Origin of the sequence: Kerstersia sp. (assembly GCF_052103615.1) — a bacterium.
Taxonomy (GTDB): Bacteria; Pseudomonadota; Gammaproteobacteria; order Burkholderiales; family Burkholderiaceae_B; genus Kerstersia.
Window position 1 is genome coordinate 3135 of the sequence record NZ_JBQEKA010000011.1, and the last position, 55282, is coordinate 58416.

The following is a 55282-nucleotide window of genomic DNA, read 5'->3' on the forward strand; positions in this document are numbered from 1 at the left end:
GGCTTCAGGGCGCGTCCGGTTCGTGGGTTTCCCGGCAGGCATCTGCGGCCATTTGGTGCAGGCGCTGCCAGATGGCATGTTGCCGGGCGCGGGGCAGTGGCCGCAGCAGGGCCAGGATGCGCAGGGCAGTGTCATCTGCGCCTGCGCGGGCAGCGGGCGTTGCGGCGCTGCCGGGCGCGGGGTCGCCATCGAGCAGCCACGGAACGCTGGTATCCAGCGCGCTGGCAATCTTTTTCAGCGTGGCCAATTGCGGCGCATAGCCGTCGAGATACAGCATGCGATGTATGGATGATTGCGAAACGCCGCATAGGCGGGCCAACTGGCTTTGGCTGCGTATGCCGCGCCAGCGCATCATGCTGGCCAGGCGTTGTGGAAAGCTCATGCGGGCGGATCGGTAAGCATAAAAATAAGATCCATTTACATTAGCATGGCCTAGACAATGCGGTGTGCCAAATTTATCCCTTTGCTGGCCTCTTTTTCGAGGAAGCGATGACGGAGAGGCAGGCTTGTGGATAAGGCTGTGCGCAAGCCTGTGTGAAATATTGGGATAAGCCTGGGGATAGGGTGTGAATTGTCTGTGGATAGCTTGTGGATAGGTGGCGCGTGGCGCGTCTAAGACTCCATGCCGCAGCCGCAGTCACAGTCACAGCCGCAGCAGGCATTCCGCCTTCAATGAGAACGCCCCTGGCCCGTTGGGATCGGGCAAGGGGCGTCTGTGCCGTGCAAGACGGCGGCCCGCCGTGTCTGGCGGGCGATGGCTATTATGGGGCGATGCGGCCCTGCGGCGCCAGGCGCGGCGCCGGATCAGGGCATCAGTTCGCTGCTGTCCTGGGGTTTGGTTTTGATAACGAAGCGGCCCAGCAACAGGCCTACTTCGTAGAGCAGGCACAGCGGTACCGCCAGCATGAATTGGCTGACGACATCGGGAGGCGTGACCACGGCAGCGATGATGAAAGCGCCGACAATGACGTAGCCCCGCGCCTGCCTGAGCTTGTCGAGGGTGGTCAGGCCGGTGCGCAGCAGCAGGACGACGGCCACCGGGACTTCGAAGGTAATGCCGAATGCCAGGAACATGGTCATGACAAAACCGACATAGGCTTCGATATCAGGGGCGGGCGTGATGGATTGCGGCGCGAATGAGGCGATGAACTGGAAAACTGTTTTGAAGACGACGAAATAGCAGAACGCCATACCCGCCAGGAACAGCAGGGTGCTGGAAATGATCAGCGGCAGCGCCAGGCGTTTCTCATGGCGGTATAGCCCCGGGGCCACAAAGGCCCAGGCCTGGTAAAGCACGATCGGCAGCGCAATGACCAGGGCCAGCAGCATGGTGACTTTGACGGGCACCATGAAGGGCGTGATGACGCCAGTGGCGATCATGCGCGTGCCTTGCGGCAGGGCATCGAGCATTGGCTGTGCCAGGAAGTCATAGATGGCGGAGGCCCCTGGCCACATGAACAGGACCAGGAAGCAGACCAGCACGGCACCCCCCGCCTTCATCAGGCGCGAACGCAATTCGATCAGGTGGGAGATGAAGCTGTCTTGCTGCAGGTGTTCTTCCGTCACGACTTGGTACCGGAGGGAGAGGAGGGGGCCGCCTTGGCGGCTTCAGGAACGGGCGAGCCAGGATCCGCTGGCACATCGGCAGAGGCGGGCGTTGCAGCGTGCGCTGTTGGCGTGGCGCTTGCCGGTACGGGGTCTGCCTGTGCGGGGGTTTCCTGTACGGGGCTAGTCGCGGTTGCCGCCGGCGGCGTTTCCGCCGCAGCGGGTGTCAGGGTATGGTCGTGGGCGGGCGCAGGAACCGCGTCCGCGAGAGAGCCAGGGGCGGGCGCAGGGCCAGCGCCTGTTGCGGCGGTATCAGGCGCCGCAGGGCGGCTTTCTGCCGCCGGGGTTGCCGCCTGATTGCCGGGCGCGCTGGTGGCGGCCTGGCTGTCTGGCAGCGCCGGGCCGGGCCCGGCGGCATCGGCAGGTGCCGATTCTTCCGGGGAGGACAGGCTGGTCGCGCTGCTGGCCAGTTTGGACATCTCGTCGTGGAACTGGTCCAGAGGCTGCCGTATGCTGCTTTCCGCCTCGCGCAGCGAGGTTTTCAGGCTGCTGGCGGCTTCGTCCATCTGCGCTTTGAATTTTTTCAGCTCATCGAGCTCCATCTCGCGCTGGATGTCCGATTTGACATCGCTGACATAGCGCTGGGCACGGCCAAGCAGATGGCCGACGGTTCGCGCCACCTTGGGCAGCCGTTCCGGGCCGATCACAACCAGCGCCACGGCGCCGATGACCAGCAATTCTGTGAAGCTGATATCGAACATTGAACGTCAGGCGAGAGGGGGTTTCAGGTGTTGCCGGGCATCAGTGACGCAGTCTGCGTCACTTGTCGCCGGTTTTTTCGCGTGCCTGGACGTCTATGGTGTCGCCCTGGCTGACGCGCGGTGTGGGGGCGTCGATTTTCTCATCGCTGTCGGAGGAGGCTTCCTTCATGCCCTCTTTGAAGCCTTTGACGGCGCCGCCGAGATCCTGGCCCATATTGCGCAGTTTCTTGGTGCCGAACACCAAGGCGACGATCAACAGGACGATCAACCAATGCCAGATACTGAAGCTACCCATGTGGATTCTCCGTGCGGGTCAGATGAATGGGCGCGCCGGGCGCAGCCCAAGTATTACGAGTTCGAAGGCAACCATTCTACCCAACTGGATGACAGCATTATGACTCAGCCGGCCGGCGCGCCTTTTCTTCCAGGCCGGAGAGGCCTTCGCGGCGGGCCAGTTCCGCAAGCACATCTTCCGGACGCTTGCCATAATATGTTAGCGCCACCAGGCTGTGATACCAAAGGTCGGCCGTTTCATTGACCAGTTTGTCGGCGTCGCTGTCCTTGGCGGCCATGACGACTTCCGTGGCTTCTTCGCCGATTTTCTTCAGGAAGGCATCCGGGCCTTTGTGGAACAGCTTGGCCGTGTACGAACCAGCCGGGTCGCCGCCATTGGCGGGCAGCCGGCTTTCCAGGGTATCAGCCAGGCGGCGCAGGATGTCGGATGCAGTGTTCATGCGTGATAAATGTCGTCGGGGTTTTTCAGCACAGGGTCGGTCGTGACCCAGCGCGCCTCGTCATCCTGGCCTTCCAGGCGCTGGTAAAAGCAGCTTTCCCGGCCAGTGTGGCAGGCAATGCCGCCATGCTGCTCGACTTGCAGCAGAATGACGTCGTTGTCGCAATCCAGGCGAATTTCCTGCACATGCTGGGTGTGCCCGGAGGATTCGCCCTTGCGCCAGAGCTTGCCGCGCGAACGCGACCAGTACACGGCGACGCCGGTGGCGACAGTTTCGCGCAGCGAGGTTTCATTCATCCAGGCGAACATCAGGATGCGGCCGGTGGCCACATCCTGGGCAATGGCGGGAATCAGGCCATTTTCGTCGAAGGCGACCTGGGCCAGCCAGGCGGGTTGCGGCTGGCTCATGCGCGTGTCTCCAGGCGGACGGGGATGCCGCGTTCGGCCAGATAGGCTTTGGCTTCACCCACGGTGTGCTGGCCATAGTGGAAGATGCTGGCCGCGAGGACGGCGCTGGCGCCGCCTTCGGTCAGGCCATCGGCCAGATCCTGCAGGCCGCCCACGCCGCCAGACGCGATAACGGGGACAGGGACGGCGTCCGATACAGCGCGTGTCAGCGCCAGGTCGAAACCGGAGCGGGTGCCATCACGATCCATGCTGGTCAGCAGGATTTCGCCCGCGCCATAGCTGGCCATGCGGCGGGCCCATTCCACGACATCCAGGCCGGTGGCCTTGCGGCCGCCGTGGCTATAGACTTCCCAGCGCGGCGTGCCGTCAGCGGCATCAGGTGCGCGCCGGGCATCAATCGCCACGACGATGCACTGTGAGCCATGGTAATTGGAGGCGTCACGCACCAGATCCGGGTTGCTGATGGCGGCGCTGTTGATGGACACCTTGTCGGCGCCAGCGTTGAGCAGGCGCTGAATATCAGCAACCACGCGCACGCCGCCGCCGACCGTCAGCGGAATAAAGACCTGCGAGGCCACCTGCTCGATGATGGGCAGGATCAGATCGCGGCCGTCACTGGTGGCAGTGATGTCGAGGAAGGTCAGTTCGTCGGCACCCTGGGCGTCGTAGCGCCGGGCGATTTCGACGGGATCGCCGGCATCGACCAGATTGACGAAATTGACGCCCTTGACCACACGGCCTGCCGTGACATCCAGGCAGGGAATGATGCGCCGCGTCAGGCCGCTTGCCGTGTTCGCGCTCATGGCTGCCATTCGTCGGCGAGATCCTGGGCGGCGGCGAAGTCCAGGGTGCCTTCATAGATGCTGCGGCCCAGGATGACGCCGGACACGCCTTCCTGTTCGACCGCGCACAGCGCTTCGATATCGCTCAGGTCGGTCACGCCGCCGGAGGCAATGACGGGAATCCGCACGCTGTTGGCGAGACGGACTGTGGCTTCGATGTTCACGCCAGAGAGCATGCCATCGCGACCAATGTCGGTATAAATAATGGATTCGCAGCCGTAATCTTCGAACTTGCGGGCAAGATCGACGACGTTCTGGCCGGTCAGCTTGCTCCAGCCGTCCGTGGCGACCTTGCCGTCCTTGGCGTCCAGGCCGACGATCACGCTGCCGGGAAAGGCGCTGCAGGCATCCTGGAGGAAGCCGGGGTTTTTGACGGCGGCCGTGCCGATGATGACGTAGCGAATGCCGAAGTCCAGATAGCGCTCAATGGTATCCAGGTCACGGATACCACCGCCGATCTGAACCGGGATATCGTCGCCAACGGCTTTTACGATGGCGCGGATGGATGCTTCATTGCGCGGCTTGCCGGCAACGGCGCCGTTCAGATCGACCAGATGCAGGCGGCGGGCGCCCAAATCCAGCCAATGCTGTGCCTGGGCGGCAGGGTCCGTGGAAAAGACGGTGGCGTCATCGAGGTCGCCTTGGCGCAAGCGGACGCATTGCCCGTCTTTGAGGTCGATGGCGGGGATCAGCAGCATGATGTCAGAAGTAATGTAGGGAAGTGGGAAGGGCACGTGCCACGCGCCCGTCTTGGATCAAGGTTTCCAGTCTACAAAATTGCGGTAAAGACGCAAGCCCGGTGCCGCGCTTTTTTCTGGATGGAACTGTACTGCAAACAAATTCTCGCACGCGACGGCACAAGTGAAGCGCAGGCCATATTCACTGCTGCCTGCGATGAACGCAGGGTCGGCAGGGACGGCGTAGTAGCTGTGGACAAAATAGAACGCCGTCTGGTCGGCTATGCCGTCCCAGAGCGGGTGAGACAGATCCTGGCGCACCGGGTTCCAGCCCATGTGCGGGACTTTCAGGGCGTCGCGGGCTTGTGGCTCGCGGTCTTCCCTGCCATCCAGCGGCGCGGCAAAGCCAGGGCCCTGGAAGCGTTTGACCTGGCCGGGCAGCAAGCCCAGGCCAGGCGTATTGCCTTCTTCGCTGTGTTCAAACAGCATTTGCTCGCCAACGCACACACCCAGCAAGGGTTTGTTGCGTGCGGCGCGCAAGACGGCATCAAGCAGTCCGGATTGTTCCAGCGTGCGCATGCAATCGGGCATGGCGCCCTGGCCCGGGAAAACGATACGGTCGGCTGCGTCGATGGCAGCGGCCTGGTTGCAGATACGGATATCCGCATCCGGGGCGGCATGGCGCAGGGCGCGGGCAACGGAATGAAAGTTGCCCATGCCGTAATCAACGATGGCGATCGTATTCACGAGTCAGGTAGCCGGTTGAAGGTGGATATGTCCAGCGCCGCCTCAGCGGCGGCGCTGTTGCTTACAGGACACCCTTGGTCGAGGGAATGACGCCTGCACTGCGGTCATCGGCTTCCAGGGCCATGCGCAGCGCGCGCCCACAGGCCTTGAAGACGGTTTCGCATTGGTGGTGGGCGTTTTCGCCCCGCAGGTTGTCGATGTGCAGGGTGATGCCGGCGTGGTTGACCAGCCCCTGGAAAAATTCGCGGGCCAGATCGACATCGAAATTGCCGATGCGGGCGCGCACATAGGGGACGTGATAGAACAAACCGGGGCGGCCGGAGAAATCGACCACCACACGCGACAGGGATTCATCCAGAGGCACATAGGCATGGCCGTAGCGGCGTATGCCTTTCTTGTCGCCAATGGCTTGCGCGAAGGCCTGGCCCAGGGTGATACCGACATCTTCCACCGTATGGTGGTCGTCGATATGCAGGTCGCCGTCAGCCTTGATATCGAGGTCGATCAGGCCGTGGCGGACGATCTGGTCCAGCATGTGGTCGAAGAAGGGAACACCGGTATCGAGTTTGCCCTTGCCGGTGCCGTCGAGATTGACGGCCACACGGATACGGGTTTCATTGGTGTTGCGGGTAATTTCGGCGGTACGCATGGCACTCGTGCTGGACAAAAGCAGGAAATCAGGAAGAACTGGAGCCAGGCTCCAGGCGATAGCGGGCGCTGCCGGCATGGGCGGGCAGGCCTTCGCCGTCAGCCAGGCTGGCAGCCAGCGGCCCCAGAGTCTGGGCGCCGGCATGGGAAACCTGGATAACGCTGGAACGCTTCTGGAAGTCATAGACACCCAGCGGCGAGGAAAAACGGGCGGTGCGCGACGTCGGCAGCACATGGTTGGGGCCGGCGCAGTAGTCGCCCAGCGACTCGGAACTGTAGCGTCCCAGGAACATGGCGCCTGCGTGGCGGATGCGGTCTGCCCAGAATTCGGGGTTCTCGGTGGAAATTTCCAAGTGTTCGGCCGCGATATCGTTGGCGATCTCACAGGCCTGTTCCAGATCCTGCACCAAGATCAGCGCGCCGCGGCCCGACAGGCTTTTGCGGATGATGTCGGCGCGCGGCATGGACGGCAGCAGGCGCTCGATGGCGGCCGCGACTTCGTCGAGGTAAGCGGCGTCGGGGCACAGCAGGATGGCTTGCGCCAGTTCGTCGTGCTCGGCCTGTGAAAACAGATCCATGGCGATCCAGTCCGCGGGCGTGGTGCCGTCACAGATGATCAGGATTTCACTGGGGCCGGCAATCATGTCAATGCCGACCGTGCCGAAGACGCGCCGTTTGGCGGCAGCGACGTAGGCATTGCCCGGACCGGTGATTTTGTCCACCGGCGTGATGGAATCGGTGCCGTAGGCCAGCGCGGCCACGGCTTGCGCGCCGCCTATGGCCCAGACGCGATCCACGTCGGCAATGGCTGCGGCCGCCAGCACCAGCGGGTTGCGCAGGCCATCAGGCGTGGGGGTGACAATGACGAGATCAGGCACACCGGCAACCTTGGCCGGGATGGCGTTCATCAGAACCGAGGACGGATAGGCAGCTTTGCCGCCGGGCACATAAAGGCCGACGCGATCCAGCGGGGTGATTTTCTGGCCCAGGCGGGTGCCGTCGGCTTCGGTATAGGACCAGCTTTCGCCGCGTTGCCGTTCGTGATAGACGCGGATGCGTTCCGCCGCTGCTTCCAGCGCGCCGCGCTGATCGGCCGGCAGGCCGTCGCGTGCGGCCAGCAGGTCGGCACGGGGGATTTCCAGCGCAGCGATGCTGTCGGCGCTGACCCGGTCGAAACGGCGGGTGTATTCCAGCAGCGCGGCATCACCGCGCAGGCGCACATCTTCCAGAATGTCCCGGGTCGTATTTTCGATGGCGGCATCCTGGGAAGCTTCAAAAGCAAGCAGCGTGCGCAGGCTGCCCCGGAAATTCGGAGAGCGGTAGTCTAGGCGATTGATCACGGTATCGGACACAGCGGTAAGCGAACATCAACCGCTAGAGTATAAGCCGCAGCGGCAGGCGCTGCGGCGCTTGAGGGCAAGTTGTACGTTTATTTTGCGTCAAAGACAGGCTGGGGCATGCCTTTGAAGTCCAGCCAGCGTTTGTTGGCGTAGTCGTACAGCTTGCAATGACGGGCGCACTTGAAGTACCAGCGCCAAGAGAAGTACTGGATCACGATGCGGCCGGGCAGCATTTCTTCCAGGCGCTTTTGCGCTTCGGGCAGCCGGTACAGCGGAATGCTCATGTCCACGTGGTGGGCCGTGTGGACCATGATGTTGTGCAGCAGGCGGCGGCCGAAATACTTGAAGGTGAGGTGCACGGTGGTGGAAACAAAGGGCTGCGAGGCCGCCCATTCTTCCTTGTTTTCGTACCACTCGATTTCCGGATGGGTATGCTGGATGTAGATCACCATGCCTATCATGCCGTTCCAGAAAATGAACGGGACGACAAAACCGGCAAACAGGGTCAGCCAGACAGATTGCTGGGTGGCCAGGGCCGCCCAGACTAGCGCGCCGACCCAGAGGCAGGCCGCGACAGTGACCAGAATGCCGTCCAGAATGAAGACGCGGCGGCGGGTCGGCATTTCCTTCCTGCTGGGGAAGTACATGCGGCGCCACCAGGTTTCCACCAGATAGTAGAGCCAGGGGCACCAGCCGCTGCGGTACAGGCGCTCAAGAATGCGCTGGCCACGGCTCATAGACTGGTATTCCTCGACGGTCTTGGGGCACCAGACGAAGTCGAAACCCTTGAGGTTGGAATAGCCATGGTGCACGACGTTGTGGCCGACATCCCACAGGCTGTAAGGGGTCAGGGACGGCAGGAACAGCAGGCGGCCCAGCCAGCGGTTCAGGCGGCGGTGATCCGTGAAGGATTGGTGGCAGGCATCGTGCCCCAGGATGAAGAGGCGGCCGATGATGAAGCCGGTCACCATGCCCATCACGATTTTCAGGATGGGGTTTTCGAACCAGACCGTGGCGGCGATCGCCAGGCCATAGATGATGAATTCGAAAAGAGTCAGAAACAGTGCAAAGGCGGTAGAGCGCTTGGCGAATGGCGTGGTCCAGCTGCGAATAATCTTGCGATGCGGGAGCGGCTCGTCGGGTGCCAGGGGCGTCGTGTTTGTTGCGGTCACAGGCTGCTTGCAGAAAAAAAAGAAACAGGCAGAAGACCTGGAATGCGCGATGGCGCCGCGCCAATACTGGGCGCGCCTGTCTCCTGGACGGATGCCGGCCGTGTGGCACATGACTTACAGGCCATGTGACAGGATAAGATAACAGTCGTAAATGACCGTTACATGTCAAACCGTGGGGTGGCCGGCAACGGGCCCCATTGTACGCTGTCCGCTTATTTCCTGTCGAAAAGCTGAAAGCTGGTACGGAATTCCACGTTCCCACCGCCCCGCGGGGCAGGCGGCACGCGGGCTGGCGTTCAGGCCGGCAGGCTGGCCTGGGCGAAGGCGTCCAGCAGCGGTTGCAGGCGGGCGCCACGGGTCTTGAGCGACGCGCGGTTGACGATCAGGCGCGAGGAAATCGGCATGACATCTTCGACCGCCACCAGGTTGTTGGCGCGCAACGTGCCGCCGGTGGAGACCAGGTCAACGATGGCATCGGCCAGGCCGACCAGCGGGGCCAGTTCCATAGAGCCGTAGAGTTTGATGATGTCCACGTGCATGCCCTTGGCGGCAAAGTGCTCACGGGCGGCCTGGACATACTTGGTCGCCACGCGCAGGCGGGCGCCCGGGTGAATCGCGGCGGCATAGTCAAAGTCCTGGCGGACCGCTACGCAAAGCTTGCAGCGGGCGATGTTCAGGTCGATGGGCTGGTACAGGCCGCCGCCTTCGTCGTGGGCGTTGTGCTCATACAGCACATCCTTGCCGGCGATACCGAAATCGGCCGCGCCGTACTGGACATAGGTAGGCACATCAGACGCCCGCACGATCAGCAGACGCAAGGCGGGATCGCTGGTGGGCAGAATGAGCTTGCGCGATTTTTCGGGGTCTTCCGTCACTTCCACGCCGGCCGCCGCCAGCAAAGGCAGCGTTTCTTCGAAGATGCGCCCTTTGGACAAAGCCAGTGTCAGGGTATCGCTGGACGGGTTGGCGGCCTGGGTCATGCTGCTTCCTTGCTGCTGATGCGTTTGATATTGGCGCCCAGCATACTCAGTTTTCGTTCCATTTTCTCGTAGCCGCGGTCCAGATGGTAGATGCGGTCAATGAGCGTTTCGCCTTCCGCGGCCAGGCCGGCAATGACCAGGCCCGCCGAAGCGCGCAGGTCAGTGGCCATGACATTGGCGCCGGACAGCCGTTCGACGCCATGCACCACGGCGGTATGGCCGTCGATGTCGATATTGGCGCCCAGGCGGCACAGTTCCTGCACGTGCATGTAGCGATTTTCGAAAATGGTCTCGACGATGACCGCGGTGCCGTTGGCTACCGTGTTGAGCGCCATGATCTGCGCCTGCATGTCAGTGGCGAAGCCCGGATATTCCAGGGTGCGCACGCCGACGGCGTTGGGGCGCTGGTTCATGCGCGCGCGGATCCAGTCGGCGCCGGTTTCCAGCGCCAGGCCGGCTTCCGCCAGTTTGTCGAGCGTCGCGCCCATGGCGTCGGCGGCCGTGCCGCGCAGCAGCACATCGCCGCCGGTAGCGGCAACAGCGCACAGGAAGCTGCCGGCTTCGATGCGGTCCGGCGAAATGCTGTGGGTCGCGCCATGCAGCTTGTCCACGCCGTCAATGACGATGCGGTCGGTGCCATGGCCGCTGATGCGGGCGCCCATTTTGATGAGCAGTTCGGCCAGATCGACGATTTCCGGTTCGCGCGCGGCGTTTTCCAGAATGGTGCGGCCCTCGGCCAGCACGGCTGCCATCAGCAGATTTTCCGTACCGGTCACGGTCACCATGTCGGTGCGTACCGTCGTGCCTTGCAGGCGCGAGGCGCGTGCCACGACAAAGCCTTTTTCGATGCTGATGTCGGCGCCCAGCGCGGCCAGCCCCTTGATATGCTGATCGACCGGCCGCTGGCCGATGGCGCAGCCGCCGGGCAGGCTGACGCGCGCTTCGCCAAAGCGCGTCAGCAGCGGGCCCAGCACCAGAATGGAGGCGCGCATGGTTTTGACCAGCTCATAGGGCGCTTCCAGGCTGGTAATGGCGCCAGCATTCAGCGTGACCGTGCTGGCCGCCGGGTCATGCGTGGTGCGCACGCCCAGCTGATTGAGCAATTTCAGGGTGGTGCTGATGTCGTTGAGCGCGGGCACATTGTGCAGCGTGAGCGTGTCGGCGGTCAGCAGGCTGGCGCACAGGATGGGCAGGGCGGCGTTTTTGGCGCCGGAAATGGTGATTTCGCCCTGCAGCCTGGCGCCGCCGGTGATTTGGAGTTTGTCCATGTCAGTTCGCCTGGCGGGATGCGTATTCCTGGGGGGTAAGTGTGCTCATCGACAGCGCGTGGATTTCGGCGTGCATGCGGGTGCCCAGCGCGGCATAGACCAGCTGGTGGCGGGCGACCAGGCGTTTGCCTGCGAAAGCATCGCTGACGATGATGGCCTCGAAGTGCGATCCATCGCCGCTGACTTCGAGATGCGTACAGGACAGTCCTTCGGCAATGTATTGCCGGACTTGTTCCGGAGTAGGCAGGGACATAATCATGACCTCAATTTGTAGCCGCGAGCCAGCAGCCACTGCGCATAGAGCGCCAAAACGATGAAAACGCCGCCGACGACGGCCAGGCTATGCCAGGGTGAGGCATCCGCGCGGGAGAAAAAGCCGTAGCGGAAGCCGTCAATCGCGTAGAACACCGGGTTCCAGTGCGACACCTGCTGCCAGAACGCGGGGAGGGAGTGAATGGAGTAGAACACGCCGGAGAGAAAGGTCGCGGGCAGGATCAGGAAGTTTTGAAAGGCCGCCAGCTGGTCGAATTTTTCCGACCATAGCCCGGCAATGATGCCCAGCGCGCCCATGATGCCGCAGGCCAGCACGGCAAAAGCCAGTACCCAGAAGGGCTGCTGGATGCTGAGGCCGGCAAAGGCCGTGGCAACCAGCCCGACGCACAGACCCACCAGCAGGCCGCGGGCGACAGCGGCCAGCAGATAGGCCCAGAAAATTTCCCGGTGTGAAATCGGCGGCAGCAGAATGAAGACCAGATTGCCGGTAATGCGGCTCTGGATCAGGGATGATGAGGGGTTGGCGAACGAGTTCTGCAACATGCTCATCATCATGAGGCCCGGCACCAGGAAGGTGGTGTAGGGCACGGCGTCATACACCTGCACGCGGTTCTGCAGAACCTGGGCGAACACGACCAGATACAGCAAGGCCGTCAGCACCGGCGCGGCAATGGTCTGGAATCCGACCTTGACGAAGCGCATGACTTCCTTGCGCAGCAAGGTCGGGAACCCGGAGCCGGCAGGCTGCGGAATAACGATTTTCTGGGTGGTCATATGGCGATGCGGGGAGCCAGGGGCTCTTCAAGCTGCATGATGCGTACGAAGGCGTCTTCCAGGTCAGTGCCGCCGGCACTGGCCAGCAGAGCTTCCGTGGTGTCCAGGGCCATCAGCCGGCCGCGCCGCATCATGGCGATGCGGCCGCACAGTTCCTGCGCTTCTTCCAGATAGTGGGTGGTGAGCAGGATGGTATGGCCTTCGCGGTTCAGCCGCGAAATGAATTCCCACAGGGTGCGGCGCAGATCGACATCCACGCCCGCTGTCGGTTCATCCAGGATGATGACCGGCGGCCGGTGCACCAGCGCCTGCGCTACCAGCACGCGGCGCTTCATGCCGCCGGACAGGGCGCGCATATTGCTGTCGGCCTTGTCGGTCAGGCCCAGATTGAACAGGATTTCATCAATCCAGTCGTCGTTGTTGCGCAGGCCGAAGTAGCCGGACTGGATGCGCAAGGTCTGGCGGACCGTGAAAAACGGGTCGTACACCAATTCCTGCGGGACCACGCCCAGCGCCCGGCGCGCCTGCTGATACTGGTCCCGGACATCGTAGCCGCAGATCGAAGCCTTGCCGCTGCTGGCGTAGCTCAGGCCCGCCAGGATGGAGATCAGCGTGGTTTTGCCTGCGCCGTTCGGGCCCAGCAGGCCGAAGAATTCCCCATGCTCTATGCGCAGGCTGATGTCGTTCAGCGCAGGAAAGCCGGGACGGGCTTCGCGTTTGCTGAACCAATCACGCCAAGTGCGTTCGCGCGGGGGATAAACCTTGGAAACGTGGTCGATAAGAACGGCGGACATGGATAGGATCAGGACTCCGGCGTAGTGTTGCGTTGCTGCAGGGCCTGGATCAGGCCGTCCATGCCGCCCTTGGCGATTTCCTGGGCGAATTGGTTGCGGTAGTTCTCGATCAGCCAGATCCCTTCGACGTTCAGGTCATAGATGATCCAGCCTTCCGGCGTGCGGTTCAGGCGGTAATCGACCTGCACCGGTTCGGCGCCGCGATGGGGCGTGATGCGCGAACGCACGACGACATCGTTTTTGGCCGCATCGCCGCGGAACGGCATCATGGTGACATGGGTGCTGTTGTCCACCTGGCTCAGCGCGCCGCTATAGGTGCGCGTCAGCGTGCCGCGGAACGCATCGGCCAGCGCATTGCGCTGTTCGGGCGTGGCGTCACGCCAGTACTTGCCGGCCGCCAGGCGCGTGGTGCGCTGGAAATCGACGTAAGGCAGCACATACAGGTCAACAATGCGGTTGACGGCGCCGATATTGCCGCGCAGGGCATCCTGATCCTGCTTGAGGACGTCCAGCGCCTGGAGGGCGACCTGTTCGACAAATTCGTTGGGTTCGGCCTGGCGGTTGATGTCCGCGGAAGCCGTGGCGGCAGCGCCCAGCAACAGGGTGCAGGACAGCGCGAGGCGCTGAATCAGGGCTGCAGCGCGTCGTCCCAGCATCGCGGCGGAGGCCGTATGGCGGATGGCAGTCAGGGTCATGGCGGTTACCTATTGAAGCAGGGTCAGGGGGTGGTATCGACCAGGGCTTCCTCGCCCGGGTCGTCATAATCCGGCAGATCGTCTTCGTAATCCGGCAGATCATCGTCGTCGCTGGCGCCGAAGGGGCGCAGTTTTTGGCGCAGCAGCGCATTGCGGTTCTGGAAGTAGGCGTCACGCACGAAGGAATAGGGGTCCAGCGCCGTGGCTTGCACGGTGCGCGTGGCATCCAGCAGCGAAGCGCGCGTATCCAGGCCTTCCAGGCCCCACGCAATATTGCGCAGGCGGACGTTATCGACGGCCGTGGCGATGTCCATCTTTGCCAGGCCGCGCGCCGCCATGCCGGTGCCGTCACGCAGCGAGCTCGGGCCGAAGATGGGCAGCACGATGTACGGGCCATGGCCCAGGCCCCAGACGCCCAGCGTGGTGCCGAAGTCGTTGCGGATGCGGTAGGCGCCGTTGGCTGTCGCGACGTCGAAACAGCCGCCCACGCCGACGGTGGTGTTGAACATCACGCGGCCCAGCGTGTTGATGAAATCGTGGCCGCGGCCCTGGGCCAGGCTGTTGAGCGCGGACCAGACATCGCTGATGTTATTGAAAATATTGCCAATACAGCTGCGCACCGGGCCGGGCGTGACGGTGGTGTAGAGGGTGGCCAGCGGTTCCAGGACGACGGTATCGACGGCGTCATTGAACTGATAAACGCCCCGGTTGAAGCTTTCGAAGGGGTCGCGCGGGTCAGGATGGGAGACCGTTGCGCAGCCGGCCAGTGCCAGGCTGGAGGCAAGCAGGGTCGGACGCAGCCAGTGGCGGCCATGGCGTTGAGGCTGGTTCATTTTTCGCTGCCTTGCTTGTCCGCAGTGTTGTAAAGGAATTTGCTGATCAGGGTTTCCAGCACGACGGCGCTCTGGGTGAACATGATTTCACCGCCGTTGGGGATGTCTTCCGTGTCGCCGCCGGCTTCCAGGCCGATGTATTGCTCGCCCAGCAGGCCCGAAGTCAGGATCTTGGCCGAGGAGTCCAGCGGGAAGTGGAACCCTTCCTGCATATCCATGGTTACCACGGCTTCGTAGGTTTTCGGGTTCAGGTGAATATTGTTGACACGGCCCACGACGACACCGGCGCTTTTGATGGGCGCGCGCGGCTTCAAGCCGCCAATGTTGTCGAAATTGGCCGAGATTTCATAGGTGGGCTTGAACGAGAAGGTGCTCAGGTTGCCGGCGCGCAGGGCGAGGAAAGCCAGGGCCAGAATGCCCAGCAGCACAAACAGGCCGACCCAGAAATCATTTTTTTCTTGCGACATGACGGAATCCGTATCGTATCAATTGCCAAACATGAGTGCGGTCAGCAGGAAATCCAGACCCAGCACAACCAGGGAGCTGACCACGACGGTGCGTGTCGTGGCCTGGGCGACGCCTTCGGGCGTGGCTTTTGCTTGCCAGCCCTGGTACAGCGCGATCAGCGTGGTGGCGATGCCGAACACCACACTTTTGACAAAACCATTGCCGATATCCTGCCAGATATCGACGCCGCTTTGCATTTGCGACCAGTAGGTGCCATTGTCCACCCCTATCATGGGGACACCGACCAGCCAGCCGCCGAGGATGCCGACAGCAGAGAAAATCGTGGCCAGTATCGGCATGGAAATGAAGCCGCCCCAGAAACGGGGCACCAGCACGCGGCGGATCGGGTTGACGGCCATGACTTCCATGGCCGCCAGTTGCTCGCCCGCTTTCATCAAGCCGATTTCGGCGGTCAAGGCCGTGCCGGCGCGCCCGGCGTACAGCAAGGCAGTGACGACCGGGCCGAGCTCGCGCGTCAGCGACAGCGCGACCAGCAGGCCCAGCGCGTCTTCAGCGCCATAGATGCTGAGGGTGTAGAAACCCTGCAAGCCCAGCACAAAACCGACGAACAGGCCGGACACGGCAATAATCAGCAGGGAATGATTGCCGATGAAGTGAACTTGCTGGCTGACCAGGCGCGGGCGTTGCACGGCAATGCCGCTTTGCCCCAGCACTTGGCCGAAAAATCGGGAGAACAAGCCCAGCCCGGTAATTTTCGCGCGTACCCAGGCGCCCAGCCCGGCGATGGTGTGATAAGGGTTCATGCGCGTTTTCCTTGCTGCGCCAGCCATGCCTCGAAGGCGGGCGTGCTGGGGTACTGGAAGGCCACCGGGCCGTCCGGCGCGCCGGTTAGGAACTGGCACACATACGGGTCATCCGAAGCGGCGAGCGTCTCGGGCGTGCCCGACGCCTTGAGTTCCCCCTGGCCGACGAGGTACACCTGGTCGGCAATGGCGAAGGATTCCTGAACGTCATGGGTAATCAGCACCGACGCGCAGCGCAGGCGGTCGGCCAGGTCGCGGATCAGGCGCGCGGTGACACCCAGGGAAATCGGATCCAGACCGGCGAACGGTTCGTCGTAGAGGATCAGTTCGGGTTCAAGGACAATGGCGCGGGCCAGCGCCACGCGCCTGGCCATGCCGCCGGAAATGGCGTTGACACGCAGGTGCGCCGCTGTGCGCAAGCCAACGGCATCCAGCTTGTCCAGCACTTTTTCGGTAATTTCAGCTTCCCCGAGGCGGGTATGTTCCCGCAGGGGAAAAGCCACGTTTTCAAAGACATTCAAGTCAGTGAACAGCGCGCCTTGCTGGAACAGGACGCCCATGCGCTGGCGCAAGGTTTCACGCTCGCGGTCAGTGACGGCGCCCATATCGCGGCCGAAGACGGTGACGGTGCCGCGCTGGGCCGTCAACTGGCCAGTGGCGGCGCGCAATAGTGTTGTTTTGCCCGAACCCGAACCGCCCATGATGGCGACGACCTGCCCGGGCTGCACTTGCATGGAAATGCCGCGCAGCACGGTGAAATCGCCATAGCCCAGCGCTGCATCATTGAAATGCAGAACAGGCGCGGCAGTCTTGGGCAAGGCGTCGGCGTGCGGCATGGGAATTGGGAAGAAGGGCAAAAGGGGCATTGTATCCCGGCTGTTGCTTGCGCGGCGGGGACGGCCGAGGAAGGGATTGCATGCTTGTTGCATTTGTCGCCTGGCCCGGCGGGCCAGGCAGGGCGCAGTTTTCAGCCTCGCCAGGCAGGATGGGCGCCATGCTTGTGACGGCTTGAAACAAATGCTGGCCGCAGGGGGCAGACGGGATGGCCGCGGGGCAGGCCAGGCCGGGCCGGCCGGCACAAACACCGCCGCCGGCGCGGAAAATCCGGGCCGGCGGCAGGCGGGCTGCCAGCGCCAGCTGTGTGGCGGGGGCCGGCTGGCCGGTCAACTGGCGCTGCGCGGGTCGAATGCCAGCTCCGTGGCCATTTGTTCATACAGCGCCTTGGCGGCCGGCGTATCCGCAGGCGGCAGGACAACCTGGATATCCAGGGTCAGATCGCCGGGAGGCTGGCCCGGAATGCCGTGCGCCTTGACCGACAACTGGCGGCCGCTTTGGGCTCCGGCGGGAATGCGGACCTTGATGGTGCGGTCCGGCAGCCGTACCGGTACCACAGCCCCCAGCGCCGCTTCCCAGGGTGCGACAGGCAGCGTCATGGCAATGTCCTTGCCGTCCACGCGGTAACGCGGGTGCGGCTGGAACGAGACTTCCAGCAGCAGGTCGCCCGCGCCGGCGGGGCCGGGTTCGCCTTGGCCGGCCAGACGGATGACCTGTCCGGCCTGAACCCCTTTCGGGATTTTGACGTCGAAAGTGCGTTCGCCCTGACTGGTGCGCAGAGACAACTGGCGGGTGGCGCCAGTGAAGGAGTCTTCTATGCCCAGCACGACACGCGCGCGTATGTTCTCGCCCCGGCCGGAACGCCGGGCCTGGCGAAAGCCCGATGATGCGCCCGCGCCGCCGCCCATGCGGCCGAACAGTTCCGAGAAAAAGTCGGAGAACCCGGCGGATTCGAAATCGCCCTGCTGATTGAAATTGAAATGGCTGCCCTGGCCCCAGCCGGGGGGCGGACGGAATGCGCCGTCGCCCTGGCTATGGCCAAGCTGGTCATAGGCACTGCGTTTTTCGGGATCGGAGAGCACCGTATAGGCTTCATTGACCTCGCTCATGCGCTGCGCCGCGTCCGTTTCTTTGGAAACGTCCGGGTGGTACTTGCGCGCCAGTTTGCGAAAGGCTTTCTTGATGTCTTCTGCGCTTGCGTCCCGGGATACGCCGAGCGTGGCGTAGTAGTCCCTGTATTCCATATATTTCCCTCATGGAAAGGATGCATGATGTTATCCCTTCTATGGGGGCAAAGTCTTTGATATCAAGCCCTTGAAAGTACGAAATGTCCACCCTATATAACGGTCATGAGGCGCTGTGATGCGGCAGGTCCGGCATCACAGCTTGCTGATCGGAGCCGGGCCGGCTCGCCTCGCCGGCCCGGCATGATTGCAGTTCGCCAGCCGATCCGCCGGACGCTGGCAAGCGGAGTCATCCAGGCCGCAGCGGCCATGGCCCGCAGATCTGACAGGAGATGGATCATGTCTTACCGTGCATTGTTTCCCCGCGATGTGTTTGCGGAGCTGGATCGTCTGCAGCGCGCCATGCAGCAGACGTTCGATGGGTCGCCCAATATCCGTGGCGGCGCCAAGGGCTATCCGGGCTTGAATATCGCCACCAGCCCGAAAGCAGTGGATATCCATGTGTTCGTCCCCGGTGTGGAGGCCAAGAACCTGGATGTGCAGATCGAAAAAGGCGTTTTGACGATTTCCGGCGAGCGGGCTGCCCGTGAGGTGCCGGAACAGGCCACCTTGCATGTGGATGAGCGGTTTTCCGGGCGTTTTCGCCGTGTGGTCAGCCTGCCCGATGATGTGGATACGCAAGGCGTGCAGGCCAGCTACCGCGAAGGGGTGCTGAGTCTGCATATTCCGCGCAAGGAAGCGGCGCAGCCCCGCCGCATCGCCATTCAGTGAACCGGATAGAGAATAAGGAGATTGCCATGAGTGCAGCCAATGTGAATCAACCCGCCGTGGCCGAGCCGTCCGGCCGCAATGACAAACACTACCTGGTGCCGCCTGTTGATGTGGTGGAAGATGCTGGCGGTATTACCCTGTATGCCGATTTGCCCGGTGTGGCCAAGGAAGGCCTGAACCTGCAGGTTGACGGCGATACCTTGACGATAGCGGGCAGTATTGCGCTGGCGCTGGCCGAAGGCGCGGTTGCCAGCCATGTCGAAGTCAATGCGCAGCACTACCGCCGCGCCTTCACGCTTTCGCGTGAACTGGATGCCGATAAGGTTCAGGCCTCGTTTGAGGCCGGTGTGCTGAAGCTGCGCATTCCCAAGGTGGAACACGCGCAAGCGCGCAAGGTGGAAATCCAGGTGGCCTGATCTGTTCCGGCTGGCCGGGTAAATAGCAGAAAGCCAGGGAACTCCCGTTCCCTGGCTTTCTGCTATTCGGCCTGGCCCTGCTGCTCAATAAGCCGTCGGGCCAGGCCGCCGGTTCAATGTTTGGCGGGAATGCCCAGGAACGTGAAGGCGGGGGCGGCCACGAAGTCGTCGTTGACTTCGCCATGGAAAATATTGCGCTGGTTCATGCCCAGTTCCAGCTTGCGCACGCCGGCGCCCGAGGGCGAGAAGTCCAGTTTGCTGACATCCACCCAGAAGACATTCGGGGTGGTGGTGGATTCGAAGTAATAACGCAGCCGCTTGTGATCCACGACCGTGCGCCAGCGGGTCGAGGAAATATTGGGCTGGTCCGGGGTGCTCAGGCCGAAGGGCACGGAGGCATTGCGGATCACGCTCAGCACGCTGGCCAGCGCCATATCCGGGTCGTCCTGTTTTTCGACGGCATTAATGTAGAACTGGGCGCGCGCGAAGCGGTCGGCGGCGCGGTTGGTGCCCGGCAGCATGACGGTGCCGCCTATGGTTTCCCAATATTTGTTGAGGGCCAACTGTTCGTCGTAAGTCGGCGAATTGGTCATGACCTGGTAGTCACTGTTGTGGTGGATCACTTGTTTGCCGTCGATGTATTCGACGATGGCGCTGTCGCCGCTGCTGTCGGATAAAGACATATGCAGCGTAGTCAGGCGCGCTTCACCCGGAATATTGGAGGTGACCAGCGAGAAAGGCTGTTGGGCCAGCGCGGCAACGGCATCGGCCACATTGGGGAAGAGATCCAGCACATATTGCGCCCACGCAGCAATCGTCAGCAGCGGATGGGTGGGGTCGGCGCTGGGGTATTGCGATTCTGCCAGCCACAGCAGGTTGACCGAAAGACCGGCCTCGTTGACGCCGTCCGTTGTGGAAATGTCGTATCCGGTTGCCACGATGCTGCCGTACTTGGCGGTCCAGCTCAGGCTGTCCGGCCCGCAATTGCCGCTGCGGGCGATGCCGCGAGGCAGTATCCACAGATTGGTATGCATGTCGGACTTCCAGTCCATGGAGCGGGCAGTGAAGACCTGGCCCTGATTACCGTGATAGACGATTCGTGTGCACATGGGTGGGTTGGCTCGAAAGAGTGACTGGGGTTGGGAATGAAGCGCGGGCAAGCGTTTGCAAACGGCCTGGCCATGCTGCGGTGTTGTACCAGAAATAAGGGTCAATCGCGTTGTCATGCGTCACGCGGGCCAGCAAGGCTGCGCTGCATGGACAGCTTTAGTGTAGTGGCAGGCCTGGGGCAGTGGCGCGGCCCGGGCGTGAAGGAATGACAAAGGAAAAAACACAGGCGCCTGCCCTATTGCGGGGCAGGCGCCTGTGTGAGGGTGCTGCCGCCAGGGGTTTGGCGGCGCGCATCCGGTAATGCTTAGAAGCGGTAACCGATGGCCAGGGTGCCGACCCAGGGGTCGATCTTGGCCTTGCCGATTTTGTCGCCGTTGAGCTTCACGTTCGAGCTGATGTCGATATAGCGCACATCGGCGTTGATGAACCAGTTCTTATCGAGCGCGACGTCCACGCCCACCTGGGCGGCCACGCCCCAGGAGTCGCTCAGGCGCAGCTTGTTGCCGGCGATATCGCCGCGCGCCTTGGTGTCAAAGAAGGTGGTGTAGTTCAGGCCGACGCCGACATAGGGCTGCACGGTGGAATCCGGCAGGAAGTGCCATTGCAGGCTCAGCGTGGGCGGCAGATGCTTGGTCTTGCCGATATAGCCGTTCACGGCGCCGTCAGCATTGATATCGTGGCTGAACGGGATAGCGCCCAGCAATTCGATACCGATGTTGCGGGTGGCCATATAGGTCAGCGAGAGACTGGGGCGGGTGCTGTTGCCGACGCTCAGCTTGGCGGCGCCGTCCAGGATATCGCCGTTGTTCGATTTGGGATGGACATGGCTGACGCCAACTTTCAACAGCCAATCGCCTTCTTCATAGGCGTGGGCCAGGGGCGAGGCCAGCAGGCCTGCGCCCAGCAACAGGGCGGCCAGGGGCTTGAGGGTGCGGATGCTCATCTGAGTTCTCCAGAATTTGGTCGTTGCGATATAAACCACACTGCCAGCATGCCTTTTCCATCCGGGGCCGAGTTTGATGTGCCGCAAGAAATTCGGGTTTTGTCGGGGAAGTTCGACGAACAGGCGGAGAAAGGGGGCAGAGTGTTGCTTACATACCTCATTCCCGATGCGGCGGCGCGGCACATGCCGCCCCGCCGGCCCGGCACCAAGGGCGCCCGGTGCCGTTTAGGAGCGCTGTTCAGGGGCGGGCGCAGGCGCTCTCGGGGGCGGGCTCGCCGGATTGATAGCATTGGCGGATCGGCCTGGCCCCCGCGTTGCCCTGGCCGAAAAATTCCAGCCAGCCATGCTGCTGGCGCGCCCGGTTCAGGTGCGCGCGCGTGCGCAGCTGGTTATTCATGTAGATTTCCAGCACTTCACCGTCCGGGGTATAGCGGGTGATGGCGACACTGCTGCGCAGCGGCGGCATGCCAGCGCCTTGGGCTGGTGGCGTGTCGATCAAGGTGAAGGTGACTTGTATGTCATCGGCCTGCCCCATATAGCCTCTGCCATAGGTGATGCTGTAGGCGTTCTGGCCTGGTGGCTGGCCGGGCAATGCCGTGGAGACCAGTTCGCCGGAAGGCTGCTGCTGGAACATTTCGCTGTGCGAGGCTTCGATGATGCTCAGGGTGCGGCCGGGATTGCCTTGCGCATCATATTGGGCCACGCCCCGCTGGCGTGATTGCAGGCGGGTGACCAGGCCGGACAGGCTCATGCGGCTGTCGCTGCGCCAGATATATTCCGTCATGCCGCTCAGTGTCTGGGCCGCGGGGCAGGCGCCGCTGAGAATCGCCAGCTGGCCTGACAACGTTTCCGTGCTCATGCCGTTCCTGCGCGTTTCCTCTGCCAGCACTGCCATGGTGTCTGGCCCCAGGACGGCAAGCCGGGCCGCTTCGGCGGAGAGCGCGCACGCTTTTGCTTCGCGCGCATCGAACAGGCTGTCGGGGCGGGAGAGCAGGAGCGTGAATGTTTCGATGGCCAAGGGCAGGTTTGCCATGGCCGCGCTGGCCGGCATGCCCTGGAAGGCTTCGGCAGGCTGGCTGAATTCAGCCTGAGCCGGGCGCGGCGCGGCGCTCAGGGATAACAGCCCCAGGTGCAGCAGGCAGGCGAAAAGACGGGAACAGATCGTGGCGGTCATGGAGAGGGCAGTCAGGAGCGGCGCGCAGGGGGCGAATGACCTGGCATATTACTGCCCTCCGGGGCCGGGCGCCTTGCCCGCAAACGGCCGCTGCCGCCCGTCAGGCGGCAGCGGGGGCGCGGCTCAGCGCGGCAGCTGGGTGTGGCCCATCAGCCAGGTATCCACGGAACGGGCGCATTGGCGGCCTTCGCGGATGGCCCAGACGATCAGGGACTGGCCGCGGCGGATATCCCCGGCTGCGAACACGCCTTCCACACTGGTGTGGTAGTCCTCGGTATTGGCGCGCGTGTTGCCGCGGTTATCGCTATCGACGCCAAAGGCCTGGAGCACGGCGGCGACTGGCGAGATAAAGCCCATGGCCAGCAGCACCAGGTCAGCCGGCAGTTCCATACGGGAATCGGGAATTTCGCGCATGCGCAACTGGCCGGTGATGGGGTCGGGCGTCCATTCGGTGCGGACGGCGATCAGCTTGCGCACATGGCCGTCTTCGTCGCCCTCGAAGGACTGGCTGAGAATGGCCCAATCGCGCTCGCAGCCTTCCAGGTGCGAGGTGGAGGTGCGCAGCTTGGCGGGCCAGTAGGGCCAGGTCATGGCCTTGTTCTCATGCTCGGGCGGCTGGGGCAGCAATTCAATCTGGGTCACGCTGGCCGCGCCCTGGCGGATGCTGGTGCCGACGCAATCCGAGCCGGTGTCGCCGCCGCCGATGACGATGACATGTTTGTTGCCCGCCAGGACTTGATCCAACTGGCGGTCGCCTGCCACGGCCTTATTCTGCTGGCGCAGGAAGTCCATGGCGAACATGACGCCATCGAGCTCGCGTCCGGGGATGGGCAGGTCGCGCGGGTTTTCAGCGCCGCCCGCCAGGATCACGGCATCGTACTCTTCGCGCAGCGAGGCCGGTGTGCGTATCGTCAGGCCTTGCGCCGCTGCGGCATCGGGCGAGCCGATGTAAGTGGAGGGGCGGAAGGACACGCCCTCGGCTTCCATTTGCGCGATGCGGCGGTCGATCAGGTGCTTTTCCAGTTTGAAATCGGGAATGCCATAGCGCATCAGCCCGCCGATGCGGTCGCTTTTCTCGAACACCGTGACGGCATGGCCGGCACGCGCCAGTTGTTGCGCGCACGCCAGTCCGGCCGGGCCGGAGCCAACGATGGCGATGTGTTTGCCGGTGCGGCGTTGCGGTATTTGCGGCGCGATCCAGCCTTCTTCCCAGCCGCGGTCGATGATGGCATGTTCGATGGACTTGATGCCGACGGCGTCGTTATTGATATTCAGCGTACAGGCGGCTTCGCAGGGCGCGGGGCAGATGCGGCCTGTCACTTCCGGGAAGTTGTTGGTCGAATGCAGCACGCTGAGCGCCTGGCGCCATTTGCCGTTGTAAACCAGGTCATTCCAGTCGGGGATGATGTTGTTGACCGGACAGCCGTTGTTACAGAAGGGCACGCCGCAGTCCATGCAGCGCGCCGCCTGCTGGCGGGATTGTTCCTCATTGAGGAACAGGACGAATTCCTTCCAGTGGCGGATGCGCTTGGAGGCCGGCTGCATCGTTTCCTGGAGGCGGGGGTATTCAAGAAAACCGGTGGTTTTTCCCATGATGATTCCTTTGTCGCCGGGGCTCAGGCCAGCTGCGGCTCGGCCGGTTCGGCCTGGTACATGGCCTGCAGGGCGCGGCGGTATTCGATGGGCATGACTTTGACAAACTTGCCCAGTGTGTTGTCCCAGTCGGCCAGGATGTCGCGGCCGCGCTGGCTGCCGGTGTGCTGGACATGCGCGCTGATGAGCTGGCGCAGCAGTTTGTCATCGGTGATGCGTTCGCCGTTGCGCGTCATGTTGACCCAGGTTTCGGGGCCTCCCTGCGCTTCCTGTTCTAGGGTGGGCAGCACGGGTTCGAGCTCGACCATGGCGGTATTGCAGTGCTGGCGCAATTGATTGTCCGGGTCCCAGACGTAGGCCACGCCGCCGGACATGCCAGCCGCGAAGTTGCGCCCGGTCTGGCCCAGCACGACGACAGTGCCGCCGGTCATGTATTCGCAGCCGTGGTTGCCCACGCCCTCGACGACGGTGACCGCGCCTGAGTTGCGCACGGCAAAGCGCTCGCCCGCGACGCCGTTGAAATAGGCTTCGCCTGCCAGCGCGCCATACAGCACGGTGTTGCCGGCGATGATGTGTTCGGTGCCTTTGCCATTGAAGTCGTTGGGGCTGCGCACGATGATGCGGCCGCCAGACAGGCCTTTGCCGACATAGTCATTGGCTTCGCCGACGAGGTCCAGGGTAATGCCATGGGCCAGGAAGGCGGCGAAACTCTGGCCTGCGGTGCCGTTGCACTGGATGCGTATGGTGTCGCCGGGCAGCCCGTCATGGCCGTAGCGGCGGGCGACTTCACCGGACAGCATGGCGCCTATGGTGCGGTTGCGGTTGCGTACCGGCGTCATGAAGGCAACCGGCGTGCCGTGTTCCAGCGCGGCACGGCTGCGTTCGATGAGTTGCAGGTCGAGCGCGCCTTCCAGCTCGTGGTCCTGCTCTTCTTCGTGGCGGCGCGCGCCTGCCATCGCAGGCTGATGGAAAATGCGGGTGAAATCCAGGCCGCGGGCTTTCCAGTGGTCGAGCGCCGTCCGGATATCGAGCAGGTCGGTGCGGCCTATCATTTCTTCAAAGCGGCGCAAGCCCAGCTGCGCCATGAGCTCACGCACTTCTTCGGCGATGAAGAAGAAGTAATTCACGACATGTTCGGGGCGGCCCTGGAATTTGGCGCGCAGCACCGGGTCTTGTGTCGCCACGCCGACCGGACAGGTGTTCAGGTGGCATTTGCGCATCATGATGCAGCCTTCCACCACCAGCGGCGCCGTCGCGAAGCCGAATTCATCCGCGCCCAGCAGCGCGCCGATGACCACATCCCGGCCGGTTTTCATCTGGCCGTCCGCCTGCACGCGCACGCGGCCGCGCAACTGGTTCAGCACCAGGGTCTGCTGGGCTTCGGACAGGCCCAGTTCCCAGGGCGAACCGGCATGCTTGATGGACGACAGCGGCGAGGCGCCGGTGCCGCCGTCGTGGCCCGCAATGACGATATGGTCGGCCTTGGCCTTGGCGACACCGGCGGCAATCGTGCCCACGCCGCTTTCAGCCACCAGCTTGACCGAGATGGAGGCGCGCGGATTGACGTTTTTCAGGTCATGGATGAGCTGCGCCAGATCCTCGATGGAATAGATGTCATGGTGCGGCGGGGGCGAAATCAGGCCCACGCCAGGCACGGAAAAACGCAGCTGGGCGATATATTCGGACACTTTGTCGCCGGGCAGCTGGCCGCCCTCGCCGGGCTTGGCGCCCTGCGCCATCTTGATCTGAATCTGGTCGGCGCTGATGAGGTATTCCGCCGAGACGCCGAAGCGGCCCGATGCCACCTGCTTGATACGCGAACGCAGCGAATCGCCAGCTTGCAGCGGCACATCGGCGGCAATACGCTCCGCGCCCAGCACCGATGCCAGGGTCGCACCCTCGCGGATACCGCTGTCGCCGGTGCGCAGTTCATTACGGTAGCGCAGGGCATCCTCGCCGCCTTCGCCGGTGTTGGATTTGCCGCCGATGCGGTTCATGGCGGCAGCCAGAACCGCATGGGCTTCAGTGGAAATCGACCCCAGCGACATGGCGCCGGTGGCAAAGCGCTTGACGATTTCACTGGCGGGTTCCACTTCTTCCAGCGGAATGGCGTGCGCCGGATCGACCTTGAACGAGAACAGGCCGCGCAGCGTCATCTGCCGCTTGGTCTGGTCGTTGATGATCTGCGCGTATTCCTTGTAGGTGCGGTAGTTATTGGAACGGGTGGAGTGCTGCAGGCGCGCAATCGCGTCAGGCGTCCACATGTGTTCCTCGCCGCGGATGCGGAAGGCATATTCCCCGCCGGCATCCAGGTTGTCGGCCAGCACAGGGTCGCTGCTGAAAGCGGCCTGGTGCTGGCGCAGGGCTTCTTCGGCGATTTCGAAAATGCCCATGCCTTCAATGGCGCTGAAGGTGCCGGTAAAGTATTTGTTCGTGACGGTGCTGCTCAGGCCTATGCATTCGAAGATCTGCGCGCCGCAGTAAGACATATAGGTCGAGATGCCCATCTTGGACATGGTCTTGCTCAGGCCCTTGCCTACTGCCTTGATGTAATGGGTGATGGCCTTTTCAGGCTGGTCTGCCGTAGCGGCCAGCGTTTGCAGCGTCAGGAACGGGTGCACGGCTTCGGCGCCATAGCCGCCCAGCAAGGCGAAATGATGGATTTCGCGGGCGCTGCCGGTTTCCACGACCAGGCCGGTGCGGGTGCGCAGGCCGGTGCGTATCAGGTGCTGATGAATGGCGGAGGTGGCCAGCAGCGCCGGAATGGCGACATGCTGGGCATCGACCTTGCGGTCGCTCAGAATAAGGATGTTGTACCCGCTTTGCACCGCATCGACGGCGCGCGCGCACAGCGCAGCCACGCGCGCTTCAATGCCTTCGCGGCCCCAGGCCACCGGATAGGTGATGTCGATCTCGAAGCTGCGGAATTTATCGCGTGTCAGGTTGCCGATGTCGCGGATGACCCGCATGGCATTGGCGTCGAGGACAGGCTGGGAAATTTCCAGGCGTTGCGGCGGGTTGACGTTGTTGATGTCCAGCAGATTGGGCTTGGGGCCGATAAAGGACACCAGTGACATGACCATCTGTTCGCGGATGGGGTCTATGGGCGGGTTGGTGACCTGCGCGAACAGCTGGCGGAAATAGTTGTAGAACGACTTTGGCCGCTGCGACAGCACGGCCAGCGGCGAATCGTTGCCCATGGAGCCGATGGCTTCTTCGCCCTTGGCGGCCATGGGGCCGACGATGAATTTGAGATCTTCCTGGGTCCAGCCGAAGGCTTGCTGGCGGTCCAGCAGCGAGGTGTCCTCGCCATTGGGCAGGACGGGCGCGGCCTGGGGGCGCGGCAGGGATTCCAGTTTGACGCGCAGGCGCTCGATCCACTGGCGGTAGGGATGGGAATTGGCGATCTGGGTCTTGATATCGGCGTCGTCGATGATGCGGCCGCGTTCCAGGTCGATGAGGAACATTTTCCCCGGTTGCAGGCGCCACTTTTTGATGACGCGATTTTCCGGGACTGACAGCGTGCCAGCTTCGGAGGCCAGAATCACGAGGTCGTCGTCGGTGATCAGATAGCGCGCCGGGCGCAGGCCGTTGCGGTCCAGCATGGCGCCGATCTGGCGGCCATCGGTAAAGACCATGGCTGCCGGGCCGTCCCAGGGCTCCATCAGGGCGGCGTGGTACTCATAGAAGGCGCGCAGGCTTTCATCCATGTGGGCATGCTGTTCCCAGGCCTCCGGGATCATGATCATCATGGCGTGGGCCAGCGAATAGCCCGACATCACCAGCAATTCCAGGCAGTTGTCGAAGGTCGCCGTGTCGGATTGGCCTTCATAGACAATCGGGTAGAGTTTGCGCAGGTCGTCGCCCAGCACGGCGGACTGCATGGCGCCTTCGCGGGCGCGCAGCCAGTTGAAGTTGCCTTTGACCGTATTGATCTCGCCATTGTGGGCGATCATGCGGTAGGGGTGGGCCAGCGGCCAGGCCGGGAAGGTATTGGTCGAGAACCGCTGGTGCACCAGCGCCAGCGCGGAGACGGCACGGGTATCGGCCAGGTCCAGATAGTAGGTGCCGACCTGATCGGCCAGGAGCAGGCCCTTGTAAACGATAGTGCGGGCCGAGGCGGACGGGACGAAATACTCTTTGCCGTGGGCCAGCTGCATTTTCTGGATGGCATGGCTGGCGGTCTTGCGGATGACGTACAGCTTGCGTTCGAGCGCGTCGGGCACCATGACGTTTTCACCGCGGCCGACAAACAGCTGGCGGATGACGGGTTCATGGGCGCGCACGGTCGGCGAGGCCAGCAGTTCATGGTCCACCGGGACATCACGCCAGCCAAGCACGACTTGCCCTTCGGCGCGTACCGAGCGTTCCAGCTCCTGTTCACAGGCCAGGCGCGACGCGGTTTCCTTGGGCAGAAAGACCATCACGACGCCATATTCGCCTGGCGGGGGCAGAATGATGCCGTGCTGGGCCATGTCGGCCCGGTACAGGGAATCGGGAATCTGGATCAGAATGCCTGCGCCGTCGCCCATCTGCTTGTCCGCGCCAGTCGCGCCGCGGTGATCCAGGTTTTCCAGGATCTTCAGGCCTTGCTGAATGACAGCGTGGCTTTTGCGGCCTTTGATATGGGCGACAAAGCCCACGCCACAGGCGTCGTGTTCAAGGTCGGGGCGATACAGGCCCTGAGGTGCCGGCAGGCCGATGCGGGAGGTATCGACGACGGACGCCGGGGGGCTACAGAACTCGCGAGGGCGGAGGGTCATGGCGGCATTCCAAAAAAGGGCCGGGTGGCTTGAAATGTTCCCGGTATCAACAAAATACCGCGCTATTTCCATCACATACAACAAAAATAAATAGGGACGGATTTGTACTTAAAATAGTCTTTTAGCAGGGAATAAAAATGGGGACAAAGTTATTTTGTCTTGACGGGGCAGAGATGCACCAAAATAGTGCGTCTAAATAAGAGTGAGTATTGATGCGCGCCAGAATGCACCGGTTTGATGCAAGGCTGGACGGAAATGGTGCGCAGCGACCGCGGCGGTGAGGCAATAGGCCGTCGTGGCATTGCAACGGGTGTTTTGGCGCATCCGTTGAGTGCAGGCGTGCAGCGCCTGATAGGCCCGCGCGGCGGGGGCAGACGGGTGGAATCAGGGGAATCAGGCCGCGGGCGTTTTTCGCGGCCTGCCGCGCTTGCCGGGCTGGACGCGCCGGCTGGCGGTGCCTGCCAGGCGTTCCAGGAACGCCGCATCCCCCAAGGCCCATTGTCCTTGCAGGGCTGCTGTGATGCGGCTTTCCTGTTCGCGGCTCAGGCCTTCTTGCAGCAAGTGGCGGTAAGCCGCCTGCCGGTCAAAGGGGGTATTGCCGCAGCGCCAGTAATCGGGGTGATTATGCAGCCAGGCAGGGGAGGGAATCAGGTAGCCGGTATGGGCGCGGGCGGAAGACCAGGGCCAGGCTTCGGCGTCGGGCGCCAGCCGGGCCGCCACGGGCCGGCTTTCCAGCCAGGCCAGGACAGGCAAGACCCAGAGCCCGGGCTGCACCAGCGCACAGCGGTAGCGGCCATTGAAGACCGCGCCTGCCATTTGCCGGCTGGCCAGTTTGCGCCCCAGCGCCTGCATCATGCGCGCCAGGCTGTCTGCCTTGGCAGGGGTGCTCAGGCACAGCAGCCGGTCCGGCAGCAAACACCAGCCATGCAGCGTTACGCCATGCTGCAGGGAGGTTTCCGCCAGCCACTGCTGTATGGCATCGAACATGCCTGCGTCCAGGCTGCCGCCGGATTCCTGTAAAGGATTGGTCAGCTCGGCCTGGGCCAGCTGGGGCGTATCGGGAGCATACAGGCGGGGGAGTCGGGCCATGGAGGCGAGCGCGAGGACTGTTGGGGTTGTGGCGGAGCGGTCATGGAAATGACAGGACGCGCGCTTATGATAAACCATGGAGGCTGGAACTTTTTCATCCGTCTGGCTTCTAACTGGCACTCACTAATGGAGAGTGCTAACATCAATACGCATATTCTGAATCATGCTGTCGCAATCTGTGGCAAGACCATGCCGCCGGCGCCGGTAGCCAGCAGCACAGTAGGAGCGACCCCAATGAACACGAGTCTGACCCAATTTTCTGCATCCGCTGCGGCCTCCACCTCGCAGGCGCTGGCCTTGGCGGTTGCCAATCCCGGTGCCTTGGGCACGCTGGATGCTTACATCGGCGCGGTCAACCGCCTGCCGGTGCTTTCGCCTGAACAGGAAACCGATCTGGCGCGCCGTTTGCGCGACCAGGGTGATCTGGACGCTGCGCGCGACCTGGTGTTGTCGCATCTGCGCCTGGTCGTGTCGGTGTCGCGCCAGTACATGGGCTATGGCCTGCCCCAGGCAGATTTGATCCAAGAAGGCAATGTCGGTCTGATGAAGGCCGTGAAGCGTTTCGATCCGGAGCGCGGTGTGCGCCTGGTGTCTTTTGCGGTGCACTGGATCAAGGCGGAAATCCATGAATTCATCATCCGCAACTGGCGGCTGGTGAAGGTTGCGACCACCAAGGCGCAACGCAAACTGTTTTTCAACCTGCGCAGCATGCGCCCGGATGGTCAAACCCTGTCGCCCGAGCAAGTGTCGGAAATCGCCAGCACGCTGAACGTGCGCGAGCAGGATGTCAGCGAGATGGAAGTGCGTCTGGCGGGCCGCGATGTGGCACTGGAAGCCCAGGACGACGACGAAGACACCTTCGCGCCGATTGCCTATCTGTCTGATGATGGCGAAGCCGAGCCCGGTCAGGTGCTGGAGCGCCGCGCCCATGAAATGTTGCAGGGCGAAGGCCTGCGCCAGGCGTTGGATGGCCTGGACGAGCGTTCACGCCGGATTGTTGAAGCGCGCTGGCTGCAGGACGATGGCGGCGCTACCCTGCACGAATTGGCGCAGGAATTTGGCGTTTCTGCTGAACGCATCCGGCAGATCGAGGCTGCGGCAATGAAAAAGTTGCGCAAGGCGCTGTCGGCCTGAGCCGTCATGCCAACACAGCGCCGGGTGTGAGGCGTTGTTGCTAGAAACTATAACGGAGAACGCCGGCCTTTGAGCCGGCGTTTTCCGTTGGCGTGATGCGTTGCGGCGCCTGGATGGCGGCTTGCGCGCCGCGCTCAGGCAAGCGCGCTGTCAGCCTGCCTGCTGCGCTTGTTGCTGCATATCGTCTAACAGCACGATCGCGGCTTCCTGGGTAATCAGGCCGGCTTCCAGCATGTCCATGATTTCCAGCGGCGCCACGGCGCGGATTTCCATGACTTCGCCGTCCTGATTGCGGGGCTGCACATGTTCGGCCAGCACGCAGCGGCTGAGCAGCACATCCTCGACCTGATAGCCTTCAGGCAGGTGATGATGAATTTGCGTCACGGTGCGCAGCGGCGTACGCCCTGCCAGGTCATCCGGTGTCAGGCCGGCTTCTTCGGCGCTTTCGCGCACCAGCGCCAGATCCAGGCTTTCGCCGCTGCTGGCCAGGCCGCCCACCAGGGTATCCCACATGCCGGGGTCGGTGTTTTTGGTCAGGGAGCGGCGCGCCAGCCAGATGCGGCCGTCTGGCGTCCAGCCATTGAGATGTACCGCCAGCGTGCGCAGCCCCAAGGGACGGGTGGCGGTACGTTCGATGCGGCCCAAAGGCGGCGAATCTGGCGCCACGCTGTAAATATCGAGCGCTTCGTCGCGCCAGCCGTGCAGGCAGCCGGCATCGCGCAAGGCCAGGGCAACGGCATCACACACATCGGCCAGCGCGGCGCTGTGCGGCGCCAATGGCATGCCAATATGCCAGACGCCGTCCGCCTCTGCCGCGAGGCCAGCGGTTTGCAGGGCCGCCATGGCCGCCGGCACAATCCAGCCGCAGCGCTGGCCGGCAATATAAAGCGGCATAGCGCCAGCAGGCGGCGGCTGCGTGATGCCTGCGTGCAGGCGTTGCGCATGGGACTGGAGACGGGCGAGGGAGGGCAGGGCGATAGGCATGCGGAGATTGTAATGCGCTGGCAGGGGCGGAGCGCCGACTTTTCATGCCGCCTGGACGGCTGGGGCAAGGGTCTTTGCTGCTTGCAACATGGTGCGACAAGACGCAAGATAAGCACGTACTTAATGTTGCGTTAAAGGCGAACTGTTAATATCCCGCCCATAGTAGAACCTTGATAGGGAGTCATGCCATGACCGCTGCAATGCCGTCTTCTTTTTTCCCGGGAATGGGTGATTTACCTGCAGATAATCCCATGCTATCAGGCATGGCCTTGATGCGTCAGGTGTGGGGCGGGATGTCCGGCGCGGGCCAGCTGGCTCAGGGCTTGCCGCTGTCGCCGACGCTGGATGCGCAGGAACTGGCACGGCGCATTGATGAATTGCGCACGGTGGAAAACTGGCTCAATCTGAATCTGTCCCTGCTGCGCAGCACGATTCAGGGGCTGGAAGTACAGCGCGCCACGATCAGTACCTTGCAGAGCTTCCTGGGCGGCACGGCGCCCGGCGCGGAAACGGCGGCCCAGCCTGTGCCGCCCGCAGCGGAACCGTCAGCGGCCGCTGGCGCCACGGGGGCTGCCGGCGCAGCTGATGAAGACCCTGCGGCGCAGGCTGCGCAGGCCTGGTGGTCGCTGCTGCAGCAGCAGTTCCAGGGCTTTGCCGCCGCAGCGTCGGCAGCCGCGGCGCCGGTACAGGCCGCCGCCGCAACGGCAAAACCAGCAGAGCCCGCCGCATCGCCTGCCGCTGCGCCCGGGAAACGGGCAGCACGGCCCGCTGCCAAGCGTGCGGCGCCCGCCAAGGCGGCAGCGCCTGCCAAGCGCGCCCGCCGTTCCTGAACCCCATCACTGACATGGGCACCACGCCAGCCAGCCTGGTGTGAGTCCCTGTGCCCCTTTTCATTTTTTGCACTCCATCTCCATGTTGAATATCGTCATTCTCGCTGCCGGTCTGGGCAAGCGTATGCAATCGAATCTTCCCAAGGTGCTGCACACTCTGGCAGGCAAGTCCATGCTGGATCATGTGCTGCACAGCGCAGCGGCCCTGTCGCCGGATCGTGTGGTCGTGGTCGTTGGGCATGGCGCGGATCAGGTCAAGGCAGCGTTCGCGCAGCGCGCGGATCTGCATTTTGCATTGCAGCAGCCCCAGCATGGCACAGGCCACGCCGTGCAGCAGGCCGTGCCCGATTTGCTGGATGGCGCGGCCGATGACACGACGCTGGTGCTGTATGGCGATGTGCCGCTGGTGCAGCCTGAAACCCTGCAGCGCCTGCTGCAAGCGCGTGGCGCCGGGGTGGCGGTATTGACGGAATTCCTGGAAGATCCCACCGGCTATGGCCGTATCGTGCGCGATGCCGAGGGCAAGGTGCAGCGCATTGTCGAGCACAAAGATGCTTCCGAGGCGGAACGCGCCATTCGCGAAGTGAATACCGGCATCCTGGCAGCGCCGACTGCGCAGCTCAAGGATTGGCTGGGCCGCCTGCGCAACGATAATGCCCAGGGCGAGTTTTACCTGACCGATATCATCGGCTTTGCGGTGGCTGACGGTGTGTCGGTGAACGCCGCGCATCCTGCGGCAGGCTGGGAGACGCTGGGCGTCAACAGTCGTGTGCAGCAGGCGCAGCTCGAACGGATCTGGCAGGGTGAGCAGGCCCGCCGCCTGCTGGAAGCCGGTGTGACGCTGGCCGACCCGGCGCGGCTGGATGTGCGGGGCAGCCTGGTTTGCGGCCGCGATGTTTTCATTGATGTCGGTTGCGTGTTCGAAGGCCAGGTTGAACTGGCGGATGGCGTGCGCATCGGCCCGAATTGCGTGCTGCGCAATGTTTCCGTGGGGGCGGGCACGGAAGTGGAAGCCTATACCCATATGGACGATGCGCAGGTCGGGGCAGAGGCCCATGTCGGTCCGTATGCGCGTCTGCGCCCGGGTACCCGGCTGGCGCAGGGCGCCAAGATCGGCAACTTCGTCGAGATCAAGAAAAGCACCATCGGCCCGAACAGCAAGGTCAACCACCTGTCTTATATTGGCGATGCCGAGATCGGCGCAGACGTCAATGTGGGCGCTGGCACGATTACCTGCAATTACGATGGCGTAAACAAGTTCAAGACCATCATCGAAGACGGTGCCTTTATCGGTTCCGACACGCAGCTGGTGGCGCCGGTGACCGTGGGCCGCGGCGCGACGGTGGGGGCGGGCACGACCCTGACGCGCGATGCCGAAGCAGATAGCCTGACCTTGTCGCGCACACCGCAGAAAACCGTGACGGGCTGGCAGCGTCCGGTGAAGAAAAACGCATAAAGAGCGCGCCGGCTGCGCCCCAGCCGGTCAGCAAGGATAAACAGAGTGAGTGTCTCCCCAGCCGTTCCCGTCCTGATGTACCACCATGTTTCGCCGGCGGTCGAGGGCTTATCCACCAGTCCTCGCCTGTTTGCCAGCCAGATGCGCTGGCTGCATGACAATGGCTGGAAAACGCTGACGGCGGCGGAATTGTGCGCCTTTCTGGTGGCAGGCCGCCCGGTGCCCAAGCGTTCCGTCGTGCTGACTTTCGATGACGGCTATCTGGATAACTGGCAGTATGCGCATCCTGTGCTGCAAGCGTATGGGTTCAGCGCCATCATGTTTGTCGTGACTGGCTGGATCGGGACTGGCGCGGCGCGGCCCTGCGCCGCTATCGACGATATCCGCCGCGATCGCCTGGCGGGCTTCGAGCGGTGGTCGCATGCGGAATGCAAGCGCCTGATTGCAGCAGGCGAGACAGATCGCGTCATTGTGCGCCAAAGCGAAGTGGACGCCATGCGCAGCGCCGGTACCTTTGAATTCCATTCGCATACGCACACCCATACCCGATGGGATAAGGTGTCAGCGACGGCAGAGGAAAAACGCGCTGGCCTGGCGCGGGACCTGCAAGCCCAGCGCGCTTACTTCGAGACGCATATGGGCGGGGCGACCGAGCATCTGTGCTGGCCGCAAGGCTACTTCGATGAGGATTATCTCGATGTCGCGCGCCAGGCTGGGTTTTCGGTGTTCTACACCACCAAGAGCCATGGCTATAACACCATCGGCAGCGGGACGGATTCGATCTGGCGGGTATCGGTACGCAACCGCGGCGGGCGCCTGTTCGGGCTGCGGGTCAGGCTGGCCATGCCGGATTGGCTGGGACGGCTCTACAACCGCTGGAAAGGCTGAGCACGCGCCGCCGTCTCCGCACTGCCCTCAGGCTAATGCGCCCAGGGCAGATGTCTTCAGCGCTGCGCGGGGTCTGCCGGCTTGCCGGCATTTTGTTGCAGCATCAATAGCTTGGAATAGCGGAAGAAACTGCCGGTACCGCCAGCAACCGCAATGATGAGCCCTGCGCGGCCATCCAGAAAACCGCGCCGGATAATATAGGAACGGATAAAGGTCCAGATGCCGTGGCCCAGCGCACCCAGGGTGGTCGTGCGTTTGCCGCGTGCGTACATCATGCCGGCGGCGTCGCTGGAATAGCGGTTCACCTTATTGAGCAGGGCTTCCAGGCTGTCATAGGGATAATGAATGAGATGGTGGCGCAGCACGCCGGTGGCTGTCGTCGTGCAGACCAGCTTCTCATGCACTTTGGCATCCGTGAAGCGCGCGCTGCCCCGCCGGAACAAGCGCAGCACATGGTCGGGCCACCAGCCGCTATGCCGGATGGCCTGGCCGCAGAAGTACGAGAGACGCGCGACCTGGTAGGCATCCAGCGCCGGCTGGGATTGCACCAGCGCCTGGATTTCCTGGGCCATTTCCGGCGTGACGCGCTCGTCCGCGTCTATGGAAAATACCCAGTCACCGGTTGCCAGATCCAGCGCGCGATTTTTTTGCGGGCCGAATCCAGGCCAGTCGCTGGTTTCATGGACTTGTGCGCCCAGGCGCGCCGCGATATCGCGGGTATCGTCAGTGCTGCCTGAATCTACCACGATGATTTCATCGGCAAAACTGACGGATTCGAGGCAGGCGCCAATATGCTTGCTTTCGTTCTTGGTGATAAGAATGACGGAAAGCCGGGCGCGGGGGGCGGAAGCAGGCGTAGGCATCATGAGTGGCGGCGATCCAGGAGGGACTGGTAGAGATCCAGATAGTTTTGCGCCATGGTCGTCACGCTGTGCTCAGTGGTGACGTAATCGTAGGCGCGGCGGCACATTTCAGCCCGCTCGGCGGGGTGGTTCAGCACGAAATCCATGGCATCGGCCAGGGCTTGCGCATCGCGCGCAGGGCATAGCAGGCCACGGCCATCGGCCAGCCCTTCCGCCTGGCCGCCAGCATCGGTGGAGACAACCGGCACATGGCGCAGAAAGGCGTCCAGCACGGCTGTGCTCAGGCCTTCCTGTACCGATGTCAGGACAAATAGGTCCAACGCCGGGTAGATATCTTCGACATTGTCCAGAAAACCGATATGGCGGTAGTGCGCGTCCAGGCCCAGCGTCTGGACCAGTTGCTGTACGGCGGCTTGCAAAGGCCCGCCAGTGCCCATGTGCAGGAAAAGGAAGTCCTGGCGCTTGGCCTTGAGCGCAGCCAGGGCGCGAATCAGGGTTTCCGGGTCTTTTTCCCAGGTGAGCGATGCGGCGGTGCCGATCAGGCGTTTGCCGGGTACGGCATATTCTGCCTGGAAGCTGGCCAGGCGCGCGGCTTTGGCAGGATCACCGGCAGGCGGCGGCACGACGGCGCTATGGATGACGACGGGATGGGCGCCCAGGCGCTGCGGTTCCAGTGCGGCACTGGCGCTGACGGTCGCGATAGCGTCCGCATGCAGCCATTTGAAGCGGGTCATGGCGACACGCCGCTCTACCGGCATGGTGGTGCGGCGGGAGAAGACCAAGGGACGGCGGTAGATCCATTTGGTCAGTACGGCCCAGGTCAGCGACCCCGCCGTCTGGCAATGAATGACGTCATAGTGTTTGCCGTGGCGGGCAAGAAACGGCCCGATAGCGCTGCTGCGCTGCACGCCATGGCAGGTAAAACCGGCGCTGAGGGCTTGCTGCATCAAAGGCGAGCCGGCACGGGCCAGCAGTTCCGCATCGTGACCGGCTGCCCGGAATGCCTGCATGCTCAGCAGCGTTTGGCGTTCGCCGCCGCGCCAGCTTTTTTCAGTGTTGATCTGCAGAATGCGCATATCGTCGAGGATGCGGATGTAAACCGCTGATTATAGGGTTCCGGCGGCCAGCGCCTGGCTTCCGGGCGGACTGGGTATATTCGGCGCGCAATGCATAGGCTGTTCTTTTATTATTTATGCATGACAGGATCAGGCTCGGGATATGATAACGCCGCACTGGAATGCGGGGGCGGAGCTGTCTGTTACGACCGCGTATCCTCAATCACTGGGTGCAGCCGCTGCGTGGCCTGTGCGGCCAGCGCCTGATACCTATCATAATGATCCCGGTCAGCGGGCGTGCTGGCGTTTGATGCTCCTGAGTAGCCATCTAGTTGGGCCGTGAAAAAATATCGAATTCTTCATACTGACTCTGCCCGGCATATGGGCGGGCAGGAAATCTACACTTACCGGCATATGCTGGCCATGCGCGAGCGCGGGCATGAGATGTCTTTGCTGTGCCAGCCGGGCACGCCGCTGGAGCAGCGCGTACGGGCGGCTGGTTTTACCGTGCATACGCTGAAGATGGGCGGCTTGGCCCGCTGGTTGCGCGGCGTGTTCGCGGTGCGGCGGCTGGCGCGCGCGGAAGGCTACGATATCGTCCATACGACCAGCCGCCGCGATACGCTGATCGCCGCAGCAGGGGCCAGATTGGCCCGCGTGCCGCTGGTGGTGCGCACGCGGCATTTGATGAACCCCATCCATTCCTTGCTGAGCTATACCTGGTTGCCGCATCGTTTGCTGACGGTCAGCGAGTTTGTACGGGATTACATGGTCAGCCGGGGGATTGCCCGGGATCAGATCGGTATTGCCTCGCCCACCGTGACATTTCCCGAAGCGCGCTGGGGCGCGGCGGCGGACGAGATAGAAGCTTGCCGGGCAGGCGCGCGCCGCAGTGCGCGCGCAACACTGGGTGTGGCGGATGATGAGATTGTGGTGGGGTGTGTTGCGATCTTGCGCCCAGCCAAAGGGCACCGGGATTTGTTGGCTGCCATGGGGCCTTTATTCAGGCGCCATGCCGGTTTGAAACTTGCGTTTGCGGGCGATGGCGCCGAGCAGGAGCGGATCTTGCGGGCGCAGGCTGCCGAGATGGGCGTGACGGACCGCGTGATGTTTCTCGGTTATCGTGCCGATGTGGCCGATCTGATGTTCGGTTTTGACATTTTTGCCCTGGCGACGCATATGGAGGCCAGCGGGACGGCGGTGCTGGAAGCCGCCGCGGCCGGGTTGCCGATTGTGGCGACGGATGTAGGGGGCGTGCCGGAAATGGTGGTGCGCGACATCAATGCGCTGCTGTGCCCGCTGGGAGACCAGGCGGCCCTGACGGCCGCTCTGGAAGCCTTGGTGACCGATGGCGGGCGCCGCCGGGCCATGGGCCGTGCCGGGTGGGACTGGATACGCAGCGAAGCGCGTTTCACCTTGCCGGGCCAGGCGGAATTGATTGAACGCTATTATGCGCAATGGTTGAGCGAGCGGGGTTATGACATCTGCTAAGTTGGTTCCGGTGCTGATGCACCATCATGTATCACCGTCGCCCGGCATGATTACCGTCGCGCCGGATGTGTTCGAAGATCAGTTGGCCTGGCTGGCGCGCGAGGGCTGGACCTCGCTGACGGCCGCGCAGTTCAGTGGTTTTCTGGCGGGACAGCCCGTGCCCGAGAAATCCGTGCTGATTACTTTCGATGACGGTTATCTGGATAACTGGGTGTACGCGCACCCGTTACTGCAACGTTACGGGATGCGCGCCGTCCTGTTCCAGGTCACGGGTTGGACGCATGAGGGCCCGGTGCGGCCTTGTCTGGGCATGGGCCAAAGCCTGCCGGAGACGCCGGAGCACCGGGCTTGCGAAGCCATGATCGAGGCGGGACAGAGTGATGCCGTGATTGCGCGCTGGAGCGAATTGCAGGCCATGGTGGCAGCCGGCACGTTTGAAATCCATAGCCATACGCACACCCATACCCGCTGGGATAAACGCGGTCTGGCGCCGGACGAGCGGCGTGAACGCCTGCGTGAAGACCTGTTGTTGTCGCGCGCGGATATGGACCGCCATCTGGGGGGCGCGACTTCCCATCTGTGCTGGCCGCAAGGCTATTTCGATCCGGATTATGTCGAGATAGCACAGGAATGCGGGTTTGATCATCTTTATACGACGCATGCGTTTGGCCGTAATCTGCCGCACGGCGACCCATTGCATATCTATCGTTTCGCCATCAGCAATCGGCCATCGGATTGGTTGCGTAAACGTTTCCGTTATCATAGCCATCCGCTGATTTCGCCGCTGTTCAATCGTTTCAAGGCCTGGAAAAAAGGCTTGCCGCCCGGCGCGTGATGGAGGAGCATATCGGGCCAGCGAGCAGCGATCTCGTTCTCAAGGGTTTGATTTGATTATGCCTAACCGGGCTTCTTGCGCAGTTCTGTTTTCTTCCATCGTGGTGTTCCTGACGGGCGCCATTGCATTGGTGGTGCCGTCAGGTTATTCGGTGGCATTGCTGTTGAGCCTGGCCGGGGTGGCGGCCTTGTGCGTGCCGGGTTTTTTCCCCAAGCTGGAACGCCGGGACGGCTGGCTGATTGCGGTTTTCCTGTTTTATTTTGCGGTCTGGGCGCTGGAAATATGGCGCGATGGCCAGCCGGCTTCCACGCTGGATAAGCCTGTTCGCATTCTCTTGGCGCTTCCCGCGCTGTTTTGGTTGCTGCGGTATCCCCCGAGTGGCAAGGCATTTTGGGGCGGTGTTGCGGTCGGCGCCATCGTGGTCGGGCTGTGGGCCGGGTGGCAGAAGCTGGCCTTGGGCCTGGAGCGCGCCGAGGGGTTTACCAGCACTATTCAGTTCGGCAATATTTCTATGCTGCTGGGCATGCTGTCCTTGACTGGCCTGGCCGGCTGGAGCCAGTTGCAGCAACGCCGCTGGAGCTGGGGTGTCTTGCTCGCCCTGGGGGTATTGTTCGGCTTTCTCGGTTCCATTTTCTCCGGGTCGCGTGGCGGCTGGGTGGGGGTGCCGTTCATTTTGCTGGTGCTGGTGCGGGCCTATGGCAAAGGGTTGCGGCCCAGCCAGCTGTGGAGTTTGCTGGGCGGGGTCGTGGCCTTGGGCGCCTGCCTCTATGCGTTGCCCGCGACTGGCGTCAAGGAACGGGTCAATTCCGCATTCTCGGATCTGGAGCTGTATTTCCAGGAAGACAATCCCGTGTCATCGCTGGGCGGCCGTTTTGAGTTGTGGAAGGCGGGCAGCTATGCGGTGCAGGAGCATCCGCTCCTGGGCATGGGCAGCAAGGGTTACATTGCCTATCGCGATCAGCTGATTGCAGACGGCAAGGTGGATTCAAGCATCAGTGAGTTCACCCATCTGCACAACGAATACATAGATATCTCCGTCAAGCGCGGCGTGCTGGGGCTTGTGTCCCTGCTGTTGCTGTATCTGGTGCCGCTGCGCATGTTCATGCGCATGCTGGGGGAATCTCGGGCCCGGCGGCAGCCTTACGCGGCAGCCGGGGCGGTGCTGTGCGTGTCTTATATGGATTTCGGTTTGTCGCAGACCTTCCTGAGCCACAATAGCGGTGTGATGGTGCTGTTTTTCATGATGGTCATCATCTGGTCGCTGATCCGGGCGGCCGAACGCGAACCCGCGGCGGCGCTTAAAGCGTGATGCCTGGTTCGAATTTTGCCCGGTGAGTGCAAAAAAAGGTTCGGACGTTGCGGATATTCTGCTGTTGTGAAAACAAGCGGTGCGCCAGGGCATGGTAAGCCGGCATGTCACTGAGCAACAGCTGCAAAATGAAGTCTGGCCCAGGCGCGACCCGGTAGCACTGCTGCACGGCGGGCTCGTGCTGAATCAGTGCTTCGAACGCCTCCATGGCTTCGCGGGTTTGGATATCCAGTGAGATTTCCACCAGGGCGGTCAGATTGCGCCCCAGCTTGGCAGGGTCCAGCAAGGCCACCTGGCGCATGATGAAACCTTCATCCTGCAACCGGCGCACGCGGCGCAGGCAGGTCGCGGGCGATGCATGCACCTGGGCGGCCAGTTCCTGATTGGTCTGGCTGCTGTCCTGTTGCAGGGCATTGAGGATGCGGCGGTCCAGCTCATCCAGCTCCTCTGCGCCAGTTTCTCTCTCTTCCTGTTTCATAAATTTCCTTTTTCATCATTTTATGATGGAAAATTTCATGTATTGATGGTGGAGAAATTTTCTTTCAAATTTAACAGAAATTAGGGATCATATTTCTCCGTAGTTGACGCAGAATGCTGATATTGGAGCTCAGGCAGAGCAATGCGTCATGGTGACGCGCTGCCGCCTGCTCAGCGGAGGAAGTTTCCTATGTGCGGTATTGTTGGCGCCGTTGCGCAACGTGACATCACCCCTGTGCTGATCGAAGGCCTGCGACGGCTGGAATATCGTGGCTATGACTCCTGCGGCATTGCCGTGCATCTGGATGGCCGCCTGCAGCGTTCGCGCACGACGCAGCGCGTGTCCGAATTGGCTGAACAGGTGCGTCAGGATCACCTGCACGGTTTTACCGGGATTGCGCATACGCGCTGGGCAACCCATGGCGCGCCGCTGACGCAGAATGCCCACCCTCACTTCTCGGGCAAGGGCCAGGAAGAGCCGCGCATTGCGCTGGTGCACAATGGCATCATCGAGAACCATGACAAGCTGCGCGCGGAATTGAGCGCCGTGGGTTATGTGTTCGAAAGCCAGACCGACACGGAAGTGATTGCTCACCTGGTCAATCACTTGTATCAGGGCGATTTGTTCGAGGCCGTGCAACAGGCTGCGCGCCGCCTGGAAGGGGCATATGCCATCGCTGTATTCTCGCGTGATGAGCCTCACCGCATCGTGGGCGCGCGCCAAGGGTCGCCACTGGTGGTGGGTCTGGGCGACGGCGAAAATTTCCTGGCTTCCGACGCGCTGGCGCTGGCAGGCACGACCAATCGCATCATCTATCTGGAAGATGGCGATGTGATTGACCTGCAATTGCAAGGGGTGTGGATTGTCGATGCCGAAGGCAAGCGGGTGGAGCGCGAAGCGCAAATCGTCCATGTGCATACGGGCGAGGCCGAGCTGGGCCCTTACCGCCACTTCATGCAAAAGGAAATCTTCGAGCAATCGCGCGCAGTCAGCGATACCTTGCAGGATATCGAAGCCATTACGCCCGAGCAGTTCGGCGATGGCGCCTATCAGATTTTCAAGGAAATCGACTCGGTCTTGATCCTGGCTTGCGGTACCAGTTCGTATGCCGGCCTGACCGCCAAGTACTGGATCGAAGCCATGGCAGGCATTCCTGTCAGCGTCGAGATCGCCAGCGAATACCGTTACCGTGAAAGTGTGCCCAATCCGCGCACGCTGGTGGTGACGGTGTCGCAATCCGGGGAAACGGCGGACACGCTGGCAGCGCTCAAGCATGCGCGTTCGCTGGGCATGAAGAACACCCTGACGATTTGCAATGTCTCCACCAGCGCCATGGTGCGTGAATGCGCGCTTTCGTTCATCACGCGTGCCGGGGTGGAAATCGGTGTGGCTTCCACCAAGGCGTTCACGACGCAATTGACGGCGCTATTCCTGCTGACGCTAACGCTGGCGCAGGTGCGCGGCCGTCTGCCGGCCGAACGCGAGGCCGACTACATTCGCCAGCTGCGCCATCTGCCGGTGGCCGTTGGCGCCGTGCTGGCGCTGGAGCCGCAGATCATTGCCTGGTCGGAACAATTCGCTAGCAAGGAAAATGCGCTGTTCCTGGGCCGTGGTTCGCATTATCCGATCGCCCTCGAAGGCGCGCTCAAACTGAAGGAAATCAGCTATATCCACGCTGAGGCCTATCCTGCCGGCGAACTCAAGCACGGCCCGCTGGCGCTGGTGACGGATGCCATGCCGGTGGTGGTGGTGGCACCCAACGATGAGTTGCTGGAAAAGCTGAAGTCCAACATGCAGGAAGTGCGTGCTCGCGGCGGGGAGCTGTATGTATTTGCGGATGCCGATACCAATATCAGCAGCACCGAAGGCGTGCATGTGATACGCATGCCGGAACACTATGGCCGTCTGTCGCCCATTCTGCATACGATCCCCCTGCAACTGCTGGCCTACCATGTGGCTTGCGCGCGCGGCACGGACGTGGATAAGCCGCGTAACCTGGCCAAGAGCGTGACGGTGGAATAAACCCTTGCTTGTTCCATTGCCGGTCTGTCGATAGACCGGCGCTGAAAGCCGCCCCTGCCTGTGCAGGGGCGGCTTTTTTAATGGCGCGCACTGGCAGGGCAGGGCGCGCCGGCGCACGCCATGCCGCTTCTGGCCTGGCTGTGATCCGATATAAATTGAATTGATATTAGATGTCCTTTTTAGGCAATTGATGAATATCTTGGCTGGCGACACCATGTCGGCACCATTCATCGAAACAAGGACAACTCATGACAATTTCCACGGTGGCAGCGCTGCAGATAGGATCGCACCCGGAAGGAACCGCAACAACCCTGGCCCGGATTCTGGCTTACGAGGCGGAAATCAAGCAGGCGGGCGCTGACCTCGTCGTGATGCCGGAGGCCTTGCTGGGCGGTTATCCCAAGGGCGAAAACTTCAGCACGTATGTGGGTTACCGCTTGCCGGAAGGCCGCGCTGCCTTTGAGCGCTACGCTGCCAATGCCATTGATGTGCCGGGGCCGGAGACGGCGGAACTGGAAGGCCTGGCTGCCCGTACTGGCGCGCATCTGGTGGTAGGCGTGATCGAACGCGACGGCAGTACCTTGCACTGTTCCGCCCTGTTCATTTCCCCTGAGACGGGCTTGTGCGCAACGCACAGGAAATTGATGCCTACCGGCAGTGAACGCCTGATCTGGGGCCAGGGCGATGGTTCCACATTGCCTGTGGTGGAAACCCCGGCAGGGAAGATAGGCGCGGCCATCTGCTGGGAAAACCATATGCCGCTGCTGCGCACGGCCATGTATGCCAAGGGCGTGGATGTCTGGTGCGCGCCGACGGTGGACGAGCGCGACAACTGGCTGATTTCCATGCGCCACATTGCCCATGAGGGCCGCTGCTTTCTGGTGAGCGCTTGCCAATACCAGCCTTCCCCGCGTGAGGCCGGTGTCAGCGTGCCGCATTGGGATGAAGACCGGCCATTGATGCAGGGCGGCAGCGTGATCCTCAGCCCGATGGGCGAAGTGATGGCCGGTCCGCTGAAAAACCAGGAAGGCCTGCTGGTGGCGCAAATTGATTCGGCCGAGCTGATCAAGGCCCGTTATGACTTCGATGTGGTTGGCCATTATTCCCGTCCGGATGTGTTCACCCTGACGGTAGATGAGCGTGCCAAAACGTCGGTGGTCTTCAAAAAATAAAAACTACCTTCACAGGAGACAAGCATGCAAGACAACAATAAAGAGGTGTACCGGAAAATTGCCTGGAAAGTCCTGCCACTGCTGTTCATCAGCTATATCGTGGCCTATCTGGACCGGGTCAATATCGGTTTTGCCGCGTTGCGGATGCAGCAGGATCTGAATTTCAGTGACGCGGTCTATGGTTTGGGCGCCGGCGTATTTTTCATCGGCTATGTGCTGTTCGAAGTGCCGAGCAATATGTTCCTGACGAAAATCGGGGCGCGCAAAACCATTATGCGCATCATGATTGCCTGGGGGCTGGTGTCGTCCTGCATGATGTTTGTGCAAACCCCTATGCATTTCTACATTGTGCGCTTTTTGCTCGGGGCGTTTGAGGCAGGTTTCTTCCCCGGCATCATCCTGTATCTGACCTATTGGTTTCCGGTGCGGCTGCGCGGCGGCATCATTGCGGTCTTCATGTCGGCCATTGCCATCGCGGGCATTATCGGCGGCCCGGTGTCAGGCTGGCTCATCAAATACATGGACGGGGTTCATGGCCTGTATGGCTGGCAATGGATGTTCCTGCTGGAGGGGGCGCCTGCTGTCGTGCTGGGCCTGATCGCGGCCTTTGTGCTGACCGATAGCCCGCAGGAAGCGAAATGGCTGACGCAACAAGAGCGTGAGCAGGTGGCCAAGGAGGTAGGCACCCCGGCCCATGACGGCAAGCATCACTTGGGGCAAGTGGCGCGCGATCCGAGAGTCTATGCGCTGGCGTTTGTGTATTTCTCGGTCATGAGCGGGCTTTACATCCTGGGTTTCTGGTTGCCGGGCATGATTAAAAGCTATGGCGTGAGCGACCCGTTCCATATCGGTCTGCTGACGTCCCTGCCTTTCATCGCCAGCGCGCTGGGCATGATTGCAATCGGGCGCCGTTCCGACGCCACGGGCGAGCGCCGCTGGTATCTCTTTACCTGCCTGTGCGCGGCGGCACTGGGGCTGGTGGCTTGCACGCTGGTACAGGGCAATCTGGTGCTGGGGCTGATCAGCCTGAGCGTGGTCGCCGTTGGGCTGTATGCCGCCATGCCGCTGTTCTGGACGATACCGACCCGTTATTTGACCGGGAATGCGGCGGCTGGCGGGATCGCCTTGATCAATTCGCTGGCGCTGTTTGGCGGTTTTGTCAGCCCCACGGTCATGGGAATGGTCAAGACCAGTACCGGCAGCATCAATGCGGGGCTGTATCTCTTTGCCGCCGTGCTGGTGCTGGGCGCTTGCGTCCTGATTCTGGCCATGCCGCAGCGCCTGCTGGCTGATACGGCAGCAGAGAGCAAATAGCCCGGCGCATCGGGTGGTTCTTAGTGCTGCTTGACGGCAGGGGCGCGGCACGCCGTGCTCGCCCCTGCCGTGATGGCGGCGTCGTGCGTCCTTGCGGCGCAGTCAATTTCTAGGGTAGCAATCATGCATATCCCGTCATGGTTAGGGACCGGGGGAGAGCCGCGATGAGCACTCCGGGCTTGCTGGGCGTTCTTGGCGGCATGGGGCCGCTGGCGACGATAGATTTTATGCACAAGGTGCTGGATGCGACGGAAGCACATCGGGATCAGGATCATATCCCCATCGTGACCGCTTGCATTCCGCAGATTCCAGACCGTACAGCGGCATTTCGGGGTGAGGGTGATTCCCCGCTGGCCGCCATGATTGAAAGCGGCAAACTGCTGGCGGAAGCAGGGGCCAGCATGATCGTGGTGCCGTGCAACACGGCGCATCTTTGGTTCGAGCCTTTGCAGGCGGCGCTGGGGGTTCCCATGCTGCACCTGGTAGATGCCGCCCTGGAAGATGCGGTGGCGCTGGCTGGCCGCGATGCGCGCATCGGGCTGCTGGCGACGGACGGCACGATTGCTTCCGGCCTTTATGTGAACCGGCGCGCAGGCAATGGCCAGCAGATTCAATGGCTGTTGCCGACGGCGCGCGAAATGGTGGAATGGGTGATGCCGGGGATTGCGGCGGTCAAGGCCGGGGATGTGGCGCGCGGAACGGAGTTTCTGCAAGCCGCGGCAGCGGCACTGGGCAAGCGCGGCGCGCAGGCGGTCATTCTGGGCTGCACGGAGATTCCGGTGGTGCTCCATGACGGCAATTCGCCGGTGCCCGTCGTGGATGCGACGGCTGCGCTGGCGCGGCGCTGCGTGAGCTGGTCACAACAGGAACGGGAACACGCCGCCCAAGGCGGTTGAAGACCGCTGGCCAGGCTGGGCCTGGCCAGCGGCATCAGGCTTTTTTCAGCAAGGAATCATCATGACTGATCATCTGCGCACCGAAGCGGATTTTCTAGGTAGTAAAACGCTCCCGCGTGACGCCTATTGGGGTGTGCATACCGCGCGTGCCGTTGAGAACTTTCCTGTCACCGGCCAGACGCTGGCGCAAATGCCGCATTTGATCCGGGCCTTGGCCTGCGTCAAAAAGGCAGCGGCCCAGGCCAATGAAAGCCTGGGTGTCATTGAACCGTCTGTGGCGGCCGCCATCGGGCAGGCCTGCGACGCGCTGCTGGCGGGGCAATGGCATGACCAGTTCCGCGTGGATGTCATACAGGGCGGCGCGGGAACCTCGACCAATATGAACGCCAACGAGGTCATTGCCAACCTGGCCATCGTGCAATTGGGAGGGGTGCAGGGCGACTATCATCTGGTGCATCCCAATGACGACGTCAATGCTTCGCAGAGCACCAATGACGTGTATCCCACGGCGCTCCGGCTGGCGGCGCATGCGCAGGCAGAAGAGCTGCTGGACGCGCTGGCAGGTTTGCGCGCCGCGTTCGCAGGCAAGGCCGCTGCATTCGGCAGTGTGTTGAAAATCGGCCGGACCCAGTTGCAGGATGCGGTGCCGATGACGTTGGGGCAGGAGTTCGGCGCGTTTGCCGCGACGCTGGCGGAAGATGAACGGCGCCTGCGCGAGGCGCAGGCCCTGCTGACTGAAGTCAATCTGGGCGCGACGGCCATCGGAACGGGGATCAATACCCCCGCCGGCTATGGCGCGAGGGTGATCGACTGCCTGGCGCGGTGCAGCGGTTTGCCGGTCGTGGCTGCGCGGGATCTGGTGGCGGCAACACAGGATACCGGCGCTTTTGTGCAGCTATCGGGCGCGCTCAAACGTGTGGCGATCCGTTTGTCGAAAATCGCCAGTGATTTGCGCCTGTTGTCATCGGGCCCGCAGGCCGGTCTGGGCGATATTGTGCTGCCCGCGCGCCAGGCGGGTTCCTCCATCATGCCCGGCAAGGTGAATCCGGTGATTCCCGAGGCAATGAATCAGGTGGCGTTTGAAGTCATTGGCCATGATCTCATGGTGACGCTGGCAGCGGAATCCGGCCAGTTACAGCTCAATGCGTTCGAGCCGCTGATGATCTGGGCTTTGCATCAGGGCATGAGCCATTTGGTTGGCGCCTGCCGCACCCTGCAGCACAACTGCGTGGAAGGCATAGAGCCCAATTTGCCGGTGCTGGAGCGCCGGGTGGCCGAGTCTGTCACCCTGGTGACGGCCTTGAATCCGATCATCGGCTATGAAAATTCCGCCCGCATCGTCAAGCAGGCACTGGCTAGCGGCGGCGAAATTGGCGCCGTGGCCGAGGCGCTGGGCATTCTGAGCGCGGCAGACCTGCAACGCCTGCTGGTGCCGGAACGCCTGACGCGGCCGGCGGCGCCTCACGACAACACATAGTGTGTGTGAATGGCTTCGAGCAGCAGGGTTTTGACGGCTTGCAGGACATCGTCATGCTTGCTGCCGATGCGCACGCCCAGTTCCAGTTCATAGGAAGGCAATGGGACTGGGCATTCGAAATGCTTGAGCGGCGCCATGCGGACGATGGCGTGGGCGGCATGGGTCGGCACGGTGGTGATGAGATCGGAATCCGCCAGCAGGAACGGGACGGCGGCGAAGTGAGAGGTTGATGCCTTGATCCTGCGCCGGTAGCCCGCTGCGCGCAGGCCTTCATCCACGATGCCGACAAAACCGCCGGATGACACCAGCAAGTGCGGGCGCTGCGCATATTCTTGCGCGCTGGCCGGAATCGGGGTGTGCATGCCGGCCAGGCACAGGTAGTTGCCGCGCCCCAGGCGATGGCGCGCGATCAGCGGGGAAGAGAGTCCGCCAGCGGCGATGGCAAGGTCGATCTGGTGGCGCATGAGCATGTCTTGCACCAAACCGCTATGCGTTTGCCTGAAGATGATGCGCACGCCGGGCAATTGGCGTTTGACCAGCGATAGCAGCGTATGCCCCAGGGCGATTTCGCTGTCATCGGAAAGCCCCACCGTAATGCTGCGGCCTTCGGCTGTCTTGCCCGGCATGGCAGGTGCCAGGGCCTGCCTGCAATGGTTCAGCGCCTCTTCGATCATGGGCGCGAGCTCATTGGCGCGGGTGGTGGGGCGCAGGCCGCGCCCGGTACGTTCAAACAAAGGGTCGGAATACAGCAGCCGCAGGCGGCCCAGCGCCGCGCTGATGGCAGGTTGCGTGACGCCCAGACGGATGGCGGCCCGGCTGGCGGCGCCTTCTTCCATCAGGGCTTCGAACACCCGCAGCAGGTTCAGGTCAACCGTGTCAATGCCGGAGTGGTTCATGTGAGGGCTCTTGGTGGCTAGTGGTTTCGGCCGCTTGCGCGCGCGCATGAAATTCCGCGCGCAGCCGGTTGACCGCTTCCAGTGAGGTGGCAAACAGGTGCTGCGCCCCGATTTTCTCCGCCAAGCCGCTGCGTTCCAGCAGTTCGCGGAACTGTCCATGGGCGCCTGCGATGCAGAACATGATGCCTTCGCTGGCGAGTTCTGCCTGGACTTCTTCCAGCATCAGGGCGCCGGTGATATCCAGCGTGGTGATTGGCTGGGCGTCCAGCACAACGGCGCTGATGGGTTGCGCGCTGTGGCTGATGAGCACGCGCAGGCGCTCACGGAAATAATCGCTGTTGAAGAACAGCAGGGACGCATCAAAACGGTACACCAGCACGCCCATGGGGCTGCTGGCTGCCGGGTAGTGCGCCACGTTGAACAGGCGGCTGCCGTTGGGCACTTCGCCCAGCACGGCATCACGGGGCCGCGCCACCAGGCGCAGCTGCTTGACCAGCGACAGCAGCACGGCCAGGATAATGCCGGGCAGCACCCCCAGGGTCAGCACGCCTAGTGTGGCCAATAACGAGACCCGCAATTCAAAAGGGCTGATGCGGGCCAGGTCGCGCACGGCGGCGAAATCAATCATCTTCAGGGCGGCGATGATCAGTACCGCGCCCAGGGCAGCCGTCGGGATCCAGGCCAGGCCGCCGTCCAGCAGCAGCACGGCCAGCGCCGTGAAAATCGCGGTGGCGAGGTTCACCATGGAGGTTTTGCCGCCCACCATATCATTGATGGCAGTGCGTGAATCCGCGCCGCTGATGACGAAACCGCCGCTCAGGCCGGATGTGACGTTGGCCGTGCCCAGGGCGATCAGGTCCTGATTGGGATAGACGCGGTAGCGGTTCTTGGCGGCAAAGCTGCGGGCGGGCAGCATGGCCGAGCAAAAGCTGACCAGAGCGATGGCGACGGCTTCGCCGAACATGGCCTGGGCATCACGCAGCCCCACTTGCGGCAATGAAAAGGTGGGCAGCCCGCCAGCGACGGCGCCGACAACCTGGATGCCCAGCTTATCCAGGCCGAACAGCCAGGTTGCGAGACTGAGCAACACAATAATGGCCAGGGGGCCGGGCAGCCGCGGCAGGCGCCAGGAACAGAAGGCCAGCAGGCCTAGGGCCAGTGCGCCCAAGGTGAGTGTGGGCCAGTGCGCGTCTGCCAGACGGCCGCTTAGTTCCAGCAGGACCAGAAAGGGGTCCCGGGCATCCAGGGCGATGCCGCTGAGTTTGCCCAGTTGGCCGACGATGATGGAGAGCGCCACGCCATTCATGAATCCCAGCAGGATAGGGCGCGACAGAAAATCAGCAATGAAGCCCAGGCGCATGATGCCGCCCAGGATGGAGAGCAGCCCGACCATGATGGCCAGCAGCATGGACATATCGGTGTAATGCTGGGTGCCGGCAATGGCCAGCGGCGCCAGGGCAGCGGCGATCATGGCGCAGGTGGCGGAATCCGGGCCGACGATCAGCTGCCGCGAAGAACCGAGCAGCGCGTAGGCCACCAGCGGCAGAATCGCTGCATATAACCCCGCCATGGGAGGCAGGCCAGCCAGGCTGGCGTAGGCGATGGCGGTCGGAATCTGCACTGCCGCGACGGAAAGACCGGCCAGGGTGTCGGCCTTGAGCCATTCGCGCCGGTAAATGCGCAGGGTCGAAAACAGCGGTACGCTGGCCAGGCGTTGTTCCGTGAGCAGCGGCGCAGCATTTTCCGAGGTGGGGTGTGTCATAGGCGGATTCCTGAGGGCTGCCGGGAACAGATTGCGCGGCAAGCGGTGATTATCGGCGGAATCCGCAGGGAAAAGCTGATTGGCGCGGCCAGGCGCGGCGCATCTGGCCGAAGCCGCCGCGCCTGGCCGCTGGCGGCCTTACTTCAATTGAATGCGCGCCAGGCTTTCAGCCGCGCCCTTGGGGGCTTCCTGGCCGTTCTTGATGGTAACGAACAGACGCTGGCCGGCGTTGTCGAGCGCAACGCTGTTGGGATGGTCGGGCAGGGCATAGCTGCTGACAACGGCATTGTCGGCGCGCCGGACGACCGTGACGGTACCGGCCATGCGGTTGGCGCTATAGGCGTTGGTGTCATCCAGGGTGATGCCCAGGGCGCCCTTGCCGACCGCCGCTTCGCCCACGACTTCCGCCGTGTCGGGGTTCAGCACCGCGACGCGTCCGCCAGGATGGCGCGATTCGAAGCCAGGCGCGTATTTCTTTTGCATCTCGGTGATGCGTTCCTGGCCTTGATCGGTGACATACAGGCGGCGCGCCGCAGCGTCATAGGCAAGGTTGGTGGGCTGTTCGACCTCCGTTTGCTGGATGTTGGCGATTTCCAGCGCGTTGGTGTCAATGGTGACGAGCTTGCCTTCGAAGTTCACGACATAGAGGCGTTCGCGGCCGTTGTCGAGGGCGATGCCGGTCGATACCCGGCCCAGGCCCGGAATGGCCTTGACGAGTTTGAGGTCGCGGGTATCCACCACAAACAGCGTGCTGTCGTCAGTGCCCAGCGCGGGCAGGTACAGGCGGTGCTTGTCCGTATCGACCAGCAGTTCGCGCAGGTGCAGCGGCGCGCGTTCGCCCTTGGGCGCGCGCTCTATCAGTTGCAAGGTGCCGCGCAGCGTGTTGTTGCGGGTGTCGATGGCATTGATCGAGCCATCCAGCGTATTGCCGGTGTAAAGCGTGTCGTTGGCGTCGTCCAGCGCCAGGCCGAAGGCGCGGTCCTTGACCGGGATTTCGGCCACGACAGCCAGGCTGTCGGGATCCAGGCGCAGAATCCGGCTGGCGGGCGCATCCGGGCCGAAGCCGCCGGCAGACGCGACGAACACCGCATTCTGGCGCGGGCTGTAAACCACTTCATACAGGGCGGGAGCCAGGGCTTTGCGCACGACTTGCTTGGTGACAGCGGGGCTGGCGCTTGCGGTTGCAGCGGCAGCGGGCGTATCGGCGGCGGCCAGCGTCGGGGCGAGCGCGCCCAGGGCCAGGCTGGCGGCTGCCAGCAGGCTGGCCGCGCGCGGAGTCAGGGTAAAGGACTTGATGGAGTGGAACGTCATAGGATTTCCCAGGGTTGAAGGCTGGCTGCGCCGCACGCGTGTTCCCAGGCCGGGTGATGCGCCAGAGCGGCGGGCCTGCGGCAACGGCGGAGCCGGTGAAAAGTCTTGCTGTGCAAGCATACCCTTTTTAGGAATGGGAATCAGATCGCTTTGTTTTCCCTGGCGGTCCGGCGGGGCGCTGCGGCAGGCGCGCCGGTGTCAGGATAGCGCGGCGCGCCAGGCCTGCAATTTGGCATCGCGGCTCATGCCTGCATGGGCCGGGCTGGTCGAAGGCAGGCGCAGAATATCCCAGGGGTGTGGCGGCTTCAGCGCAGGCAGGGCGTGGCGGCGGAATAAATCATGGGCGGCGGCGCCATTGCAGCAGATGCGCGTGATGCCGGGGTGGCTGGCCAGAAAGGAAGTGAAATCGTTGCAGACCAGTTGCTGGCGGTCGATATTGGCATCCAGACTGCCAGGCCGGATACAGCTTTGCAGGACATCCCAGAGCGCAATGCCATGCTGTTGCAGCATCGCGGTGCGGTGAGCGTAAGGGTCGTCCGGGGAAAAACCCAGCAGGCAGCCCATGATGGGCCAGAAAGCATTGCGCGGATGCGCGTAATACGCCTGGTCCCGCAGCGATTGCTGGCCGGGCATGGAACCCAGGATCAGAATGCGCGCGCCTGGCGCGGCGATGGGGGGAAAGCCGACGGCGCGCGCCGACGGATCAAAGCTGCTGGAAGCCTTCATAGCGTTTGTCGCTGGCCAGGGTTTCGTGCTGGACATCGGCCACGGTAGCCGCAGGCGGGCCGCGCCGCATCCAGGCCAGCATGCGGTCAATCTGGTCGGGCGCGCCTTGCAATAGGGCCTGGACGCTGCCATCGGCCATGTTCTGCACCCAGCCGCGCAGTTTCAGGTGGTGCGCTTCACGTACAGTGGCATGGCGGTACGAGACACCCTGAACTTTGCCGGTAATTGTGACGAGGACGGTTTCCATGGCGCGTAATGAGATAACGGAATCAAGATAACTGAATCGAAAAGAGAGCTAAGGGCATTGTAGTGGCAGTGTTTGCCGCCGCCGCGTTTGGCGCGGCAGGCGGCAGGGGGGCTGGCGCCGCAGGGCGCCTGCGGGTAAGGTCTTGCTGCGCCGTGCGGCATGGCCGGGGACATTCGGTCTGCGTGTCTGCCGGAAGGGCGCGTCGTCCGGTTCTCCCTTTATCCTGGCACGGCGTGCCGACATTGAAGGTTGTCCCCATGAAAGGCTTTTCAAGCGATGTCCTGCAGCCCGGCGTCCGCTGGCGTGAGGTGCTGGGCTGGGCGCTTTATGATTTCGCCAATTCAGGCTACACGACAGTCGTCCTGACGGCGGTGTATGCCGCTTATTTTGTGAGCAGTATTGCGGGCGCGGCGGCCTGGGCGACGCTGGCCTGGACTTCGGCGCTCAGCCTGTCGGCCTTGCTGGTGATGGTGACCGCCCCGCGCCTGGGGGCCATGGCGGACCGGCGCGGCAGCAAAAAGCGCTTTCTGGCCTTCAGCACGCTGGCATGCGTGGTGTTCACGGCAGCGCTGGCCTGGACGCCAGGCGTGGGCGGGACGGCTGGGGTGGTGCTGGCGATGCTGCTGGTAGTTGGTTCGAACGCAGCCTATTGCTATGGGGAGTCACTGATTGCCGCCTTCCTGCCGGAGTTGGCGCGGCCCGAAGCGGTGGGCCGGGTCAGCGGGTGGGGCTGGGCGCTGGGTTATCTGGGCGGCATGCTGACGCTGGGGATTTGCCTGGCCTATGTGTTGTGGGCGCAGGTGCAAGGGCAGCCAGCGGCGCATTTTGTGGCGGTCACCATGCTGCTGACGGCCGCTGTTTTTGGTCTTGCGTCCTTGGGGACGTTTGTCTGGTTGCGTGAGCGGCCGGTGGCGCGCCCGTTGGCGTGTCCGGCTGCCGGGCCTGATACAGGTGCTGGTGGGGATCAGGGCAGGCTGGCGAGCGTGCGCCAAAGCTGGCGCGCGGTGCGGGAGTACCGTGACTTCCGCTGGCTGCTGGCGGCAACCGTGGCGTATCAGGGGGGCGTGGCGGTTGCCATTACCCTGGCGGCGATTTATGCCGAGCAGGCGATCGGTTTCGAGCCCCAGGAAACCATGTTCATGATTTTTGCGCTGAATCTGGCGGCAGCGCTGGGCGCCGTGGCATTTGGACATGTGCAGGACTGGCTGGGCCACAAGCGGGCGCTGGTCATCACCTTGCTGGGCTGGATACTGACTTGTGTGCTGGCCGCTGCGGCGACGGGCAAGCCCCTGTTCTGGGTGGCGGCGACGCTGGCCGGGCTCAGCATGGGCAGCAGCCAGTCGGCCGGCCGCGCCATGGCAGCGCTGCTTGCGCCGCCAGCGCGCATGGCGGAGTTTTTTGGTTTATGGACCTTGGCCGTGCGTCTGGCGAGCATCATCGGTCCGATGATGTATGGCTTGATTGTTTGGGGCAGTGGGGGCAATCAGCGCTTGGCCATTCTGGCCACAGCCTTGTTGTTTGTGGCCGGGCTGGCTTGTCTCAGGCCGCTGGATATGGCTCGCGGCCGCCGTCTGGCCGCCGCGGCCTGAACTGTATCCTCATCTTGCCCCCTTGGACGGGGGCGCTGGTGAGGACCGGTGACGCCGGGTACTGGGTAGAATAGGCAAGGTTCCTGTAGCGGCCATGTTTGTATGGGCGGCTGGCGGTCTGGCATGGGGCCGGGCAAGCCGGGCGGGCGGACTTCCATTTTTGATATGTTGCACATCCTTACTATCACCGGGCCGATTTACTTGCTGGTTGCCCTCGGCTATGCGGCGGTCCGGTTCGGCGTCATGCAGAAGACCGACAGCCGGGTGCTGGGCCGGTTCGTCCTGATGTTCGGTATGCCGGCGCTGCTGTTCACCGCCTTGACGCAGCGCCATGCCAAGGCCGGTATCGACTGGAACTATGTCCTGATCTATGCCGGCGGCGGCTTGCTGACCATGCTGTGCGCCGCAGGCTATGCGCGCAAATTCAAAGGCGCCAGCGCTGCCCAGGCGGGCGTGCTGAGCATGACGGTCGGGGCTTCCAATTCGGCGTTCATCGGTTTTCCGGTGCTCTACCAGGTGCTGGGGCCGACAGCCGGGGTGGCGCTGGCCATGTGTTTCATCGTGGAGAACATCCTGATCATGCCGGGCGCGCTGGCCTATGCCGATAGCGGCGGCGCGGGCGGCGCCAGGGCGGCCTTGCAGCGTTCGCTGAGTTCGCTGCTGACCAATCCCCTGCTCTGGGGGCTGGCGCTGGGGCTGCTGTTCAACATCACGGGCTGGCATGTGCCGGCCGTGCCCGAGCGCATGCTGCAGATGCTGTCCCAGGTGGCCAGCCCCCTGGCGCTGTTTGCTGTCGGCGGCAGCCTGTACGGCTTGCGCCTGGGGCACCATATCCGGGCGGTGCTGGCGGCGGCGGGCGCCAAGCTGCTGCTGCATCCGGCGCTGATGGCGCTGCTGGTAGTGGTGTTT

The 55282-nt window shown here is 62.9% G+C and carries 54 protein-coding genes (1 of these 54 running past the window's edge); 16 read left to right on the forward strand and 38 right to left on the reverse strand.

Annotated features, from left to right (window positions below; all coding sequences use genetic code 11):
- Positions 1-4: 4 nt before the first annotated feature.
- The 23 genes from ACTJGZ_RS04675 to ACTJGZ_RS04785 form a co-directional block, all read right to left on the reverse strand.
- Positions 5-382 (reverse strand): helix-turn-helix domain-containing protein, encoded by a 378-nt coding sequence (locus ACTJGZ_RS04675; protein WP_441661784.1) that lies wholly within the window; start codon positions 380-382, stop codon positions 5-7.
- Positions 383-804: 422 nt separating this feature from the next.
- Entirely contained in the window at positions 805-1566 is a 762-nt protein-coding gene (gene tatC / locus ACTJGZ_RS04680) for a twin-arginine translocase subunit TatC (RefSeq protein WP_441661785.1), read from the reverse strand.
- Positions 1563-2306, reverse strand: a complete 744-nt coding sequence (tatB, locus tag ACTJGZ_RS04685) for a Sec-independent protein translocase protein TatB (protein WP_441661786.1) — start codon at positions 2304-2306, stop codon at positions 1563-1565. Before tatB ends, tatC begins: the two co-directional genes overlap by 4 nt.
- Before the next feature lie 58 nt (positions 2307-2364).
- Positions 2365-2601 carry a Sec-independent protein translocase subunit TatA gene (gene tatA / locus ACTJGZ_RS04690; protein WP_127775393.1) on the reverse strand — a complete coding sequence of 79 codons (237 nt, stop codon included), beginning with the start codon at positions 2599-2601 and terminating at the stop codon, positions 2365-2367.
- A gap of 97 nt (positions 2602-2698) precedes the next feature.
- Positions 2699-3040 carry a phosphoribosyl-ATP diphosphatase gene (locus tag ACTJGZ_RS04695; RefSeq protein ID WP_441661787.1) on the reverse strand — a complete coding sequence of 114 codons (342 nt, stop codon included), beginning with the start codon at positions 3038-3040 and terminating at the stop codon, positions 2699-2701.
- Positions 3037-3447, reverse strand: a complete 411-nt coding sequence (hisI, locus tag ACTJGZ_RS04700) for a phosphoribosyl-AMP cyclohydrolase (RefSeq protein WP_441661788.1) — start codon at positions 3445-3447, stop codon at positions 3037-3039. Before hisI ends, ACTJGZ_RS04695 begins: the two co-directional genes overlap by 4 nt.
- The gene (gene hisF, locus ACTJGZ_RS04705) at positions 3444-4259 is read right to left on the reverse strand and encodes an imidazole glycerol phosphate synthase subunit HisF (protein ID WP_441661789.1); all 816 of its coding nucleotides are present in this window, start codon (positions 4257-4259) and stop codon (positions 3444-3446) included. The genes hisI and hisF overlap by 4 nt, the downstream gene beginning before the upstream one ends.
- Positions 4247-4987, reverse strand: coding sequence for a 1-(5-phosphoribosyl)-5-[(5-phosphoribosylamino)methylideneamino]imidazole-4-carboxamide isomerase (hisA, locus tag ACTJGZ_RS04710; RefSeq protein ID WP_441661790.1), 741 nt, complete (start codon positions 4985-4987; stop codon positions 4247-4249). The genes hisF and hisA overlap by 13 nt, the downstream gene beginning before the upstream one ends.
- A 57-nt stretch (positions 4988-5044) precedes the next feature.
- Entirely contained in the window at positions 5045-5713 is a 669-nt protein-coding gene (gene hisH, locus ACTJGZ_RS04715) for an imidazole glycerol phosphate synthase subunit HisH (protein WP_441661791.1), read from the reverse strand.
- 61 nt (positions 5714-5774) lie between these two features.
- Positions 5775-6362, reverse strand: coding sequence for an imidazoleglycerol-phosphate dehydratase HisB (gene hisB, locus ACTJGZ_RS04720; RefSeq protein ID WP_441661792.1), 588 nt, complete (start codon positions 6360-6362; stop codon positions 5775-5777).
- A 28-nt stretch (positions 6363-6390) separates the two neighbouring features.
- Positions 6391-7713: a histidinol dehydrogenase gene (gene hisD, locus ACTJGZ_RS04725; protein ID WP_441661793.1), complete on the reverse strand. Its 1323-nt coding sequence runs from the start codon at positions 7711-7713 to the stop codon at positions 6391-6393.
- A 77-nt stretch (positions 7714-7790) separates the two neighbouring features.
- Positions 7791-8873 (reverse strand): fatty acid desaturase, encoded by a 1083-nt coding sequence (locus ACTJGZ_RS04730; RefSeq protein WP_441661794.1) that lies wholly within the window; start codon positions 8871-8873, stop codon positions 7791-7793.
- A 296-nt stretch (positions 8874-9169) separates the two neighbouring features.
- A complete protein-coding gene (gene hisG / locus ACTJGZ_RS04735) occupies positions 9170-9853 on the reverse strand; it encodes an ATP phosphoribosyltransferase (protein WP_441661795.1) in 684 nt (227 codons plus the stop codon).
- Positions 9850-11121, reverse strand: a complete 1272-nt coding sequence (gene murA, locus ACTJGZ_RS04740) for a UDP-N-acetylglucosamine 1-carboxyvinyltransferase (protein ID WP_441661796.1) — start codon at positions 11119-11121, stop codon at positions 9850-9852. Before murA ends, hisG begins: the two co-directional genes overlap by 4 nt.
- 1 nt (position 11122) lies before the next feature.
- Positions 11123-11374 (reverse strand): BolA family protein, encoded by a 252-nt coding sequence (locus ACTJGZ_RS04745; protein WP_441661797.1) that lies wholly within the window; start codon positions 11372-11374, stop codon positions 11123-11125.
- Between the two features lie 2 nt (positions 11375-11376).
- Positions 11377-12168 (reverse strand): ABC transporter permease, encoded by a 792-nt coding sequence (locus ACTJGZ_RS04750; RefSeq protein ID WP_441661798.1) that lies wholly within the window; start codon positions 12166-12168, stop codon positions 11377-11379.
- The gene (locus tag ACTJGZ_RS04755) at positions 12165-12962 is read right to left on the reverse strand and encodes an ABC transporter ATP-binding protein (protein ID WP_441661799.1); all 798 of its coding nucleotides are present in this window, start codon (positions 12960-12962) and stop codon (positions 12165-12167) included. Before ACTJGZ_RS04755 ends, ACTJGZ_RS04750 begins: the two co-directional genes overlap by 4 nt.
- 8 nt (positions 12963-12970) lie before the next feature.
- On the reverse strand, positions 12971-13657 hold the full coding sequence (locus tag ACTJGZ_RS04760) for an MlaC/ttg2D family ABC transporter substrate-binding protein (protein WP_441661800.1): 687 nt from the start codon (positions 13655-13657) through the stop codon (positions 12971-12973).
- Positions 13658-13680: 23 nt separating this feature from the next.
- The gene (locus ACTJGZ_RS04765; protein ID WP_441661801.1) at positions 13681-14490 is read right to left on the reverse strand and encodes an MlaA family lipoprotein; all 810 of its coding nucleotides are present in this window, start codon (positions 14488-14490) and stop codon (positions 13681-13683) included.
- Positions 14487-14957, reverse strand: coding sequence for an outer membrane lipid asymmetry maintenance protein MlaD (gene mlaD / locus ACTJGZ_RS04770; protein ID WP_441661802.1), 471 nt, complete (start codon positions 14955-14957; stop codon positions 14487-14489). Before mlaD ends, ACTJGZ_RS04765 begins: the two co-directional genes overlap by 4 nt.
- Before the next feature lie 18 nt (positions 14958-14975).
- Positions 14976-15761, reverse strand: coding sequence for a lipid asymmetry maintenance ABC transporter permease subunit MlaE (gene mlaE / locus ACTJGZ_RS04775; RefSeq protein WP_441661803.1), 786 nt, complete (start codon positions 15759-15761; stop codon positions 14976-14978).
- Positions 15758-16597, reverse strand: coding sequence for an ABC transporter ATP-binding protein (locus ACTJGZ_RS04780; RefSeq protein WP_441661804.1), 840 nt, complete (start codon positions 16595-16597; stop codon positions 15758-15760). Before ACTJGZ_RS04780 ends, mlaE begins: the two co-directional genes overlap by 4 nt.
- Before the next feature lie 327 nt (positions 16598-16924).
- Positions 16925-17839, reverse strand: coding sequence for a DnaJ C-terminal domain-containing protein (locus ACTJGZ_RS04785; RefSeq protein WP_441661805.1), 915 nt, complete (start codon positions 17837-17839; stop codon positions 16925-16927).
- Between the two features lie 279 nt (positions 17840-18118).
- On the opposite strand from ACTJGZ_RS04785, the gene ACTJGZ_RS04790 reads away from it, so the two are divergent.
- Complete coding sequence (locus tag ACTJGZ_RS04790) at positions 18119-18550, forward strand: Hsp20/alpha crystallin family protein (RefSeq protein WP_441661806.1); 432 nt, start codon at positions 18119-18121, stop codon at positions 18548-18550.
- Between the two features lie 26 nt (positions 18551-18576).
- Entirely contained in the window at positions 18577-18966 is a 390-nt protein-coding gene (locus tag ACTJGZ_RS04795; protein ID WP_441661807.1) for an Hsp20/alpha crystallin family protein, read from the forward strand.
- A gap of 113 nt (positions 18967-19079) precedes the next feature.
- Here the strand turns inward: ACTJGZ_RS04795 and ACTJGZ_RS04800 are convergent, their stop codons facing one another.
- The 6 genes from ACTJGZ_RS04800 to ACTJGZ_RS04825 form a co-directional block, all read right to left on the reverse strand.
- Positions 19080-20075, reverse strand: a complete 996-nt coding sequence (locus ACTJGZ_RS04800; RefSeq protein WP_441661808.1) for a linear amide C-N hydrolase — start codon at positions 20073-20075, stop codon at positions 19080-19082.
- A 305-nt stretch (positions 20076-20380) separates the two neighbouring features.
- Entirely contained in the window at positions 20381-21019 is a 639-nt protein-coding gene (locus tag ACTJGZ_RS04805; protein ID WP_441661809.1) for an OmpW/AlkL family protein, read from the reverse strand.
- 238 nt (positions 21020-21257) lie between these two features.
- Positions 21258-22193 (reverse strand): hypothetical protein, encoded by a 936-nt coding sequence (locus ACTJGZ_RS04810; protein ID WP_441661810.1) that lies wholly within the window; start codon positions 22191-22193, stop codon positions 21258-21260.
- Positions 22194-22316: 123 nt separating this feature from the next.
- Positions 22317-23786 carry a glutamate synthase subunit beta gene (locus ACTJGZ_RS04815; protein WP_441661811.1) on the reverse strand — a complete coding sequence of 490 codons (1470 nt, stop codon included), beginning with the start codon at positions 23784-23786 and terminating at the stop codon, positions 22317-22319.
- A gap of 23 nt (positions 23787-23809) precedes the next feature.
- Positions 23810-28549, reverse strand: coding sequence for a glutamate synthase-related protein (locus ACTJGZ_RS04820; RefSeq protein ID WP_441661812.1), 4740 nt, complete (start codon positions 28547-28549; stop codon positions 23810-23812).
- Between the two features lie 393 nt (positions 28550-28942).
- Positions 28943-29638 (reverse strand): transposase, encoded by a 696-nt coding sequence (locus ACTJGZ_RS04825; RefSeq protein ID WP_441661813.1) that lies wholly within the window; start codon positions 29636-29638, stop codon positions 28943-28945.
- 234 nt (positions 29639-29872) lie between these two features.
- Here ACTJGZ_RS04825 and rpoH point away from each other — a divergent pair, with 234 nt between their 5' ends.
- Complete coding sequence (rpoH, locus tag ACTJGZ_RS04830; protein ID WP_441661814.1) at positions 29873-30772, forward strand: RNA polymerase sigma factor RpoH; 900 nt, start codon at positions 29873-29875, stop codon at positions 30770-30772.
- A gap of 150 nt (positions 30773-30922) precedes the next feature.
- Here rpoH and ACTJGZ_RS04835 read toward each other — a convergent pair whose 3' ends face one another.
- Positions 30923-31756 carry a DUF4743 domain-containing protein gene (locus ACTJGZ_RS04835; protein WP_441661815.1) on the reverse strand — a complete coding sequence of 278 codons (834 nt, stop codon included), beginning with the start codon at positions 31754-31756 and terminating at the stop codon, positions 30923-30925.
- Between the two features lie 251 nt (positions 31757-32007).
- Here ACTJGZ_RS04835 and ACTJGZ_RS04840 point away from each other — a divergent pair, with 251 nt between their 5' ends.
- The 3 genes from ACTJGZ_RS04840 to ACTJGZ_RS04850 all read left to right on the forward strand — a co-directional run bounded on the left by ACTJGZ_RS04840 (position 32008) and on the right by ACTJGZ_RS04850 (position 34930).
- Entirely contained in the window at positions 32008-32586 is a 579-nt protein-coding gene (locus ACTJGZ_RS04840) for a PhaM family polyhydroxyalkanoate granule multifunctional regulatory protein (protein ID WP_441661816.1), read from the forward strand.
- Positions 32587-32668: 82 nt separating this feature from the next.
- Complete coding sequence (glmU, locus tag ACTJGZ_RS04845) at positions 32669-34042, forward strand: bifunctional UDP-N-acetylglucosamine diphosphorylase/glucosamine-1-phosphate N-acetyltransferase GlmU (protein ID WP_441661817.1); 1374 nt, start codon at positions 32669-32671, stop codon at positions 34040-34042.
- Positions 34043-34087: 45 nt separating this feature from the next.
- Positions 34088-34930, forward strand: a complete 843-nt coding sequence (locus ACTJGZ_RS04850; RefSeq protein WP_441661818.1) for a polysaccharide deacetylase family protein — start codon at positions 34088-34090, stop codon at positions 34928-34930.
- A 56-nt stretch (positions 34931-34986) separates the two neighbouring features.
- On the opposite strand, the gene ACTJGZ_RS04855 is transcribed toward ACTJGZ_RS04850, so the two are convergent.
- On the reverse strand, positions 34987-35796 hold the full coding sequence (locus tag ACTJGZ_RS04855) for a glycosyltransferase family 2 protein (protein WP_441661819.1): 810 nt from the start codon (positions 35794-35796) through the stop codon (positions 34987-34989).
- The gene (locus tag ACTJGZ_RS04860) at positions 35793-36869 is read right to left on the reverse strand and encodes a glycosyltransferase family 4 protein (RefSeq protein ID WP_441661820.1); all 1077 of its coding nucleotides are present in this window, start codon (positions 36867-36869) and stop codon (positions 35793-35795) included. The genes ACTJGZ_RS04855 and ACTJGZ_RS04860 overlap by 4 nt, the downstream gene beginning before the upstream one ends.
- A 318-nt stretch (positions 36870-37187) precedes the next feature.
- On the opposite strand from ACTJGZ_RS04860, the gene ACTJGZ_RS04865 reads away from it, so the two are divergent.
- The 3 genes from ACTJGZ_RS04865 to ACTJGZ_RS04875 are packed head-to-tail and all read left to right on the forward strand — an operon-like array spanning position 37188 to position 40483.
- A complete protein-coding gene (locus ACTJGZ_RS04865; RefSeq protein ID WP_441661821.1) occupies positions 37188-38339 on the forward strand; it encodes a glycosyltransferase family 4 protein in 1152 nt (383 codons plus the stop codon).
- Positions 38326-39174 carry a polysaccharide deacetylase family protein gene (locus ACTJGZ_RS04870; RefSeq protein WP_441661822.1) on the forward strand — a complete coding sequence of 283 codons (849 nt, stop codon included), beginning with the start codon at positions 38326-38328 and terminating at the stop codon, positions 39172-39174. The genes ACTJGZ_RS04865 and ACTJGZ_RS04870 overlap by 14 nt, the downstream gene beginning before the upstream one ends.
- A gap of 58 nt (positions 39175-39232) precedes the next feature.
- Positions 39233-40483, forward strand: a complete 1251-nt coding sequence (locus ACTJGZ_RS04875; protein WP_441661823.1) for an O-antigen ligase family protein — start codon at positions 39233-39235, stop codon at positions 40481-40483.
- On the opposite strand, the gene ACTJGZ_RS04880 is transcribed toward ACTJGZ_RS04875, so the two are convergent.
- The gene (locus ACTJGZ_RS04880) at positions 40473-40961 is read right to left on the reverse strand and encodes an Lrp/AsnC family transcriptional regulator (RefSeq protein ID WP_441661824.1); all 489 of its coding nucleotides are present in this window, start codon (positions 40959-40961) and stop codon (positions 40473-40475) included. The two genes, ACTJGZ_RS04875 and ACTJGZ_RS04880, sit on opposite strands and share 11 nt — an antisense overlap.
- Before the next feature lie 189 nt (positions 40962-41150).
- Here ACTJGZ_RS04880 and glmS point away from each other — a divergent pair, with 189 nt between their 5' ends.
- The 5 genes from glmS (at position 41151) to ACTJGZ_RS04905 (ending at position 47842) form a co-directional block, all read left to right on the forward strand.
- Positions 41151-42983: a glutamine--fructose-6-phosphate transaminase (isomerizing) gene (gene glmS / locus ACTJGZ_RS04885; RefSeq protein ID WP_441661825.1), complete on the forward strand. Its 1833-nt coding sequence runs from the start codon at positions 41151-41153 to the stop codon at positions 42981-42983.
- 248 nt (positions 42984-43231) lie between these two features.
- Positions 43232-44155 (forward strand): carbon-nitrogen hydrolase family protein, encoded by a 924-nt coding sequence (locus tag ACTJGZ_RS04890; RefSeq protein WP_441661826.1) that lies wholly within the window; start codon positions 43232-43234, stop codon positions 44153-44155.
- A gap of 24 nt (positions 44156-44179) precedes the next feature.
- On the forward strand, positions 44180-45469 hold the full coding sequence (locus tag ACTJGZ_RS04895; protein ID WP_441661827.1) for an MFS transporter: 1290 nt from the start codon (positions 44180-44182) through the stop codon (positions 45467-45469).
- Positions 45470-45633: 164 nt separating this feature from the next.
- Positions 45634-46365, forward strand: a complete 732-nt coding sequence (locus tag ACTJGZ_RS04900; RefSeq protein ID WP_441661828.1) for an aspartate/glutamate racemase family protein — start codon at positions 45634-45636, stop codon at positions 46363-46365.
- Positions 46366-46426: 61 nt separating this feature from the next.
- Positions 46427-47842, forward strand: coding sequence for an aspartate ammonia-lyase (locus ACTJGZ_RS04905; RefSeq protein WP_441661829.1), 1416 nt, complete (start codon positions 46427-46429; stop codon positions 47840-47842).
- On the opposite strand, the gene ACTJGZ_RS04910 is transcribed toward ACTJGZ_RS04905, so the two are convergent.
- From ACTJGZ_RS04910 to ACTJGZ_RS04930, 5 genes are all read right to left on the reverse strand, one after another.
- A complete protein-coding gene (locus ACTJGZ_RS04910) occupies positions 47827-48738 on the reverse strand; it encodes a LysR family transcriptional regulator (RefSeq protein ID WP_441661830.1) in 912 nt (303 codons plus the stop codon). The genes ACTJGZ_RS04905 and ACTJGZ_RS04910 overlap by 16 nt on opposite strands.
- A complete protein-coding gene (locus ACTJGZ_RS04915; protein WP_441661831.1) occupies positions 48719-50500 on the reverse strand; it encodes a SulP family inorganic anion transporter in 1782 nt (593 codons plus the stop codon). Before ACTJGZ_RS04915 ends, ACTJGZ_RS04910 begins: the two co-directional genes overlap by 20 nt.
- Positions 50501-50638: 138 nt before the next feature.
- Positions 50639-51811 (reverse strand): YncE family protein, encoded by a 1173-nt coding sequence (locus ACTJGZ_RS04920; RefSeq protein ID WP_441661832.1) that lies wholly within the window; start codon positions 51809-51811, stop codon positions 50639-50641.
- 198 nt (positions 51812-52009) lie between these two features.
- Positions 52010-52537 (reverse strand): DNA-deoxyinosine glycosylase, encoded by a 528-nt coding sequence (locus ACTJGZ_RS04925; RefSeq protein WP_441661833.1) that lies wholly within the window; start codon positions 52535-52537, stop codon positions 52010-52012.
- The gene (locus ACTJGZ_RS04930) at positions 52515-52784 is read right to left on the reverse strand and encodes an acylphosphatase (protein WP_441661834.1); all 270 of its coding nucleotides are present in this window, start codon (positions 52782-52784) and stop codon (positions 52515-52517) included. Before ACTJGZ_RS04930 ends, ACTJGZ_RS04925 begins: the two co-directional genes overlap by 23 nt.
- Positions 52785-53041: 257 nt before the next feature.
- Between ACTJGZ_RS04930 and ACTJGZ_RS04935 the strand changes: the two genes are divergently transcribed.
- A complete protein-coding gene (locus tag ACTJGZ_RS04935; protein WP_441661835.1) occupies positions 53042-54373 on the forward strand; it encodes an MFS transporter in 1332 nt (443 codons plus the stop codon).
- A gap of 165 nt (positions 54374-54538) precedes the next feature.
- Positions 54539-55282: the 5' portion of an AEC family transporter gene (locus ACTJGZ_RS04940; protein WP_441661836.1), read on the forward strand. Its footprint extends 216 nt past the window's final position; the window shows 744 of its 960 coding nt (coding positions 1-744); the start codon lies at positions 54539-54541; its stop codon lies beyond the right edge, outside the window.

Coding starts and splice junctions, on each gene's coding strand:
- ACTJGZ_RS04920 (WP_441661832.1), bottom strand. CDS start 51,811: ATGACGTTCCACTCCATCAAGTCCTTTACCCTGACTCCGCGCGCGGCC.
- ACTJGZ_RS04925 (WP_441661833.1), bottom strand. CDS start 52,537: ATGAAGGCTTCCAGCAGCTTTGATCCGTCGGCGCGCGCCGTCGGCTTT.
- ACTJGZ_RS04895 (WP_441661827.1), top strand. CDS start 44,180: ATGCAAGACAACAATAAAGAGGTGTACCGGAAAATTGCCTGGAAAGTC.
- ACTJGZ_RS04790 (WP_441661806.1), top strand. CDS start 18,119: ATGTCTTACCGTGCATTGTTTCCCCGCGATGTGTTTGCGGAGCTGGAT.
- hisI (WP_441661788.1), bottom strand. CDS start 3,447: ATGAGCCAGCCGCAACCCGCCTGGCTGGCCCAGGTCGCCTTCGACGAA.
- ACTJGZ_RS04695 (WP_441661787.1), bottom strand. CDS start 3,040: ATGAACACTGCATCCGACATCCTGCGCCGCCTGGCTGATACCCTGGAA.
- ACTJGZ_RS04915 (WP_441661831.1), bottom strand. CDS start 50,500: ATGACACACCCCACCTCGGAAAATGCTGCGCCGCTGCTCACGGAACAA.
- ACTJGZ_RS04760 (WP_441661800.1), bottom strand. CDS start 13,657: ATGACCCTGACTGCCATCCGCCATACGGCCTCCGCCGCGATGCTGGGA.
- ACTJGZ_RS04750 (WP_441661798.1), bottom strand. CDS start 12,168: ATGACCACCCAGAAAATCGTTATTCCGCAGCCTGCCGGCTCCGGGTTC.
- ACTJGZ_RS04840 (WP_441661816.1), top strand. CDS start 32,008: ATGCTATCAGGCATGGCCTTGATGCGTCAGGTGTGGGGCGGGATGTCC.
- tatA (WP_127775393.1), bottom strand. CDS start 2,601: ATGGGTAGCTTCAGTATCTGGCATTGGTTGATCGTCCTGTTGATCGTC.
- ACTJGZ_RS04745 (WP_441661797.1), bottom strand. CDS start 11,374: ATGTCCCTGCCTACTCCGGAACAAGTCCGGCAATACATTGCCGAAGGA.
- hisB (WP_441661792.1), bottom strand. CDS start 6,362: ATGCGTACCGCCGAAATTACCCGCAACACCAATGAAACCCGTATCCGT.
- ACTJGZ_RS04935 (WP_441661835.1), top strand. CDS start 53,042: ATGAAAGGCTTTTCAAGCGATGTCCTGCAGCCCGGCGTCCGCTGGCGT.
- hisG (WP_441661795.1), bottom strand. CDS start 9,853: ATGACCCAGGCCGCCAACCCGTCCAGCGATACCCTGACACTGGCTTTG.
- ACTJGZ_RS04805 (WP_441661809.1), bottom strand. CDS start 21,019: ATGAGCATCCGCACCCTCAAGCCCCTGGCCGCCCTGTTGCTGGGCGCA.
- ACTJGZ_RS04755 (WP_441661799.1), bottom strand. CDS start 12,962: ATGTCCGCCGTTCTTATCGACCACGTTTCCAAGGTTTATCCCCCGCGC.
- ACTJGZ_RS04825 (WP_441661813.1), bottom strand. CDS start 29,638: ATGGCCCGACTCCCCCGCCTGTATGCTCCCGATACGCCCCAGCTGGCC.
- ACTJGZ_RS04900 (WP_441661828.1), top strand. CDS start 45,634: ATGAGCACTCCGGGCTTGCTGGGCGTTCTTGGCGGCATGGGGCCGCTG.
- ACTJGZ_RS04810 (WP_441661810.1), bottom strand. CDS start 22,193: ATGACCGCCACGATCTGTTCCCGTCTTTTCGCCTGCCTGCTGCACCTG.
- mlaE (WP_441661803.1), bottom strand. CDS start 15,761: ATGAACCCTTATCACACCATCGCCGGGCTGGGCGCCTGGGTACGCGCG.
- ACTJGZ_RS04795 (WP_441661807.1), top strand. CDS start 18,577: ATGAGTGCAGCCAATGTGAATCAACCCGCCGTGGCCGAGCCGTCCGGC.
- ACTJGZ_RS04870 (WP_441661822.1), top strand. CDS start 38,326: ATGACATCTGCTAAGTTGGTTCCGGTGCTGATGCACCATCATGTATCA.
- ACTJGZ_RS04765 (WP_441661801.1), bottom strand. CDS start 14,490: ATGAACCAGCCTCAACGCCATGGCCGCCACTGGCTGCGTCCGACCCTG.
- ACTJGZ_RS04675 (WP_441661784.1), bottom strand. CDS start 382: ATGAGCTTTCCACAACGCCTGGCCAGCATGATGCGCTGGCGCGGCATA.
- ACTJGZ_RS04860 (WP_441661820.1), bottom strand. CDS start 36,869: ATGCGCATTCTGCAGATCAACACTGAAAAAAGCTGGCGCGGCGGCGAA.
- ACTJGZ_RS04800 (WP_441661808.1), bottom strand. CDS start 20,075: ATGTGCACACGAATCGTCTATCACGGTAATCAGGGCCAGGTCTTCACT.
- mlaD (WP_441661802.1), bottom strand. CDS start 14,957: ATGTCGCAAGAAAAAAATGATTTCTGGGTCGGCCTGTTTGTGCTGCTG.
- murA (WP_441661796.1), bottom strand. CDS start 11,121: ATGGACAAACTCCAAATCACCGGCGGCGCCAGGCTGCAGGGCGAAATC.
- ACTJGZ_RS04875 (WP_441661823.1), top strand. CDS start 39,233: ATGCCTAACCGGGCTTCTTGCGCAGTTCTGTTTTCTTCCATCGTGGTG.
- ACTJGZ_RS04910 (WP_441661830.1), bottom strand. CDS start 48,738: ATGAACCACTCCGGCATTGACACGGTTGACCTGAACCTGCTGCGGGTG.
- ACTJGZ_RS04820 (WP_441661812.1), bottom strand. CDS start 28,549: ATGACCCTCCGCCCTCGCGAGTTCTGTAGCCCCCCGGCGTCCGTCGTC.
- ACTJGZ_RS04785 (WP_441661805.1), bottom strand. CDS start 17,839: ATGGAATACAGGGACTACTACGCCACGCTCGGCGTATCCCGGGACGCA.
- ACTJGZ_RS04780 (WP_441661804.1), bottom strand. CDS start 16,597: ATGCCGCACGCCGACGCCTTGCCCAAGACTGCCGCGCCTGTTCTGCAT.
- glmU (WP_441661817.1), top strand. CDS start 32,669: ATGTTGAATATCGTCATTCTCGCTGCCGGTCTGGGCAAGCGTATGCAA.
- ACTJGZ_RS04855 (WP_441661819.1), bottom strand. CDS start 35,796: ATGATGCCTACGCCTGCTTCCGCCCCCCGCGCCCGGCTTTCCGTCATT.
- glmS (WP_441661825.1), top strand. CDS start 41,151: ATGTGCGGTATTGTTGGCGCCGTTGCGCAACGTGACATCACCCCTGTG.
- ACTJGZ_RS04815 (WP_441661811.1), bottom strand. CDS start 23,786: ATGGGAAAAACCACCGGTTTTCTTGAATACCCCCGCCTCCAGGAAACG.
- ACTJGZ_RS04930 (WP_441661834.1), bottom strand. CDS start 52,784: ATGGAAACCGTCCTCGTCACAATTACCGGCAAAGTTCAGGGTGTCTCG.
- ACTJGZ_RS04890 (WP_441661826.1), top strand. CDS start 43,232: ATGACAATTTCCACGGTGGCAGCGCTGCAGATAGGATCGCACCCGGAA.
- rpoH (WP_441661814.1), top strand. CDS start 29,873: ATGAACACGAGTCTGACCCAATTTTCTGCATCCGCTGCGGCCTCCACC.
- tatB (WP_441661786.1), bottom strand. CDS start 2,306: ATGTTCGATATCAGCTTCACAGAATTGCTGGTCATCGGCGCCGTGGCG.
- hisA (WP_441661790.1), bottom strand. CDS start 4,987: ATGCTGCTGATCCCCGCCATCGACCTCAAAGACGGGCAATGCGTCCGC.
- ACTJGZ_RS04835 (WP_441661815.1), bottom strand. CDS start 31,756: ATGCCTATCGCCCTGCCCTCCCTCGCCCGTCTCCAGTCCCATGCGCAA.
- hisF (WP_441661789.1), bottom strand. CDS start 4,259: ATGGCAGCCATGAGCGCGAACACGGCAAGCGGCCTGACGCGGCGCATC.
- ACTJGZ_RS04905 (WP_441661829.1), top strand. CDS start 46,427: ATGACTGATCATCTGCGCACCGAAGCGGATTTTCTAGGTAGTAAAACG.
- ACTJGZ_RS04880 (WP_441661824.1), bottom strand. CDS start 40,961: ATGAAACAGGAAGAGAGAGAAACTGGCGCAGAGGAGCTGGATGAGCTG.